General features: G+C 74.1%; 47 protein-coding genes (2 of these 47 cut by a window edge). 37 read left to right on the plus strand and 10 right to left on the minus strand.

What is annotated here, in order from left to right; all coding sequences use genetic code 11:
- The 5 genes in view from tsaB to ACFYNO_RS04185 are tightly spaced (at most 23 nt apart) and all read left to right on the plus strand, a layout consistent with a single transcriptional unit that may run on beyond the window.
- Nucleotides 1–277, plus strand: partial view of a tRNA (adenosine(37)-N6)-threonylcarbamoyltransferase complex dimerization subunit type 1 TsaB gene (tsaB, locus tag ACFYNO_RS04165; RefSeq protein ID WP_388004885.1) — the final stretch only. It extends 395 nt beyond the left edge of the window; only the last 277 of its 672 coding nucleotides appear in the window; the start codon falls outside the window, past its left edge; its stop codon occupies nucleotides 275–277.
- A 23-nt stretch (nucleotides 278–300) separates the two neighbouring features.
- Nucleotides 301–771, plus strand: coding sequence for a ribosomal protein S18-alanine N-acetyltransferase (gene rimI, locus ACFYNO_RS04170; protein WP_388005488.1), 471 nt, complete (start codon nucleotides 301–303; stop codon nucleotides 769–771).
- The gene (gene tsaD / locus ACFYNO_RS04175; protein WP_388004888.1) at nucleotides 764–1855 is read left to right on the plus strand and encodes a tRNA (adenosine(37)-N6)-threonylcarbamoyltransferase complex transferase subunit TsaD; all 1092 of its coding nucleotides are present in this window, start codon (nucleotides 764–766) and stop codon (nucleotides 1853–1855) included. The genes rimI and tsaD overlap by 8 nt, the downstream gene beginning before the upstream one ends.
- An 11-nt stretch (nucleotides 1856–1866) precedes the next feature.
- Nucleotides 1867–2136: a hypothetical protein gene (locus ACFYNO_RS04180; RefSeq protein ID WP_388005491.1), complete on the plus strand. Its 270-nt coding sequence runs from the start codon at nucleotides 1867–1869 to the stop codon at nucleotides 2134–2136.
- On the plus strand, nucleotides 2133–3098 hold the full coding sequence (locus ACFYNO_RS04185; protein WP_388004891.1) for a polysaccharide deacetylase family protein: 966 nt from the start codon (nucleotides 2133–2135) through the stop codon (nucleotides 3096–3098). The genes ACFYNO_RS04180 and ACFYNO_RS04185 overlap by 4 nt, the downstream gene beginning before the upstream one ends.
- A 41-nt stretch (nucleotides 3099–3139) precedes the next feature.
- Here the strand turns inward: ACFYNO_RS04185 and ACFYNO_RS04190 are convergent, their stop codons facing one another.
- Nucleotides 3140–4306 carry a methyltransferase domain-containing protein gene (locus ACFYNO_RS04190; protein WP_388004894.1) on the minus strand — a complete coding sequence of 389 codons (1167 nt, stop codon included), beginning with the start codon at nucleotides 4304–4306 and terminating at the stop codon, nucleotides 3140–3142.
- A gap of 208 nt (nucleotides 4307–4514) precedes the next feature.
- Here ACFYNO_RS04190 and groES point away from each other — a divergent pair, with 208 nt between their 5' ends.
- From groES to ACFYNO_RS04205, 3 genes are all read left to right on the plus strand, one after another.
- The gene (groES, locus tag ACFYNO_RS04195; protein WP_388004897.1) at nucleotides 4515–4820 is read left to right on the plus strand and encodes a co-chaperone GroES; all 306 of its coding nucleotides are present in this window, start codon (nucleotides 4515–4517) and stop codon (nucleotides 4818–4820) included.
- 129 nt (nucleotides 4821–4949) lie between these two features.
- A complete protein-coding gene (groL, locus tag ACFYNO_RS04200) occupies nucleotides 4950–6578 on the plus strand; it encodes a chaperonin GroEL (protein ID WP_388004900.1) in 1629 nt (542 codons plus the stop codon).
- A gap of 73 nt (nucleotides 6579–6651) precedes the next feature.
- Entirely contained in the window at nucleotides 6652–7647 is a 996-nt protein-coding gene (locus tag ACFYNO_RS04205) for a LysR substrate-binding domain-containing protein (protein ID WP_388004903.1), read from the plus strand.
- A 46-nt stretch (nucleotides 7648–7693) separates the two neighbouring features.
- Here ACFYNO_RS04205 and ACFYNO_RS04210 read toward each other — a convergent pair whose 3' ends face one another.
- Nucleotides 7694–8008 (minus strand): WhiB family transcriptional regulator, encoded by a 315-nt coding sequence (locus ACFYNO_RS04210; protein ID WP_388004906.1) that lies wholly within the window; start codon nucleotides 8006–8008, stop codon nucleotides 7694–7696.
- Between the two features lie 422 nt (nucleotides 8009–8430).
- On the opposite strand from ACFYNO_RS04210, the gene ACFYNO_RS04215 reads away from it, so the two are divergent.
- From ACFYNO_RS04215 to ACFYNO_RS04290, 16 genes are all read left to right on the plus strand, one after another.
- On the plus strand, nucleotides 8431–9042 hold the full coding sequence (locus ACFYNO_RS04215) for a response regulator transcription factor (RefSeq protein WP_014136228.1): 612 nt from the start codon (nucleotides 8431–8433) through the stop codon (nucleotides 9040–9042).
- Nucleotides 9043–9287: 245 nt separating this feature from the next.
- Nucleotides 9288–9959, plus strand: a complete 672-nt coding sequence (shbA, locus tag ACFYNO_RS04220) for an RNA polymerase sigma factor ShbA (RefSeq protein ID WP_388004909.1) — start codon at nucleotides 9288–9290, stop codon at nucleotides 9957–9959.
- A gap of 262 nt (nucleotides 9960–10221) precedes the next feature.
- The gene (guaB, locus tag ACFYNO_RS04225; RefSeq protein WP_388004912.1) at nucleotides 10222–11724 is read left to right on the plus strand and encodes an IMP dehydrogenase; all 1503 of its coding nucleotides are present in this window, start codon (nucleotides 10222–10224) and stop codon (nucleotides 11722–11724) included.
- 114 nt (nucleotides 11725–11838) lie between these two features.
- Complete coding sequence (locus ACFYNO_RS04230; protein ID WP_388004915.1) at nucleotides 11839–12954, plus strand: GuaB3 family IMP dehydrogenase-related protein; 1116 nt, start codon at nucleotides 11839–11841, stop codon at nucleotides 12952–12954.
- Between the two features lie 189 nt (nucleotides 12955–13143).
- A complete protein-coding gene (locus ACFYNO_RS04235) occupies nucleotides 13144–15000 on the plus strand; it encodes a serine/threonine-protein kinase (protein WP_388004918.1) in 1857 nt (618 codons plus the stop codon).
- Nucleotides 15001–15022: 22 nt separating this feature from the next.
- A complete protein-coding gene (locus ACFYNO_RS04240; RefSeq protein ID WP_388004921.1) occupies nucleotides 15023–16141 on the plus strand; it encodes a protein kinase in 1119 nt (372 codons plus the stop codon).
- A 140-nt stretch (nucleotides 16142–16281) separates the two neighbouring features.
- Nucleotides 16282–18087: a serine/threonine-protein kinase gene (locus tag ACFYNO_RS04245; RefSeq protein ID WP_388004924.1), complete on the plus strand. Its 1806-nt coding sequence runs from the start codon at nucleotides 16282–16284 to the stop codon at nucleotides 18085–18087.
- Between the two features lie 65 nt (nucleotides 18088–18152).
- The gene (locus ACFYNO_RS04250; protein ID WP_388004927.1) at nucleotides 18153–19769 is read left to right on the plus strand and encodes a succinic semialdehyde dehydrogenase; all 1617 of its coding nucleotides are present in this window, start codon (nucleotides 18153–18155) and stop codon (nucleotides 19767–19769) included.
- Entirely contained in the window at nucleotides 19766–21553 is a 1788-nt protein-coding gene (locus ACFYNO_RS04255) for a GMC oxidoreductase (RefSeq protein WP_388004930.1), read from the plus strand. The genes ACFYNO_RS04250 and ACFYNO_RS04255 overlap by 4 nt, the downstream gene beginning before the upstream one ends.
- Before the next feature lie 147 nt (nucleotides 21554–21700).
- Nucleotides 21701–22171 (plus strand): hypothetical protein, encoded by a 471-nt coding sequence (locus ACFYNO_RS04260; RefSeq protein WP_388004933.1) that lies wholly within the window; start codon nucleotides 21701–21703, stop codon nucleotides 22169–22171.
- The gene (locus ACFYNO_RS04265; protein WP_388004936.1) at nucleotides 22152–22823 is read left to right on the plus strand and encodes a class F sortase; all 672 of its coding nucleotides are present in this window, start codon (nucleotides 22152–22154) and stop codon (nucleotides 22821–22823) included. The genes ACFYNO_RS04260 and ACFYNO_RS04265 overlap by 20 nt, the downstream gene beginning before the upstream one ends.
- Before the next feature lie 65 nt (nucleotides 22824–22888).
- Nucleotides 22889–23794 (plus strand): hypothetical protein, encoded by a 906-nt coding sequence (locus tag ACFYNO_RS04270; protein WP_388004939.1) that lies wholly within the window; start codon nucleotides 22889–22891, stop codon nucleotides 23792–23794.
- 59 nt (nucleotides 23795–23853) lie between these two features.
- Nucleotides 23854–24510, plus strand: coding sequence for a response regulator (locus ACFYNO_RS04275; RefSeq protein WP_388005494.1), 657 nt, complete (start codon nucleotides 23854–23856; stop codon nucleotides 24508–24510).
- Nucleotides 24507–25697, plus strand: a complete 1191-nt coding sequence (locus tag ACFYNO_RS04280) for a sensor histidine kinase (protein ID WP_388004942.1) — start codon at nucleotides 24507–24509, stop codon at nucleotides 25695–25697. Before ACFYNO_RS04275 ends, ACFYNO_RS04280 begins: the two co-directional genes overlap by 4 nt.
- 843 nt (nucleotides 25698–26540) lie before the next feature.
- The gene (gene guaA / locus ACFYNO_RS04285) at nucleotides 26541–28127 is read left to right on the plus strand and encodes a glutamine-hydrolyzing GMP synthase (RefSeq protein WP_388004945.1); all 1587 of its coding nucleotides are present in this window, start codon (nucleotides 26541–26543) and stop codon (nucleotides 28125–28127) included.
- Nucleotides 28128–28339: 212 nt separating this feature from the next.
- Nucleotides 28340–29380 (plus strand): Rieske 2Fe-2S domain-containing protein, encoded by a 1041-nt coding sequence (locus ACFYNO_RS04290; RefSeq protein WP_388004948.1) that lies wholly within the window; start codon nucleotides 28340–28342, stop codon nucleotides 29378–29380.
- A gap of 7 nt (nucleotides 29381–29387) precedes the next feature.
- Here the strand turns inward: ACFYNO_RS04290 and ACFYNO_RS04295 are convergent, their stop codons facing one another.
- Genes ACFYNO_RS04295 through ACFYNO_RS04305 form a run of 3 tightly spaced genes read right to left on the minus strand, consistent with a single transcriptional unit; the run spans nucleotide 29388 to nucleotide 31935 of the window.
- On the minus strand, nucleotides 29388–29615 hold the full coding sequence (locus ACFYNO_RS04295) for a hypothetical protein (RefSeq protein ID WP_388004951.1): 228 nt from the start codon (nucleotides 29613–29615) through the stop codon (nucleotides 29388–29390).
- Nucleotides 29615–31132: a PspC domain-containing protein gene (locus tag ACFYNO_RS04300; RefSeq protein ID WP_388004954.1), complete on the minus strand. Its 1518-nt coding sequence runs from the start codon at nucleotides 31130–31132 to the stop codon at nucleotides 29615–29617. Before ACFYNO_RS04300 ends, ACFYNO_RS04295 begins: the two co-directional genes overlap by 1 nt.
- Nucleotides 31133–31137: 5 nt before the next feature.
- Nucleotides 31138–31935 carry a GDSL-type esterase/lipase family protein gene (locus ACFYNO_RS04305; RefSeq protein ID WP_388004957.1) on the minus strand — a complete coding sequence of 266 codons (798 nt, stop codon included), beginning with the start codon at nucleotides 31933–31935 and terminating at the stop codon, nucleotides 31138–31140.
- 187 nt (nucleotides 31936–32122) lie between these two features.
- Here ACFYNO_RS04305 and ACFYNO_RS04310 point away from each other — a divergent pair, with 187 nt between their 5' ends.
- From ACFYNO_RS04310 to ACFYNO_RS04330, 5 genes are all read left to right on the plus strand, one after another.
- Entirely contained in the window at nucleotides 32123–33565 is a 1443-nt protein-coding gene (locus tag ACFYNO_RS04310; RefSeq protein WP_388004960.1) for a PspC domain-containing protein, read from the plus strand.
- The gene (locus tag ACFYNO_RS04315) at nucleotides 33558–34241 is read left to right on the plus strand and encodes a LuxR C-terminal-related transcriptional regulator (protein WP_388004963.1); all 684 of its coding nucleotides are present in this window, start codon (nucleotides 33558–33560) and stop codon (nucleotides 34239–34241) included. The genes ACFYNO_RS04310 and ACFYNO_RS04315 overlap by 8 nt, the downstream gene beginning before the upstream one ends.
- A gap of 124 nt (nucleotides 34242–34365) precedes the next feature.
- Complete coding sequence (locus tag ACFYNO_RS04320; protein WP_388004966.1) at nucleotides 34366–35535, plus strand: acyltransferase family protein; 1170 nt, start codon at nucleotides 34366–34368, stop codon at nucleotides 35533–35535.
- 146 nt (nucleotides 35536–35681) lie between these two features.
- Nucleotides 35682–36926, plus strand: coding sequence for a hypothetical protein (locus ACFYNO_RS04325; protein WP_388004969.1), 1245 nt, complete (start codon nucleotides 35682–35684; stop codon nucleotides 36924–36926).
- Between the two features lie 49 nt (nucleotides 36927–36975).
- Nucleotides 36976–38493, plus strand: a complete 1518-nt coding sequence (locus ACFYNO_RS04330) for a glycosyltransferase family 39 protein (protein WP_388004972.1) — start codon at nucleotides 36976–36978, stop codon at nucleotides 38491–38493.
- Nucleotides 38494–38569: 76 nt separating this feature from the next.
- Here the strand turns inward: ACFYNO_RS04330 and ACFYNO_RS04335 are convergent, their stop codons facing one another.
- A complete protein-coding gene (locus tag ACFYNO_RS04335) occupies nucleotides 38570–41005 on the minus strand; it encodes a hypothetical protein (RefSeq protein ID WP_388004975.1) in 2436 nt (811 codons plus the stop codon).
- Between the two features lie 421 nt (nucleotides 41006–41426).
- Between ACFYNO_RS04335 and ACFYNO_RS04340 the strand changes: the two genes are divergently transcribed.
- The 3 genes from ACFYNO_RS04340 (at nucleotide 41427) to ACFYNO_RS04350 (ending at nucleotide 45654) form a co-directional block, all read left to right on the plus strand.
- On the plus strand, nucleotides 41427–42395 hold the full coding sequence (locus ACFYNO_RS04340) for a glycosyltransferase family 2 protein (protein ID WP_388004978.1): 969 nt from the start codon (nucleotides 41427–41429) through the stop codon (nucleotides 42393–42395).
- 102 nt (nucleotides 42396–42497) lie between these two features.
- A complete protein-coding gene (gene pcrA, locus ACFYNO_RS04345) occupies nucleotides 42498–45086 on the plus strand; it encodes a DNA helicase PcrA (RefSeq protein ID WP_388004981.1) in 2589 nt (862 codons plus the stop codon).
- A gap of 160 nt (nucleotides 45087–45246) precedes the next feature.
- Entirely contained in the window at nucleotides 45247–45654 is a 408-nt protein-coding gene (locus ACFYNO_RS04350; RefSeq protein WP_388004984.1) for a cobalamin B12-binding domain-containing protein, read from the plus strand.
- A gap of 7 nt (nucleotides 45655–45661) precedes the next feature.
- Here ACFYNO_RS04350 and ACFYNO_RS04355 read toward each other — a convergent pair whose 3' ends face one another.
- The 3 genes from ACFYNO_RS04355 to ACFYNO_RS04365 are packed head-to-tail and all read right to left on the minus strand — an operon-like array spanning nucleotide 45662 to nucleotide 48766.
- The gene (locus ACFYNO_RS04355) at nucleotides 45662–47212 is read right to left on the minus strand and encodes a DUF5691 domain-containing protein (RefSeq protein WP_388004987.1); all 1551 of its coding nucleotides are present in this window, start codon (nucleotides 47210–47212) and stop codon (nucleotides 45662–45664) included.
- On the minus strand, nucleotides 47209–48165 hold the full coding sequence (locus ACFYNO_RS04360) for an SWIM zinc finger family protein (protein ID WP_388004990.1): 957 nt from the start codon (nucleotides 48163–48165) through the stop codon (nucleotides 47209–47211). Before ACFYNO_RS04360 ends, ACFYNO_RS04355 begins: the two co-directional genes overlap by 4 nt.
- 34 nt (nucleotides 48166–48199) lie before the next feature.
- The gene (locus ACFYNO_RS04365; RefSeq protein ID WP_388004993.1) at nucleotides 48200–48766 is read right to left on the minus strand and encodes a Uma2 family endonuclease; all 567 of its coding nucleotides are present in this window, start codon (nucleotides 48764–48766) and stop codon (nucleotides 48200–48202) included.
- A gap of 201 nt (nucleotides 48767–48967) precedes the next feature.
- Here ACFYNO_RS04365 and ACFYNO_RS04370 point away from each other — a divergent pair, with 201 nt between their 5' ends.
- The 5 genes from ACFYNO_RS04370 (at nucleotide 48968) to sucD (ending at nucleotide 56226) form a co-directional block, all read left to right on the plus strand.
- Complete coding sequence (locus tag ACFYNO_RS04370; RefSeq protein WP_388004996.1) at nucleotides 48968–50068, plus strand: AAA family ATPase; 1101 nt, start codon at nucleotides 48968–48970, stop codon at nucleotides 50066–50068.
- Between the two features lie 39 nt (nucleotides 50069–50107).
- Nucleotides 50108–52687, plus strand: a complete 2580-nt coding sequence (locus ACFYNO_RS04375) for a DUF5682 family protein (RefSeq protein WP_388004999.1) — start codon at nucleotides 50108–50110, stop codon at nucleotides 52685–52687.
- Nucleotides 52688–52715: 28 nt separating this feature from the next.
- Nucleotides 52716–53882: a VWA domain-containing protein gene (locus ACFYNO_RS04380; RefSeq protein WP_388005002.1), complete on the plus strand. Its 1167-nt coding sequence runs from the start codon at nucleotides 52716–52718 to the stop codon at nucleotides 53880–53882.
- Nucleotides 53883–54152: 270 nt separating this feature from the next.
- Complete coding sequence (gene sucC, locus ACFYNO_RS04385; protein ID WP_388005005.1) at nucleotides 54153–55328, plus strand: ADP-forming succinate--CoA ligase subunit beta; 1176 nt, start codon at nucleotides 54153–54155, stop codon at nucleotides 55326–55328.
- Nucleotides 55329–55344: 16 nt separating this feature from the next.
- Complete coding sequence (sucD, locus tag ACFYNO_RS04390) at nucleotides 55345–56226, plus strand: succinate--CoA ligase subunit alpha (protein ID WP_388005008.1); 882 nt, start codon at nucleotides 55345–55347, stop codon at nucleotides 56224–56226.
- A gap of 87 nt (nucleotides 56227–56313) precedes the next feature.
- On the opposite strand, the gene ACFYNO_RS04395 is transcribed toward sucD, so the two are convergent.
- On the minus strand, nucleotides 56314–57078 hold the 3' portion of the coding sequence (locus ACFYNO_RS04395; protein WP_388005010.1) for a glycosyltransferase family 39 protein. The gene runs 498 nt beyond the window's last position; 765 of the gene's 1263 nt are visible here — the last part of the coding sequence; the start codon falls outside the window, past its right edge — the gene reads right to left on this strand; its stop codon occupies nucleotides 56314–56316.

Below are 57078 nucleotides of genomic sequence, written 5' to 3' on the forward strand. Positions count from 1 at the left end.
CCGCCGCACCGCGGGCCCGGCGGTGGACCGGCCCGGCGAGCTGGCGGTCCGGCAGGCGTCGGTCGGCGCGGGCGCGCTGCTCTACCCCGAGACCTTCCCCGGCGCGCACGGCCCCGAGCACCTGTCGGCGGGTGCGCTGGCCGACTTCGCCGCCGGCGAGCTGGCGGCCGGGCGCGAGCTGCTGCCGAACGCGCCGCTCTACCTGCGCCGGCCGGACGCCCAGGTGCCGGCGGGCTACAAGACGGTCCTGGGGGGCAAGGCGGTGCTCCCGGCGTGACGGCGAAGCTCGCGCTGCGGCCGATGCGCTGGTGGGACATCGAGCCGGTGATGGAGCTGGAGCTGCGGCTCTTCCCGGAGGACGCCTGGTCCCGCGGCATGTACTGGTCCGAGCTGGCCGACGCCCGCCCGGGCGGCAGCCGGCACTACACCGTCGCCACCACCGCCGACGGCGCCGTGGCCGGCTACGCGGGCCTGATGGCCGTCGGCGCGGAGAGCGACGTGCAGACCATCGCGGTGGCCGAGGAGCACCAGGGCCGGGGCCTGGGCGCGCTGCTGCTGGGCGACCTGATCGCCGAGTCGGCCCGGCGCGGCTGCGACGAACTGCTGCTGGAGGTGCGGGTGGACAACGTCCGTGCGCAGCGGCTGTACGAGCGGTACGGATTCATCCCGGTCGGCATCCGCCGGGGCTACTACCAGCCGGCCAACGTCGACGCGCTGGTGATGCGCCTCGACCACGAGACGACGAACCACACCGAGGAAGACCATGGCTGACGAACCGCTCGTCCTGGGCATCGAGACCTCCTGCGACGAAACCGGCGTCGGCATCGTCCGCGGCACCACCCTGCTCGCCGACGCGGTCGCCTCCAGCGTCAACGACCACGCCCGGTTCGGCGGGGTGGTCCCGGAGATCGCCAGCCGGGCGCACCTGGAGGCGATGGTCCCGACGATCCAGCGGGCGCTGGACACCGCCGGGATCAAGGCCGCCGACCTGGACGGCATCGCGGTCACCGCGGGCCCCGGCCTGGCCGGCGCGCTGCTGGTCGGGGTGAGCGCCGCCAAGGCCTACGCCTGGGCGCTGGACAAGCCGCTCTACGGCGTCAACCACCTCGCCTCGCACATCTGCGTGGACCAGCTGGAGCACGGCCGGCTGCCCGAGCCGACGATGGCGCTGCTGGTCTCCGGCGGCCACTCCTCGCTGCTGCTCACCGGTGACATCACCAGTGACGTGCGCCCGCTCGGCGCCACCATCGACGACGCGGCCGGCGAGGCCTTCGACAAGGTGGCCCGGGTGCTCGGGCTGGGCTTCCCCGGCGGCCCGGTGGTGGACCGGATGGCCCGCGAGGGGGACCGCAAGTCGATCCGCTTCCCGCGCGGCCTGACCGGCCCCAAGGACCCGGAGTACGACTTCTCGTTCTCCGGCCTGAAGACCGCGGTGGCCCGCTGGGTGGAGGCCAAGCGGCGGGCCGGCGAGGAGGTGCCGGTGGCGGACGTCGCGGCCTCCTTCCAGGAGGCGGTCACCGACGTGCTGACCCGCAAGGCGATCAAGGCCTGCCAGGACCACGACGTGGACCACCTGATGATCGGCGGCGGGGTGGCGGCCAACTCCCGGCTGCGCGCGATGGCCGAGCAGCGCTGCGAGCGGGCCGGCATCCGGCTGCGGGTGCCGCGGCCCGGCCTGTGCACCGACAACGGGGCGATGGTGGCCGCGCTCGGGGCCGAGATGGTCTGGCGCAACCGGGAGCCCTCGGCGCTGGACCTGTCGGCCGACTCCTCGCTGCCGGTGACCGAGGTGTCGGTGCCCGCCCCGGCCCACACCGACGTGCACGGCGAGGCCTACCGGGCGCTGGGGCAGTAGTGCGGGCCGCGATGTGGGAGGCCCGGGCCGCCGACGGGCGCGGGGCCGAGCTGCTGGGCTGGGCCCGGGAGCGGCTGCTGCCGGCGCTGGCCGGGGCGGCCCGGCTGGAGCTGTTCAGCGCGCCCGGGGAGCGCGTGCTGGTGATCGCCTGGTGGCCGGAGGGCGTGCAGCCCGCCGAAGCGGTGGAGCCGCCGGCCGGGCTGCTGGCGCGGCCGGTCCACCGGTGGTCGTTCCGCAGCGAGTATGTAATCTCGGAACTGCCTGCCGAATCGGACAGGTGACCACCCGTCAGGAACACCAGCTGGGAGAGCGCCGCACCGTGAAGACCAACTCCAGGGCGCGGTCGGCTGCCGTCGCCGCCGGCGCGCTCGCCCTGCTCACCGCGGTGGCCGCCTGCTCCAGCAGCAGCGCGGGCAGCGGGTCCGCGGCCGGACCGGCCGCGCCGCCGGCCGGCAGCAGCCCCGGGGCGGCCGGCTCGCCCGCCCCCTCGGCGGCGGCCTCCGCGCCCGCCGCCTCCGCGGCGCCCTCGGGCGGGCCCGCGGCGGACCCGGCCGCCTGGGCCAAGTGGAACCTCAAGCCGCTGCCGGCCGCTCCCGCGGCCCCGGCCGACAAGCCGGTCAAGCTGACCAAGACGGGCACCGTCCCGGTGATCGACCACATCCAGACCGGCGACAAGGTCGTCTTCGTCACCATCGACGACGGGGCCGAGAAGGACCCCAAGTTCGTCCAGATGCTGACCGACCTCAAGGTCCCGATCACCATGTTCCTGACCAAGGACATCATCAAGAACGACTACGGCTACTTCAAGCCACTGCAGGCGCTGGGCAATTCCATCCAGAATCACACCGTCACCCATCCGGTGATGAGCAAGCTGCCGGCCGAGAAGCAGAAGACCGAGATCTGCGACGACCAGACCACGCTCACCCAGCAGTACGGCACCGCCCCCTTCCTGTTCCGCCCGCCGTTCGGCGACGGCGCCCACACGCCCACGCTGAACGAGTCGGTCCAGCAGTGCGGCCCGCGGGCGATCGTGCTGTGGAAGGAGTCGATGCAGATCCACGACATGCAGTACCAGGGGGCCAAGACCCTCCAGCCGGGCGACATCATCCTGGCCCACTTCCGCGGCCCGAGTGAGCTCAAGGGCGAGACCATGACCCAGATGTTCGGCGAGCTGCTCAGCCGCATCCAGGAGCAGGGCTTCGCGGTCGCCCGGCTGGACGACTACATCCAGGCGCCCGGCTGACGCCGGTGGAGCCGGAGGCGCTGCGGCCGGCCGGGCGGGCGCTAACCGCCGACCGGGTGCCCGAGCATCATCAGCGGACCGTTCGCGGTTCGGCTGAGAATCACCGTCAGGCTGTTCGGCCCGCTGGGCTTGAGCTGGCGGCGCAGCTCCTCCGGGGTGATCGCCATCCCGCGCTTCTTGATCACCACGGTGCCGACCGCCCGCTCGCGCAGCAGCGCCTTGAGCCGCTTCACCTGGTAGGGCAGCACGTCGGTCAGTTCGTAGGCGTGCGCGTAGGGGGTGTGCACCAGGGTGTCGGAGGTGACGTAGGCGATCATCGGGTCGATCAGCGTGCCGCCGACCCGCTCGGCCACCTCGGCGACCATGTGGGCCCGGATCACCGCGCCGTCCGGCTCGTAGAGGTAGCGGCCGACCGGGCCGGCCGGCGGGTCGGGCAGGGCGCCGCCGGCCAGGCTGTGCGGGCCCGGCAGCAGGGTGGCCCGGTGCGGCGCGCCGGCCCCGGTGCCGAACCAGAGCACCGCCTCCTTCACCTCGCCGTGGTCGGAGACCCACTCCGCCTCGGCGTCCGCGGGCACCGCCCCGTGCGGGATGCCGGGGGCCACCTTGAGCGCGCCGATCCGGCCGGCGCGGCCGGCCTCGACCGCCCAGGAGAGCGGCGGGGAGTAGGCCTCGGGGTCGAACACCCGGCCGCGGTCGGTGCGCCGGGCCGGATCGGTGAAGACGGCGTCGAAGCCGTCGAGCGCGAGCCCGGTGACGTCGGCCTCGCGGACCTCGATCAGCCCGGCCAGGCCGAGCGCCTCGGCGTTGGCCCGGGCCACCGCGCAGGTGAACGGGTCGCGGTCGACGGCGAGCACCTCGATGCCGCGCCGGGCCAGGGCGATCGCGTCGCCGCCGATGCCGCAGCACAGGTCGGCCAGCCGGCGGGTGCCCAGCTCGGCGAACCGGCCGGCCCGCCACTCGGCCACGCTGCGCCGGGTGGACTGCTCGACGCCCTGGGGCGTGAAGTACATCAGCGCGGCGTCCGCGCCGAACTTCGCCTCGGCCCGCCGGCGCAGCTGCGCCTGGGCGATGGCCGCCGAGACCAGCTCGGCCGGGTGGTGCCTGCGCAGCCGGGTGGCCACGGCCAGCTCGTCACCCGGGGTCAGCCCGGCCAGCTCGGCCAGCAGCGCCCGGCCGCGCTCGGTCAGCAGTTCTTCGAACGTCTCCACCGGGACATTGTCCCGGCCGTGGGACTCGCGGACGCGCCGTTGGCACTCTGGTTGACTGAGTGCTAACCGCAGCCTATGGTCGTTCCTGGCACTCACCCCAGGGGGAGTGCTAACGCGACGATACCGGTCTGACCCCCGCGACGGCAGACAGGAAGCTTCGCCCCTTACCTGTTAGACAACCCCGTAATCTCCGAAGGGGAGCTCGGACGTGACCACCAGCAGCAAGGTTGCCATCAAGCCGCTTGAGGACCGCATCGTGGTCCAGCCGCTCGACGCCGAGACCACCACGGCCTCCGGCCTGGTTATCCCGGACACCGCCAAGGAGAAGCCCCAGGAGGGCGTCGTCCTGGCCGTCGGACCGGGCCGCTTCGAGGATGGCCAGCGCCTGCCGCTCGACGTCAAGGTCGGCGACGTCGTCCTTTACTCGAAGTACGGCGGCACCGAGGTGAAGTACCAGAACGAGGAGTACCTCGTCCTCTCGGCCCGCGACGTTCTCGCCATCATCGAGAAGTAAGCGACCCGGCGGACCGAGCGTCCGCCACCGGCCCGCCCCGGATCCGTGTCCGCAGAGACAGGGGCCCGGGGCGGTGCTGTTCGGCACCCCGAACGTCACGCAACGCAGATATCCCGAGGAAACGGAATCATGGCGAAGATCCTGCAGTTCGACGAGGACGCCCGCCGCTCGCTCGAGCGCGGTGTCAACAAGCTGGCCGACACCGTCAAGGTGACTATCGGTCCCAAGGGCCGCAACGTCGTCATCGACAAGAAGTTCGGCGCCCCGACCATCACCAACGACGGCGTGACCATCGCCCGTGAGGTCGAGCTGGACGACCCGTACGAGAACCTCGGCGCGCAGCTGGTCAAGGAGGTCGCCACCAAGACCAACGACGTCGCGGGTGACGGCACCACCACCGCCACCGTGCTCGCCCAGGCGCTGGTCAACGAGGGTCTTCGCAACGTTGCCGCGGGTGCCGGCCCGGCCGCCCTGAAGAAGGGCATCGACAAGGCCGTCGCCGCCGTTTCCGAGCACCTGCTGTCGGTCGCCCGGGAGATCGACGGCAAGGACGACGTCGCCGCGGTCGCCAGCCTCTCGGCCCAGGACCCGCAGGTCGGCGAGCTGATCGCCGAGGCGATCGACAAGGTCGGCAAGGACGGCGTGATCACCGTCGAGGAGTCCAACACCTTCGGCGTGGAGCTGGACTTCACCGAGGGCATGCAGTTCGACAAGGGCTACCTGTCGCCGTACTTCGTCACCGACCAGGAGCGCCAGGAGGCGGTCCTGGAGGACCCGTACATCCTGATCAACCAGTCGAAGATCTCCTCGATCCAGGAGCTGCTGCCGCTGCTGGAGAAGATCCTGCAGGCCGGCGCCTCCAAGCCGCTGCTGATCATCGCCGAGGACGTGGACGGCGAGGCGCTCTCCACCCTGGTGGTCAACAAGATCCGCGGCACCTTCAACGCGGTGGCCGTCAAGGCCCCCGGCTTCGGCGACCGCCGCAAGGCGATCCTCGGCGACCTGGCCACCCTGACCGGTGCCACCGTCATCTCCGAGGAGGTCGGCCTCAAGCTCGACCAGGCCGGCCTGGACGTGCTGGGCAGCGCCCGCCGGATCACCATCACCAAGGACGAGACCACCATCGTCGACGGTGCGGGCGACAGCGAGGCCGTGGCCGGCCGGGTCGCCCAGATCAAGGCGGAGATCGCCAACACCGACTCCGACTGGGACCGCGAGAAGCTGCAGGAGCGCCTGGCCAAGCTGGCCGGCGGGGTCTGCGTGATCAAGGTCGGCGCCGCCACCGAGGTGGAGCTCAAGGAGCGCAAGCACCGCCTGGAGGACGCCATCTCGGCGACCCGCGCCGCGGTCGAGGAGGGCATCGTCGCCGGCGGCGGCGCCTCCCTGGTGCACGCGTCCAAGGTGCTCGAGGGCGGCCTGGGCCTGTCCGGCGACGAGGCCACCGGTGTCGCCGTGGTCCGCAAGGCGCTGCACGAGCCGCTGCGCTGGATCGCCCAGAACGCCGGCCTCGAGGGCTACGTCATCACCCACAAGGTGGCCGAGCTGGAGACCGGCTTCGGCTTCAACGCCGCCACCGGCGAGTACGGCGACCTGGTGAAGGCCGGCGTCATCGACCCGGTCAAGGTCACCCGCTCGGCGCTGGAGAACGCCGCCTCGATCGCCTCCCTGCTGCTCACCACCGAGACCCTGGTGGTGGAGAAGAAGGAGGAGGAGCCGGAGGCCGGCCACTCGCACGGCGGCCACGGCCACTCGCACTGATCACGCGTCAGCCGCTGACGGCCCGGTCCCCCGCTCGCGCGGGGGGCCGGGCCGTCCGGTTTACCCTGGGCGCATGATCGAGGCACGGCATCTGAGGGTCCTGCGGGCGGTGGCGCGCACCGGTTCGTTCTCCGCGGCGGCGCGCGAACTCGGGTGCACCCAGCCGGCGGTCAGCCAGCAGATGAAGGCGCTGGAGAAGGCGGTGGAGCTGCCGCTGGTGGTGCGCTCCGGGCGCGGGATGCAGCTCAGCGAGGCCGGCGAGGTGCTGCTCAAGCACGCCTCCGGGATCCTGGCCGGGCTGAGCGCCGCCGAGCAGGAGGTGGCCGCGATCGCCGGGCTGCGCTCCGGGCGGGTCCGGCTGGTCTCCTTCCCGACCGCCAGCTCCACCCTGGTGCCGCCCGCCGTCGCCCGGCTGCGGGACGCCCATCCGGGAGTGCGGGTCTCGCTGGTGGAGGCCGAGCCGCCGGAGGCGCTGGCGATGCTGCGCGGCGGCGAGTGCGAGATCGCGCTGGCCTTCCGCTACCCGGACGGCTGCGCGCCCGCCGTGCCCGCGCACGGCACCAGCCGGGCGGCCCGGGCCGAGGCGGTGCTGGCGGCGGCCGAGAACACGGCGGCGGCGGACTGGTCCGATCTGGTGGTGCGCCCGCTGCTCGACGACCCGCTGGTCGGGCTGCTGCCGCCCGGGCACCCGCTGGCCGGGCGGGACGAGACCGCGCCGGTGGCGCTGGCCGAGCTGGCGGGGGAGCAGTGGATCGCCGGCTGCCCGCAGTGCCGCGGGCACCTCGTGGAGCTCTGCGGCCAGGCCGGTTTCGAGCCGCGGATCGACTTCGCCACCGACGACTACCCGGCCGTGGTCGGCCTGGTGGCGGCCGGACTCGGCGTGGCGGTGCTGCCCGGGCTGGCGCTGGCCGCCGTGCGGCCGGACGCCGTCGCCGCGGTGCCGGTGCACACCGCGGCCGGCGGGCCGGCCCGCCGTGAGGTGGTGGCGCTGACCCTGCCGGACCTGGCCGAGGTGCCGGCCGTCGCGCTCATGCTGGACCGGCTCGCCGTGGTGGCGGCCGGTCGCTGAGCCGGCCGGTGGCCGGCCGCAGGAACGTTTCAGCAGCGCGGCGTGCTCACTGACGGACGGTCAGCGGTACCTCGACCGCGCGGTTCCTGGCCCGGCCCTGCAACTCCTCGCGCTCGTCCTCGGTCAGCCCTCCCCAGACGCCGTAGGGCTCGCGGACCGCGAGGGCGTGCGCGGCGCACTGGGTGCGCACCGGGCAGCGCATGCACACCTCCTTGGCGCTCTGCTCGCGCGAGCTGCGCGCTGCGCCGCGCTCTCCCTCCGGATGGAAGAAGAGCGAGCTGTCCACGCCGCGACAAGCGGCGGACAGCTGCCAGTCCCACAGATCCGCGTTGGGGCCGGGGAGTCGGGAGAAATCTGCCATGGCTCAATCCCTTCGATGAGGGTTCCGTGCGGCGAGGCTGCGAGGGACCGGAGTGGACACCTGGAAATATGACTTACGGCGGCCTATGGGACAAGTCACCCACAGACCCGCACAGCAGTCAATGATCGTACAAAAGCTATAAAAACGGACGAACCGGGCAAGAGGGAAGTCAGTCGGCTGTGGCAATCGGGTGGCAGGGAGCCCGCGCGGTGCGCTGGGTTGTGCGCCTTCGCCGGCCGGCGACCGCAAAAGAGCGGTGTTCACCCCGCGATGCGGCTGATCAGTGATGGGTCGGCCACGTACAGTGGTGGAGATGGCCCTGAAGGCCGTAACTCATTCGAGTGACGGTCGTTGGAAGTGCGGAGAGAGTTCGTACCAGCCAGGAGGCTCAACGTGACGCGGATCAGCTGCGGAGGACGGTCATGACTTCCGTTCTCGTTTGCGACGATTCACCGCTTGCCCGGGAGGCGCTGCGCCGTGCCGTGGCGACCGTTCCGGGTGTCGACCGGGTGACCACGGCGACCAACGGTGAGGAGGTCCTCCGCCGCTGGGTGGCCGACCGTTCCGACCTCGTACTGATGGACGTCCGGATGCCCGGCCTCGGCGGGGTGGAGACGGTGCGCCGGCTGCTGTCGGCCGACCCCGGCGCCCGGATCATCATGCTCACCGTCGCCGAGGACCTGGACGGCGTGGCGCTCGCGGTCGCCGCCGGTGCCCGCGGCTACCTGCACAAGGACGCCTCCCGGGCGGAGCTGCGGGCCACCGTCACCCAGGCGCTGGCCGACCCGACCTGGCGGCTGGCGCCGCGCCGGCTGCGCAGCCCCGACATGGGCGCCGCGCCGACCCTGACGGCGCGTGAGATCCAGGTGCTGGAGGGGATGAGCCACGGCCGCAGCAATGCCGAGATCGGCCGCGAGCTCTTCCTCTCCGAGGACACCGTGAAGACCCACGCCCGACGGCTGTTCAAGAAGCTGGGCGCGTCCGACCGGGCGCACGCGGTGGCTCTGGGCTTCCGCTGGGGCCTGGTCCGCTGAGCGGCCGCCGACCGTGCCGCGCCCCTTCCTCGGACGGCCGGGGAACGGGGCGCGTCGGCTTCCTGGGCCACGCACCCTAGGTCGTTCGGCGGTGGAGGCTGCACCATGGAGGGGTGGAGCGCAATGGCGGCGGGAGCGGGGGTGGCTCGGTGACGGCGACGGACGGCGCGGCACCGGATAACGTTCCGGTGCACAACTCCGGACGCGGTGCGACGTTTCCTGGCTCGACCAGGCACCATGGACCGATGCGTGACGACGAGACCGGTGACCTCGCGAGCAGCGATCAGCCGCCGGCCGAGGAGGCGCCCCGGAGTGCCGGGCGGGGCCGCCGGCCGGCCGCCGCTGGCACGTCGCCGCTGGTCGCCGAGCTGCTCTCGGCGGCGGTGCGCGGCGAGGGCCCGGCGACTGACGCACTGTTGGCCTACGTCCATCCGCTGGTGCTGCGGTACTGCCGGGGCCGGCTGGTCCGGCTGCCGGGCGGCGCCCGGCACCACGTGGACGACGTGGCCCAGGAGGTCTGCGTGGCGGTGCTCTGCGCGCTGCCCCGCTACCGGGACGAGGGCCGGCCGTTCGAGGCCTTCGTCTACTCCATCGCGGCGCACAAGATCGCCGACCTGCAGCGGGCCGCGATGCGCGGGCCCGGCTCCACGGTGATCCCGCCGGACGACCTGCCCGAGGTGGTGGACGAGGCGCTCGGCCCGGAGGAGCGGGCGCTGCTCAGCAGCGACGCGGCCTGGATGCGCGAGCTGCTGTCGAATCTGCCGGCCCGTCAGCGCGAGCTGGTGCTGCTGCGGATCGCCGCCGGGCTCTCGGCCGAGGAGACCGGCGAGATGCTGGGCATGTCGCCGGGCGCGGTGCGGGTGGCGCAGCACCGGGCGCTGAGCCGGCTGCGGGCGCTGGCGGAGGAGTCGGCCTGACCTGCGGGGGCCGGAATCAGTCACGCGCGGTCGCTGTTGTCAAGGGGGCGCGGCGCACGCGTTCCCGATGCCAGTACCATGGGGTATCGGCGCCTGGACAGGTTGCCAAAGATCCGCCCGGACGAGCGGCGTCACCTCGTAGGTTCGTCCAAAGAGCGGTGGTTCTGGCTTCCTGCGTGTGCCGGTGAACGCGCCCCGCGACCCCGCGACCTGGGGCGCGAAGCAGACCGTTACGGCCGGCCACGGGAAGGTACCCCCCACCATGTCTCTTAACGCCGCAGGCGTACCCGAGAAGTTCGCCATGCTCGGGCTCACGTACGACGACGTCCTGCTGCTGCCCGGGGAGTCGCACGTCCTGCCCAACCAGGTGGACACCTCCTCCCGGGTCTCCCGCAACGTGCGGGTGAACATCCCGCTGCTGTCCGCCGCGATGGACAAGGTGACCGAGTCCCGGATGGCCATCGCGATGGCCCGCCAGGGCGGCGTCGGCGTGCTGCACCGCAACCTCTCGATCGAGGACCAGGCCAACCAGGTCGACCTGGTGAAGCGCTCCGAGTCCGGCATGGTCACCGACCCGATCACGGTCGGCCCGGACGCCACGCTGGCCGAGGCGGACGCGCTCTGCGCCCGGTTCCGGATCAGCGGCGTGCCGGTGGCCGACCCGGACGGCAAGCTGCTCGGCATCGTCACCAACCGCGACATGGCCTTCGAGTCCAACCGCGCGATCCTGGTCCGCGAGATCATGACCCCGATGCCGCTGATCACCGGCAAGGTCGGGATCTCCGGCGAGGACGCGGTCGGGCTGCTGCGCCGCCACAAGATCGAGAAGCTGCCGCTGGTCGACGACGAGGGCCGGATCAAGGGCCTGATCACCGTCAAGGACTTCGTCAAGGCGGAGAAGTACCCGAACGCCGCCAAGGACGCCGAGGGCCGGCTGCTGGTCGGTGCCGCCGTCGGTGCCAGCGCCGAGGCCTTCGACCGAGCCCAGGCCCTGGTCGAGGCGGGCGTGGACTTCCTGGTGGTGGACACCTCGCACGGCCACAGCCACAACGCGCTGGACTGGATCGCCAAGATCAAGTCGGCGGTGTCGGTGGACGTGGTCGGCGGCAACGTGGCCACCCGGGACGGCGCCCAGGCGCTGATCGACGCCGGCGTGGACGGCGTCAAGGTCGGCGTCGGCCCCGGCTCGATCTGCACCACCCGGGTGGTGGCCGGCATCGGCGTGCCGCAGGTCACCGCGATCTACGAGGCCGCGGTGGCCTGCCAGGCGGCCGGCGTGCCGGTGATCGGCGACGGCGGCCTGCAGTACTCCGGCGACATCGGCAAGGCGCTGGCCGCCGGCGCCGACACCGTGATGCTGGGCTCGCTGCTGGCCGGCTGCGAGGAGTCGCCGGGCGAGCTGCTCTTCATCAACGGCAAGCAGTTCAAGTCCTACCGCGGCATGGGCTCGCTGGGCGCCATGCAGTCCCGCGGCCAGGGCCGGTCCTTCTCCAAGGACCGCTACTTCCAGGCCGAGGTCTCCTCCGACGAGAAGCTGATCGCCGAGGGCATCGAGGGCCAGGTGCCCTACCGCGGCCCGCTCTCCGCCGTGCTCTTCCAGCTGGTCGGCGGCCTGCGGCAGACCATGGGCTACGTGGGCGCCGAGAGCATCGCGGAGATGGAGAGCAAGGGCCGGTTCGTCCGGATCACCTCCGCCGGGCTCAAGGAGAGCCACCCGCACGACATCCAGATGACCGTCGAGGCGCCGAACTACCACGGCCGCTGACCCGGTCCGCTCCGGACACCCCTCCGAAGGCCCGCCACCGCCCCGGTGGCGGGCCTTCGGGCCTGCTCGGGGGATACTGGGGGCGTTCGTGAGCAGCAAGCAGAGAGGCTCGAAGTGACTGAGATCGAGATCGGGCGAGGCAAGCGCGGCCGCCGGGCGTACTCCTTCGACGACATCGCCGTCGTCCCCAGCCGCCGCACCCGGGACCCGAAGGAGGTCTCGATCGCCTGGCAGATCGACGCCTACCGCTTCGAGCTGCCGTTCCTGGCAGCCCCGATGGACAGCGTGGTCTCGCCCGCGCAGGCCATCGCGATCGGCAAGCTCGGTGGCCTCGGCGTGCTCAACCTCGAGGGCCTGTGGACCCGTTACGAGGACCCGCAGCCGCTGCTCGACGAGATCGCGGAGATCGCCGACGAGAGCACCGCGACCCGCCGGCTGCAGGAGATCTACGCCGCGCCGATCCAGCCCGAGCTGATCGGCAGGCGGATCCGCGAGGTGCGCGAGTCCGGCGTGGTCACCGCCGCCGCGCTCTCGCCGCAGCGCACCGCCGAGTTCTCCAAGGCCGTGGTGGACGCGGGCGTCGACGTCTTCGTGATCCGCGGCACCACGGTCTCCGCCGAGCACGTCTCCGGGGCGGCCGAGCCGCTGAACCTCAAGCAGTTCATCTACGAGCTGGACGTGCCGGTGATCGTCGGCGGCTGCGCCACCTACACCGCCGCGCTGCACCTGATGCGCACCGGTGCGGCCGGCGTGCTGGTCGGCTTCGGCGGCGGCGCCGCCCACACCACCCGCAACGTGCTGGGCATCCAGGTGCCGATGGCCACCGCGGTGGCCGACGTGGCCGCCGCCCGCCGGGACTACATGGACGAGTCCGGCGGCCGCTACGTGCACGTGATCGCCGACGGCGGCGTGGGCTACAGCGGCGACCTGGCCAAGGCCATCGCCTGCGGCGCCGACGCGGTGATGATCGGCGCGGCGCTGGCCCGGGCCACCGACGCGCCCGGCCGCGGCCACCACTGGGGCATGGAGGCGGTGCACGAGGAGCTGCCGCGCGGCAAGCGGGTCAACCTGGGCACCGTGGGCACCACCGAGGAGATCCTGACCGGTCCCTCGCACACCCCGGACGGCACCATGAACCTGTTCGGCGCGCTGCGCCGGGCGATGGCGACCACCGGCTACTCCGAGCTGAAGGAGTTCCAGCGGGTCGAGGTGACGGTCAGCGCGCGCTGACCCCCCTGACCCCCCGTCACTCCGGAGCCCCGCTGGTCACAGCGGGGCTCCGTTCCGTTTTTTCGGGGTCGCGTGAACAGGAGCGCACCGTACAGGGGATGATGGGTGCTCGACCGTCCCGCCGGCCCGCCCGCCGCGCCCGGACGGTCCGTCACCCGATCGGCAGCAGCACATGGGGGAACGCCCGAGATGACCCAGCCGCAGGGCACGTCCGGCCGAGTCCTGGCCGACCGTTACCGGCTCGATTCGGTGCTCGGCAGCGGCGGCATGGGCACGGTCTGGAAGGCCGAGGACGAGATGCTCGGCCGGATCGTGGCGGTCAAGGAACTGCGGATGACCGGCACGGTGGACGAGGACGAGCGGCACCGGCTGATCGTCCGCACGCTGCGCGAGGCCAAGGCCACCGCCCGGATCCGGCACACCGCCGCCGTCACCGTCTTCGACGTGGTCGAGGAGGACGACCGGCCCTGGATCGTGATGGAGCTGGTGGACGGGCGCTCGCTGGCCGAGGTGGTCAAGGAGGACGGGCCGGTGACCCCGGTGCGGGCCGCCGAGATCGGGCTGGAGCTGCTCGGGGTGCTCGGCGCGGCGCACGCCCAGGGCATCCTGCACCGGGACGTGAAGCCGTCCAACGTGCTGATCGGCGAGGACGGCCGGGTGGTGCTCACCGACTTCGGCATCGCCAGCGTGGAGGGCGACACCTCGGTCACCTCCACCGGGATGCTGGTCGGCGCGCCCTCCTACATATCCCCGGAGCGGGCCCGCGGGCAGAAGCCGGGGCCGCCCGCCGACCTCTGGTCGCTCGGCGGCACGCTCTACGCCGCGCTGGAGGGCAAGCCGCCCTACGACCGCGGCTCGGCGCTGGCCACGCTGACCGCCGTGATGACCGAGGAGCTGCCGCCGGCCGCCAACGCCGGGCCGCTGCAGGCGGTGATCTCGGGGCTGCTGGAGAAGGACCCGGAGAAGCGGCTGGACGCCTCCGCCACCCGCTCGATGCTCAAGCGGATCGTCGCCGAGTCGACGGCGCGGGCCGAGGCGACCACCCGGACGGCGGTGGCGCCCGCCGCCGAGCCGGAGGCCGCCGAGCCGCGGGCGGCGAGCGCGGTGCCCGGGCTGAGCACGGTGCGGGTGGGCAGCGCGGCGGCGAAGCCCGCCGCGGCCGAGCCGGCGCCGGCGGACGCCGGGTGGAGCAACAGCGCCACGCTGGGCGCGGCCGGGCGCTGGTCGAAGCGGCGTCAACTGTTGGTCGCCCTGGTGGTGGCGGTGCTGCTGGTGGCCGGCGGGGTGTGGCTGGCGCAGGCCGACAGCGGGGCCGGGAGCGGTGACCGGGCCAAGCCCGGGACGGGCGGGACCGGCACGGCCCGGGCAGCCGGGGCGGTGGCCGCGGCGCCGGTGACCGGCGGGGTGCCGTCGAGCGCCGGGCCGTCGACGGGCGCGTCCCCGACCGCCGCGCCGTCGACCGGTGCACCTGCCGCTGCGCCGCCCGCCAGTGCGGCGCCGTCGAGTGCCGCGCCGTCGAGCGCGGCACCGAGCAGTGCCGCGCCGAGCAGTGCCGCCCCGTCGAGCGCCGCACCTTCGAGTGCCGCGCCGAGCGGCTCCGCGGTGCCGGCCGGGTTCCAGCTCTACACCGACCGGGAGGGCTTCAGCCTGCAGATGCCGAGCTGGCTCTCCTACGACGCCGCGGACTCCGGCTCGCTGAGCCACGTGTTCACCGGCAACGGCGTCCGGCTGCAGATCGACTGGACCGACCAGCCGGGCCCGAGCGCGCTGGCCGCCTGGCAGCAGGAGGAGGCCCAGCAGGCACCGGGCATGGCGAACTACCACCGGATCCAGTTGCAGGCCGTCACCGGCTGGCGCTGGCCGAACACCGCCGACTGGGAGTGGACCTTCGGTTCGAGCACGGTCAAGCACGCGTTGAACCGCAACTTCGTGACCGGTCCGCACGCCTATGCGATCTACTGGACCGCGAACGACGGCGACTGGAACTCCGCGGCGCTCAGCCAGGCCCGGCAGGTCGGCTTCGACACCTTCCAGCCGGCGAACTGAGCACAGCGAGAGGGGAACGGCCATGAGAGCTGGCCCCGGCCAGATCGTGGCCGGCCGCTACCAGGTGACGGACCGTCCGGGCGAGGCCTCCGGTCCGCCGTCCCGGATCGCCGTGGACACCCGCAGCGGGGTGCGGGTGCTGCTGGAGGCGGTGGAGCTGCCCGAACTGCTGGTGCCGGAGCTTTCCGGCAGCACCGACTTCGCGGGCAGCCGCTGGCTGGACCCGGCGCCGGTGCTGGCCGAGGTCGCCGCGGTGCTCGCCGCCGTGCCCGAGCACCCCAGGCTGCGGCAGTCCTTCGAGGCGGTGGCCGAGGACGGCGCGGTCTGGCTGGCCGTCGAGCAGCCCGTCGCCGTCCGGCTGCCCGAACTGCTCGCCGCCGGACCGCTGCCGCCCTACCGGGTGGCCGAGCTCGCCGCCGACGTGGCCGCCGCGCTGGCCGCGGTGCACGGGGCCGGGCGGGTGCACGGCAATGTGCTGGCCGAACAGGTGCTGGTCTGCGAGGACGGCGCCGCGCTGCTCGGCGGGCTGGCCGTCGGCGTCGCCGAGGAGGCGCTGGCCCGGCTGCTCGGCGGCGGCGACCCGCGCCGCTGGGGGCAGGCCCGGGCCGGGCTGGCCGGCAACCGGGCCGAGCGCTGGCCGCCGGAGCTGCTCACCGACCTGGGCGCGTTCGGGCCGGCCGCCGACAGCTGGGCGCTCGGGGTGCTGCTGCACCGGGTGCTGACCGGGCGGGGGCCGTTCGCCGAGCAGAGCCAGACCGCGCTGTTCGCCGCGGTGCGCTCCGGCGCCCGGGCCGACAGCGCGGGCTGCGGGCCGCTGCGGCCGCTGGTGGACCGGCTGCTGGCCCTGGACCCGGCCGCCCGGCCGACGGCGGCCGAGGCCCGGGCCTGGCTGGCCGAGCTGCTGGCCGAGGCGCCCGAGCCCTACCGAGTCGAGCCACCCGCCGAGCTGCTGCCCGTGCTGCGCCCGCGCCGACTTCCGGTGCCCCGCCCCCGCGCGGGCGCGTCGGTGCGCGCCGAGCGGCCGCACCGACACGCCGGTGCCGCCCGCCGCCCGTCCCGGCTGCTGCCGGTGCTCCTGGTCGGCGGGGTGCTGGGCGCGATGGTGCTCGCGATGGCAGCCGTCGTGCTCTTCGCGCACTGACCGACTCGCCGGTACGTCACGAGCGGGTCACGTGGTCGGGTCGCCCTGGGTGGCGCGGCTCGGGCCGCCTAGGCTGGGACCGGAACATTGTCCGAACGGTGATCAGTTGCGTGGTGCACCGAAGAGGGGGAACGGTCGCCATGGGCGGACAGGAGCAGGAGGGCACCGCGGGTGGTCGGGCGGACGGCGGTGTCGAGCCGCGGATGCTCGCCGGCCGCTACGAGCTGGGCGACCGGCTGGGCCGCGGCGGCATGGGCACCGTCTGGCGGGCCCGCGACCTGATGCTCGACCGGGAGGTGGCGGTCAAGGAGCTGACCGTCGACCACCTGCCCGAGGAGGACCTGGCGATCCTGCAGTCCCGGATGAAGCAGGAGGCCCGGGCCGCGGCCCGGATCAAGCACGCCGGCGTGATCACCATCCACGACGTGCTGGAGCAGGACGGCCGCCCGTGGATCGTGATGGAGCTGATCGACGGCCGCTCGCTGGCCGACGTGGTCTCCCAGGACGGCCCGCTGTCGCCGCGCTCCGCCGCCGAGGTCGGCGCCCAGGTGCTGGCCGCGCTGCACCGCGGGCACCAGCTCGGGGTGCTGCACCGGGACGTCAAGCCGGCCAACGTGCTGCTGGAGCACGGCACCGGCCGGGCGGTGCTGCTGGACTTCGGGATCGCCAAGTTCGAGGGCTCCTCGGAGCTGACCCGCCCCGGCGACCTGGTCGGCTCGCCGGACTACCTGGCGCCCGAGCGGGCCCGCGGCGAGCGGTTCGGCCCGCCCTCCGACCTCTGGGGCCTGGGCGCCACGCTGTACGCGGCGGTCGAGGGCAGCTCGCCGTTCCGCCGGGACAACCCGCTCTCCACGCTGGCCGCCGTGGTCGACGAGCCGCTGCCGCCGCCGGCCCGGGCCGGCGCGCTGGGGCCGGTGCTGGCCGCGCTGATGGCCAAGGACCCGGGCGAGCGGCCCGGCGCGGACGAGGCCCAGCAGATGCTACGCGCGGTGACCGACGGCCACACGATCGGCATCGGCGGCGCGGAGCAGCAGCCGCAACGGGTGCCGACCCAGGTGGTGCCGGTGGTGGACCGGCGGCAGGAGCACGCCGAGGCCCCCGCGACGCTGGCCCCGGTCGGTGCGCCGGTGCTCTCGGTGGCCGCCGCGCCCACCGAGCCGGCTCCGCCGCTCGCGCTGCCGACCCCGCCCTCCTTCCCGGTGCAGCGGCGCCCCACCGGGCCGAACCCCTACCAGGCCGGGCCCGTCCCCGTGCCGCCGGCCCGTTCGCGCGGCCGGTTCGCGCTGCGGCTGGCGCTGGCCGGGCTCGCCGTCGCGCTGGTGGCCGGCGGGGTGACCTTCGTGGTGCAGACGTACGGGCACCAGGGCACCCCGGTCGCCGACCCGAGCACCGGCGCGCCCGCCGCCGCGGGCCCGAGCACCGCGCCCACCGACTCCGGCTCGCCCTCCGCCGCGCCCTCGCTGGACACCGCCCCGCCCCCGGCCGGCTACCGCTGGCAGCAGGACGACCAGGGCTTCCGCTTCCCGCTGCCCACCGACGGTACCTGGGCGCGCACGGTGAGCAACGGCAACAACATCTACTACACGCCGGACAGCCAGTACCACCTGATCCAGTTCGCGGTGACGGCCGGCGAGCTGGGCACCCCGCTGGACCACCTGATGTCGATGGAGGAGGACAACCGCACCCGCAAGGACTACCAGCGGGTGAGCATGGGGGAGACCCAGCTCTACGGCTTCCCGGCGGCCAAGTGGGTGTGGACCTTCACCTGCCAGACCTGCGGGGTGCCCGGTTTGCGGAAGGTCTTCGAGGAGGAGTTCAAGAACGGCGACGGCACCGGCTACGCGATCCTGGTCTCCGGGCCGGCCACCGACGCCACCCAGCTGGAGCGGCGGTTCACCACCCTCCTCAACAACTTCAAGGTCACCAGGGGCCCCGGCGGGGGCTGAAGCCGCTCCGGAGCGGCTGTTACCGACGGGTACACAACCGGGCCGGGAAGTCCTAGGCTTCGCCCATGACGGACATCACGGCAGAAACCCGCGGCCCCGGCCGCAATCCAGCGGCTCCGGGCGCCGGCCGTACGGTCGCCTCCGCGGTGCCGCGATCGCTGGTCGCCCGGCTGGCCCGGGGCGTCACCGCGAGCGGCACGGAGCGGCAGGAGACGGTCGCGCCGTTCACCGGCGAGCCGCTGGCCGACCTCCCGCAGTCCGGCGTCGCGGACGTCGAGACCGCCTTCGAGCTGGCCCGGCGGGCCCAGCAGGCCTGGGCCGCGGTGCCGGTGCAGCGCCGGGCCGCGGTGCTGCTGCGCTTCCACGACCTGCTGCTCAAGCGGCAGGACGAGGTGCTGGACCTGATCCAGGCCGAGACCGGCAAGGCCCGGCTGCACGCCTTCGACGAGGTGCTGTCCGCCGCCCTGGCCGCCCGGCACTACGGCCGCTCGGCGTCCGGCTACCTGCGTGACCGGCGGCGCGGCGGCGCCGTGCCGGTGCTCACCCACACCCTGGAGGGGCGCCGCCCCAAGGGCGTGATCGGCCTGATCTCGCCGTGGAACTTCCCGCTGGAGCTCTCCGTCAGCGACGCGCTGCCGGCCTTCGCGGCGGGCAACGCGGTGGTCAACAAGCCGGACACGCAGACCGCGCTGACCGCGCTCTGGGCCCGGGAGCTGCTGATCGAGGCCGGGCTGCCGGCCGACCTGTGGCAGATCGTGGTGGGCGACGGGCCGGTGGTCGGCCCGGCCGTGGTGGAGCGGGCCGACTACGTCTCCTTCACCGGCTCCACCCGCACCGGGCGCGAGGTGGCCCAGCGGGCCGCCGCCCGGCTGGTCGGCGCCTCGCTGGAGCTGGGCGGCAAGAACGCCATGCTGGTGCTGGCCGACGCCGACCTGGACCGGGCCGCCGAGGGCGCCGTGCGGGCCTGCTTCCGCTCGGCCGGCCAGCTCTGCATCTCGATCGAGCGGCTGTACGTGCACCGCTCGGTGGCCGACGCCTTCCTGGCCCGGTTCGTCGCCCGGACCCGGACCATGCGGCTGGGCAGCGGCCTGGCCTACGGCGCCGACATGGGCTCGCTGACCTCCGCCAAGCAGCTGGAGACCGTGGTCCGGCACGTGGAGGAGGCGGTCAAGGCCGGCGCCGAGGTGCTGACCGGCGGTCAGACCCGGCCGGAGCTGGGCCCGTTCTTCTTCGAGCCGACCATCCTGGACGGGGTGACCCCGCAGATGGCGGTCTGCGAGGAGGAGACCTTCGGGCCGGTGGTCTCGATCTACCGGTTCGACACCGAGGAGGAGGCGATCGAGGCGGCCAACGCCACCCCGTACGGCCTCAACTCCAGCGTCTGGACCAGGGACCAGCGGCGCGGCCGGGCGGTCGCGGCCCGGCTGCACACCGGCACGGTGAACGTCAACGAGGGCTACGCGGCCGCCTACGGCTCGGTCGCCTCCCCGATGGGCGGGATGGGTGAGTCCGGCGTGGGACGCCGGCACGGCGCCGAGGGCATCCTGCGCTTCACCGAGGCGCAGACCATCGCCAGCCAGCGGGTGATGCCGCTGGCACCGGCCTTCGGGCTCTCCGAGGAGCGGTTCGCCGCGCTCTTCACCCGGGCGCTGCGGATGGCGAAGGCGGTGGGTCTCAAGTGACGGACACCGTGGGCGGTTTCGACTACGACGTGATCGTGGTCGGCTCGGGCTTCGGCGGCTCGGTCTCGGCGCTGCGGCTGACCGAGAAGGGCTACCGGGTCGCGGTGCTGGAGGCCGGGCGCCGGTTCACCCGGGCGGAGCTGCCGAAGAACTCCTGGGATGTGAAGAACTACCTCTGGGCGCCCGGCCTCGGCCTCTACGGCATCCAGCGGATCCACCTGCTGGCCAATGTGCTGGTGCTCGGCGGGGCCGGCGTGGGCGGCGGCTCGCTCAACTACGCCAACACCCTCTACGTGCCGCCGAAGGCCTTCTTCGAGGACCGCCAGTGGCAGCACATCACCGACTGGCAGGCGGAGCTGGCGCCGTTCTACGACCAGGCGCAGCGGATGCTCGGGGTGCGGACGAACCCCACCACCACCCCCTCCGACGTGCACCTCAAGGCGGCCGCCGAGCGGATGGGCGTCGGCGACAGCTTCCGGCTGGCCCCGGTCGGGGTCTTCTTCGGCGACGGCCAGGACGGTGACGGGCGGGCCAAGACGGCGCCCGGCGGCGTGGTCGAGGACCCGTACTTCGGCGGCGCCGGGCCGGCCCGGCGGGCCTGCACCGAGTGCGGCGAGTGCATGACCGGCTGCCGGCACGGCGCGAAGAACATGCTCACCGAGAACTACCTCTTCCTGGCCGAGGCCAACGGCGCCGAGATCCACCCGCTCACCACGGTGGCCCGGATCCGGGAGCTGGGCGAGGCCGACGGCGATTCGGGCTACGCGGTGGACGTGAAGCGCACCAACGCCCGCGGCGCGGCCGCCGAGAAGGCCGGCGCCCGGACCCTGACCGCCGCCCGGGTGGTGGTCGCGGCCGGCACCTACGGCACCCAGACCCTGCTGCACCGGATGCGCGACCAGGGCCGGCTGCCGCGGATCTCGGCCAAGCTCGGCGAGCTGACCCGGACCAACTCGGAGGCGCTGGTCGGCGCCCAGACCACGCCGCGGCGGTACGGCGGCCCGGTGGACTTCACCAAGGGCGTGGCGATCACCTCCTCGATCCACCCGGACGGCAACACCCACATCGAGCCGGTGCGCTACGGCAAGGGCTCGAACGCGATGGGCTTCCTGTCGATCATGCAGGTGCCGGGCGGCGGCCGCGGTCCGCGCTGGCTGCGGGCCGGCGCCGAGGCGGTCAAGCACCCGACCGTCTTCGCCCGCTCGCTGAGCAACTACCGCTGGTCGGAGCGGACCATCATCGGCCTGGTGATGCAGTCGCTGGACAACTCGATCACCGTCTCGCTCAAGCAGAAGGGGCTCGGCAAGGGCATGCTGACCTCCCGCCAGGGACACGGCGAGCCCAACCCGAGCTGGATCCCGGCCGCCGAGCAGGGCGCCAAGGCGATCGCCGAGGAGATCAACGGCTTCGCCGGCTCCACCGTCGGCGAGGTCTTCGACATCCCGATGACCGCGCACTTCATCGGCGGCTGCCCGATCGCCGACGCGCCCGAACGCGGCGTGGTCGACCCGTACCACCGGCTCTGGGGGCACCCGGGGATCAGCGTCGTGGACGGCTCGGCGATCTCCGCCAACCTGGGCGTCAACCCGTCGCTGACGATCACCGCGCAGGCCGAGCGGGCGATGTCGATGTGGCCGAACAAGGGCGAGCCGGACCCGCGCCCGGCGCAGGGCGAGGAGTACCGGCGGGTGGCCGCGGTCGCCCCGGTGCGTCCCGCGGTGCCGGCCGGCGCCTTCGGGGAGCTCCTGCTACCGGTCCCGAAGGTGCCGGCGAAGGGCGACTGACCTGGGCCGTTACCCGGGGCGGGGACTGTTACGGAGTCGGGCGGCGGCCGTTACACGGCCGCCGGTCGACCGTGCGGCGGCCTTCCTAGCGTGGGCGGAGCCAGCTCGGACCGGACGGGTCCGGGCGCCCGAACGGGAGGTTTCCCCATGTCACGCACGGTCAGGCGGTCGGTGCTCGGTCTCGGCGTCGCGGCGGCGCTGCTGCTGCCCTCGGCGGCGGCGTACGCGGACGGGCCGTCGGCCGTCCCCAGCGCCTCCGCCGCGCCGGGCAGGCCGAGCGCCGTGCCCTCGGCCCCCGCGGTCGCGGGCAGGCCGACCCCCGCGGTCTCCGCGACGCCCGCCGGCACCGGACGGCCCAGCGCCGCCCCGGTGCCCGGCGGCCCGAGCGCCGTGCCCTCGGCCCCCGCGGTCGCGGGCAAGCCCACCCCCGCGGTCTCCGCGCCGGCCCCGGTGCCCGGCGGCCAGGTGCGGACCGTGCCCAGGGGCGGCGCGCAGACCGGCGAGGGTTCGACCGGCCCGTCCACCCCGGCGGTGGCCGGCGGCGCCGGACTGGCGCTGGCCGGACTGGTCGGCGTCGGGTACGCGATCCGCAGGCGCCGTGCCGACGCGGCCCGCTGAGCACGGTCGCGGCCGGCGCCCCGGGCGGGTGCCGGCCGCGGCCGGCGGCGCGCTGGCGCTCGCGCTGGCCGGGCTGCTGCTGACCCGGCACCAGGAACCACCGCCGGTGCGGATCACCCCGGTGCTGGCCGCGCCGACCGCGGCGAGCCCGGCCTCGTCCCCGCCCCCGCCGCCGGCCGCCGCGGCGGCGCCCGCGACGCCGGTGGCCGCGCCCGCCGAGCTGCTGATCCCGGAGCTCGGGGTGGCAGCGCCGGTGGTCGCCGCCGGGCTCGACCCGGACGGCAGCGCCGCGGTGCCGCCGATGGACCACCCGGGCGAGGTGGACTGGTACGACCAGGGCCCGCGCCCCGGCGAGCCCGGCCCGGCGGTGCTGCTCGGCCACTACGACACGCACGCCGGCCCGGCCGTCTTCCACCGGCTGCCGCAGCTGCGGCCGGGCGACCGGATCGAGGTCCGCCGCACCGACGGCAGCACCGCCGCCTTCCGGGTCCGCGAACTGCGGCAGGCGCCCAAGGACGCCTTCCCGACCGAGGCCGTCTACGGCGACACCGCCGGTCCGCAGCTGCGGCTGATCACCTGCGGCGGGGTGCTGCGCGCCGACGGCCACTACTCCGACAACATCATCGTCTTCGCCGACCCGGTCACCGGATAGCGGAACCGGCCGCGGCCGGCGCCCCGTCCCCCAGCAGGGGGCGGCGGAACGGACCAAGGAGAGGGATGCACGGGCTGTACAGGCTGCTCCGGTGGCTGGGACTCGCGGTGCTGGCGGCCGCCGCGGCGGCCGGGTGCGCCGGCCAGGACGCGGTGCACGACGCGGGTGCGGCCCGGCCGCTGACCCAGCACCCCAGCCCGGTCGCGCTCTGGCCGGCCGCCGAGACCGTGCGCTCGCCGGCCGCCGGCGCCTCGGCCGCCCCGCCCGCCGGGCCGATACCCGGGCTGACCGTGCCCGGCGACTCGATCCGCGCCGCGGACCCGGGCGCCGTGCTGGCCGCCGACCCGGACCTGCCGGCCGCCGAGCGGGCGGCGCTGCACGGCTGCTCCGGCTGCACCGTCTACCAGGCGCAGTACCCGGACCTCACCGGGGACGGCCAGGAGGAGCTGGTCACCGCCGTGCGCGCTGCCGACCAGCACAGCTACCTGCACGTCTACCGGCTGCGCGAGCACCAGGTGCTGCCGCTGTTGGCGGTCGTGGTGGAGGCGGACTTCCGGGCCGAGAGGGTCGGCCACAACCTGGTGCTGACCGAGCCCACCGGGGCGGGCGCGGACAGCCCGACCACCTACCAGTGGAACCCGTCCCGGGACGCCTTCGACCGGCGGACCGCGGCCGGCGGCCCCGGCGGTGCGGCCGGCTGCCTGCCCGGCGCGGTGCCGACCCCGGGGCCGTCGAAGGGCACTGAGGCCAGCCCCTCTGCCGTGCCCTCGGCGGCGCCCGGGGCGCGGGTGCCCGGCCGGCCCACCGCCCCGGCCACGGGCCCGCCGTCCGTCCGGGTGCAGCCGGTCCCGCAGCAGTCCTCGACGCCCGGCCGCGGCGGGCAGCCCTCGCCGGCGCCGTCGCCACCGCCGCCGTCCGGGGCCGTGCCGTCCTCCGTCCCCTCGCCGGTTCCGAGCGGAGCCGGCCGGTGACCGCCGCGCCCCGGATCCTGCTGGTCGAGGACGACGAGGTGATCCGGGAGGCGACCCGGATGGCCCTGGAGCGCTACGGCTTCCCGGTGCGGACCGCGGCCGACGGCCTGGAGGGCCTGGAGCTGTTCCGCGCCGAGCGGCCCGACCTGCTGCTGCTCGACGTGATGCTGCCGCTGCTCGACGGGGTCGGGCTCTGCCGCCGGATCCGCGAGGAGAGCCAGCTGCCGATCCTGATGATGTCCGCCCGCGGCGACGCGGTGGACGTGGTCTCCGGGCTGGAGGCCGGCGCGGACGACTACGTGGTCAAGCCGTTCGAGACCGCCGTGCTGGTGGCCCGGATCCGGACCGTGCTGCGCCGCACCGGACTGCCCGACCGGGAGCCCGAGCCGGTGGCCGCCGAGCCCGGACCGTCCCCGGACCCGTCGGTGCGCGAGATCGGCGGACTGACCGTGGACACCGGGGCGATGGAGGTGCGGGTGGCCGGCCGCCAGGTCCTGCTCACCCCCACCGAGCTGCGGCTGCTGCTGGAGTTCACCGCCGCGCCGGGCGTGCTGCTGGAGCGCCAGCTGCTGCTGGAGCGGGTCTGGGACTACGGCTGGGACGCCGACACCCGGGTGGTGGACGTGCACGTCCAGCGGCTGCGGGCGAAGATCGGCGCCGAGCGGATCGAGACCGTCCGCGGCTTCGGCTACAAGCTGCGCCGGAGCGCCGGGTGAACCTGCGGCGGCAGATCGCGGTCACCGTGGCCGCCGTCTCCTTCCTGGTCGCGCTCTCGGTCGGACTGCTGGTGCACCGGGCCTCGGTCGGCCAGCACACCGGCCAGGCCCGGGCCACCGCGGAGGCCGCGCTGGAACAGGTGCGGGACTACTACGGCCAGACCGACCAACTGCCCAGCAACGCCTGGAACGCCTCCCTCGACCCCGCGGTGGTGCCGCCCGGCCTGGTCCGGCTGGCCGCCCAGGGCCACCAGGGCTCGGAGCTGGCCGGCGGCCGGATGTGGGCGGCGGCGCCCGGGCCGGACGGGCAGGTGCTCTCGGTCTGGCTGGACTTCACCGCCGACCAGCGGGCGATCACCGAGCTGGACCGCGCCGTCACCGTCTCCGCGGCGCTCTCGGTGCTGGTCACCGCGCTGGCCGGGACGCTGGTCGCGCACCGGATCAGCCGCCGGCTGCGCACGGCCGCCCGGACCGCCCGGACCATCGCCCGCGGCGACCTGGCGGCCCGGATCGGCCCGCTCGGCCGGGCCCGGGACGAGGTGGCGGAGCTGGCCGCCGCCGTGGACTCGATGTCGGCGGTGCTGAGCAGCAAGCTGGCCAACGAGCAGCGGTTCACCGCGGACGTGGCGCACGAGCTGCGCACCCCGCTGGCCGGCCTGCTGACCGCGGCCGAGCTGCTGCCACCCGGTCGCCCGACCGAGCTGGTGCAGGACCGGGTGCGGGTGCTGCGGCGGCTCACCGAGGACCTGCTGGAGGTCTCCCGGCTGGACGCGGGGGCGGAGCGGGCCGAGCTCTCCCGGCTGGAGCTGGGCGCGCTGCTGCGCCGGATCCTGCCGCCCGCGGCCGGCCTGGAGGTGCGCGCCGAGGCCGAGGTGGCCACCGACCCGCGCCGGCTGGACCGGGTGCTCGCCAACCTGCTGGCCAACGCCGAGCGGCACGGCGCCCCGCCGGTGCTGGTCACGGTGGACGGTCCGGTGGTGACGGTGCGGGACCACGGCCCCGGCTTCCCCGAGCAGGTGCTGGCCGAGGGCCCGCAGCGGTTCCGCACCGGGGCCCGGGAGCGCGGGCACGGCCACGGCCTGGGCCTGACCATCGCCCAGGGCCAGGCGGCGGTGCTCGGCGCGCGGCTGCGGCTGGCCAACCACCCGGACGGCGGGGCGGTCGCCGAACTGCGACTGGCGGAGTGAGGGAGAGTGAGGGAGCGCCCGGGCAAGGGCAAAGGGCCCCGCGGGGGAACGGGGCCCTTTGTCGCTCAGCACGCGGCGTCAGGGCTGCGCCGGTGCTGGGTGGACGGCGCCGGGGGAGGAGCGCCGCCGCTATTCGGTTGGCTCGAGAGCAGCGCCCGGGCGGACCCGGAGGTGACCGGGGCGCTGCGGAGATGCCTCACGGAGCGTGAGGAACGACTCGCCGTGACGGCTGGTGGGCGCCAGCGGCGAATCGGCGGAGCCACCGGTCGGTCCAGGCCACCGGCGAACCCGTCCCCTGCATCGTGGTGGACGGAGGCCTTGCTCTGCAACCGATTCGGCGTACTTCGCGGCAGTCCATTTTCTGCCACCCCGGTTACCGGCCGGTCGCCGGGGCTCCGGCGGCAGGCCGGGACACCCGGTCCGGCTGGTCACGGAACGTAGTGTGGGTACGACGGTCGCCGGGCGATGCGGCGGCCGGCCCGGGCGTCCCCGGGGCCTGCCGCCGCACCTCCACAGCTCAGTCCCGGGCCGGCCGCTGTCCCCTGCGGCCGGCCCCTTGCACCCGTCCGCGGTCCCACGGCGCACCGCCCCCTCGGCTGCCGGCCCAGGGAGCGGTGCGCCACGCGTCCGGGTGGACTGGAGTTTCCACGCGTGGTCCTGCCGGCCGCACGGGCGCGGGCCCGGGCGCTGCTGCCACCGCACCTGGCGGGTGCGGCGCGGTCGTACGGCCGCTGGGAGAACGAGCGGGGCGGCCGGCCGGACACGGCGCCGCGGCAAAGGGGTGAACAGTGCTCCCGGTAGACTCTTGAGGGAACCCCCACCTTCGCCGCCGGAAGGCCGTCTGTGTCACCAGCTACCCCCGACCAGTCCGCACCGTCGGTCGACACCGTCCTGGTGGTCGACTTCGGCGCCCAGTACGCCCAGCTCATCGCCCGCCGGGTGCGTGAGGCGCGGGTCTACAGCGAGATCGTGCCGAGCTCCATGCCGGTCGCCGAGATGCTCGCCAAGAACCCGAAGGCGATCATCCTCTCCGGCGGCCCCTCCTCGGTCTACGAGGAGGGCGCGCCGCGGCTGGACCGCGCGATCTTCGAGGCCGGGGTGCCGGTCTTCGGCATGTGCTACGGCTTCCAGTTGATGGCGATCACCCTCGGCGGCACCGTGGACAACAGCGGTGCGCGCGAGTACGGCCGCACCCCGCTGCACGTCAGCCGCTCCGGCTCGACCCTGTTCGAGGGCACGCCCGCCGAGCAGTCGGTCTGGATGTCGCACGGCGACGCCTGCTCCGCGGCCCCCGAGGGCTTCACCGTGACCGCCTCCACCGACGTGGTCCCGGTCGCCGCCTTCGAGAACGACGAGGCCAAGCTCTACGGCGTCCAGTACCACCCCGAGGTGCTGCACTCCACGCACGGCCAGCAGATCCTGGAGCACTTCCTCTACCGCGGCGCCGGCATCGCGCCGACCTGGACCACCCACAACGTGGTGGACGAGCAGGTCGCGCTGATCAAGGCCCAGGTCGGGGACAAGCGCGCGATCTGCGGCCTCTCCGGCGGGGTGGACTCCGCGGTGGCCGCGGCGCTGGTGGCCAAGGCCATCGGCGACCGGCTGACCTGCGTCTACGTCGACCACGGCCTGATGCGCAAGGGCGAGAGCGAGCAGGTCGAGAAGGACTTCGTGGCCGCCACCGGAGTGAAGCTCGTGGTGGTGGACGCCGAGGAGCGGTTCCTGGCCGCGCTGGCCGGCGTCACCGACCCGGAGCAGAAGCGCAAGATCATCGGCCGGGAGTTCATCCGGGTCTTCGAGCAGGCCCAGGCCGAGATCGTCGCGGACGAGGGCCCGGCGGTGGAGTTCCTGGTCCAGGGCACCCTCTACCCGGACGTGGTGGAGTCCGGCGGCGGCACCGGCACCGCCAACATCAAGTCCCACCACAACGTCGGCGGCCTGCCCGAGGACCTGCAGTTCGAGCTGGTCGAGCCGCTGCGCAAGCTGTTCAAGGACGAGGTCCGGATGGTCGGCCAGGAGCTCGGCCTGCCGTCCGAGATCGTCCAGCGCCAGCCGTTCCCGGGCCCGGGCCTGGGCATCCGGATCGTCGGCGAGGTGACCAAGGAGCGGCTGGACCTGCTCCGCGAGGCCGACGCGATCGCCCGCGAGGAGCTGACCGCGGCCGGCCTGGACCAGGAGATCTGGCAGTGCCCGGTGGTGCTGCTGGCCGACGTCCGCAGCGTCGGCGTGCAGGGCGACGGCCGCACCTACGGCCACCCGATCGTGCTGCGCCCGGTCTCCTCCGAGGACGCCATGACCGCCGACTGGTCGCGGCTGCCCTACGAGGTGCTGGCGAAGATCTCGACCCGGATCACCAACGAGGTGCGCGAGGTCAACCGGGTGGTGCTGGACGTGACCAGCAAGCCGCCGGGCACCATCGAGTGGGAGTGATCCGCTCCCCGCAGCATTGAACGGCCGCACCGCCGCCCGCGTACCAGCGGGTGGCGGTGCGGCCGTTCGCGTCGGTTCCGGCCGGGTCGCGGGTGCGGCCGGGGTCCGACGCGAACGGCGCCGGATACCGTCGGAAGCACGCTGGAGCGGGCAGAATGCGGAGCGGACCGGTCGGGATGCGACGCGGCGACGGGATTCGGGAAGGTGAAGCGATGATGGAGGGCACCCGGGACTCGCTGGAGTCCGACGGCTCCGGCGCCGAACAGCCCCCCGTGCCGCCCGGCCGCCGGGAGCGGGCCGCCGGGCGCCGCGCGCTGGCGAGCCGGTACGCGCTGCTGCCGCTGCGGCTCTTCCTCGGCGTCACCTTCAGCTACGCGGGCCTGGACAAGCTGGCCGACCAGCACTACCTGGCCGGCCGCGGCGACCTGCAGTCCTTCTACGCCCAGACGCTGGCCGCCAAGGCGCACAGCCCGGTCGGCGCACTGCTGGAACCGGCGCTGCACGCACCGACCTTCTTCGCGCTGCTGATCGCCTTCGGCGAGTTGGCGGTCGGCCTCGGCACGCTCTTCGGCCTCTGGGGCCGGGTGGCCGCCCTCGGCGGCGCGGCGCTCAGCCTGACCCTGTTCCTGACGATCAGTTACAACGTGACGCCCTACTACCTCGGCAACGACCTGCCCTACCTGATGGCCTGGACGGCGATGCTGCTGGCCGGCACCCCGTACCTCTCGGTGGACGGCTACCTGGCCCGGCGGGCCGAGCGGGACCGCAACCGCGGGTTGACCGAGGACGCGGTGCGCCGGCGGACCTTCGTGGACGGCTCGATCGCGGCCGTGGCGCTCGGCGGGGCCGGGCTGCTGCTGGGCTCGCTCACCGCCACCTTCGTGCGCAAGAAGTCCAAGCCGGCCGCCGGGAAGCCCGCCGCCCCGACCGGGCAGGGCGGGGCGGCGGTCTCGGTGGCGGCCGCCCAGGTGCCGGTCGGCGGCTCGGCCACGGTGACCGACCCGGCCACCGGGGACGCGGTCTACATCCTGCAGCCCTCGGCCGGCCAGTACTGCGGGCTCTCCTCGATCTGCACCCACGCCGGCTGCACGGTGAACCCGCCGAGCGGCGGTCGGCTGGACTGCCCGTGCCACGGCTCCCGGTTCGACGCCGCCACCGGCGCGGTGCTGGCCGGCCCGGCGGTCAAGCCGCTGCCCAAGTACACCGTCACCAAGAACGGCGATCGGCTGGACCTCGGCCCGCTGCAGGGCTGACCCGGGGTCAGCCCTCGCCGCCCCGCCGGTCGTCCTGCGCGGCGGACCGCCGGCGGGCCACCGCGACGACCGCGCCGATCAGCCCGGCCGCGCCCAGCACGATGAAGGCCACCGGCAGCACGATCCGGCCGTTCAGCTGGTGCCCGTTGACCGAGGCGATCAGGAAGAGCACGGCGAGCACGGTGAAGAGCCCGCCGGCCACGAACGAGAAGACGTCGAAGCGGTGTCGCCGCATCACCGCACCACCTGGATCTGGCCGATGCCGACCTCGATGGTGAGGTCGAGGGTGCCCTCGGCCGGGCCGCCGCCCACCGGATCCAGGTGGATCGTGCGGCGGGTGCCGAGCCCGCCGGTGTCCTTCTTGTCCACGCCCGGGGCCTCGATGTCGCCCACGGCCACCCGCAGGGTCAGGTCGGCCGCCGCGCCGGGCGGCAGCTGCACCTCGACGTTGCCGGTGCCCACCTGCACCTGGGAGGCCAGGGTGGCGCCGGCCGGGTCCAGCCCGGTGAGGTCCAGGTGGACGTCGCCCGCGCCCAGCGCGTACCGGGTCTGCAGCTCGGCCGCCGAGGCCGGGGCCCAGTTCCGGTCGCCCGTGGTGAAGTTGGTGGCCCGGACGTGGTTGCCCAGGGCGGCCAGCGCCAGGGTGACCAGCAGCGCCGGCACCGCCAGCACCCGGGCCCGGCCCCAGCGCGAGCCGATCATCATGGTCAGGCCGAGCACCAGCAGGCCGGTGGCCAGCACGGTGGAGAGCAGCACGGTGGTGCCGCCGTGGCCGCCCGCCCAGACCGCCCAGGCGGCGCCGGCCGCGAGCAGCAGGCCGAGCAGGGCCAGGCCGCCGGAGCGGCGCCGCTCCCGGCGCGGCGGGACCGGCGGCTGCTGGGCCGGGCCCTTGCGCAGCGGGTCGCCGGCCGGCAGGTCGGTCCGCTGCCACCAGGCCTGCGGCGGCAGTCCGGGCGGCGGGGTGGTGCCCCAGGGGTCGCGCTCGGGGTGCCGGGGGTCCCAGAGGTAGCCGGTGCGGCTGGAGGGCGGGGCGTCGGCGGGGCCGTCGGCGGGCGGGGGCGGGGCGTCCTCGGGCGCCGGCGGGGCGGTCGTGGCGGTGGCGCCGCCGGCGAAGCCCGCCTTGGCCTGGTGGAGCTGGGCGTGGAACTCGGCCTTGCGGGCCGTCCACTGGGTGTGGAAGTCGCGCCGCCAGGTGTCCCAGTCGGTGAGCGGGCCGGCCGCGCCCGGGGTGCCCGCCGCCGTGCTCGCGGTCGCCCGGTCGTAGGGGCCGCCGGGGCGCGGCGCGGTGCCCTGGCCGCGGGCCCGGCGGCGGCGCTCCGGGTCGTGCCGGACGGCGAAGAAGACCATCGCGCCGAGCATCAGCAGCGGCAGGACCGAGTCGCCGCTGCCCATCCAGGAGAAGAAGACGCCGGTGCCGATCACCGTCATCAGCACCGCGCCGATGGACTGCGCGTCGACCCGCCCGGTCAGCACCCGCTGCAGCTCGGTGCGCCCGTGCTTGCCGTCCTCCCGCTCGTTGGGGACGATCAGCCAGGCCAGCCCGTAGACGAACAGGCCGAGGCCGCCGGTGAGGCAGAGCACGGCGGTGACCACCCGGAAGACCACCGGGTCGATGTCCAGGTGCCGGCCGAGGCCGCCGCAGACGCCCGCCACCACGCGGTGCCGCTCACTGCGGGTCAGCGGAGGACGGGTGTCGGCGGCGGCCTCCCGGGCGCCCGGATCGTCGGGCGGCGTGCTCTGCTCCTCGGTCATGCCACCTATCCTGCGGCCTGCCGGGCCGCCGCGGGACCGGGGCGGCCCCCGGCCGGACCCTGAAACGTCCCTGAGACGGGCTCAGGGACAGCCGCCCGGCGGCCCCCCTCGACGGTGAGGGCCTGGAAGAACCGGGCGGCGATCCGCCGGTAGCCGAGGTCGTTCGGGTGCAGGCGGTCGGCGAACTCGGCGGGGGTCAGCTCCGGCGGGGCCAGGTAGGTGAAGTCCCGGCCGAGCCGCCACTCGGCGGTGCTCAGCAGCTCGGCCCGCCGGTCGAACTCCCGGGCCGGCTGCTCCAGCCCCGCGGTGGTGTCCAGCAGGCCGAGCAGCAGCACGCCGACGCCCGGGCGGTCGGTGTAGATCCGGTCCAGCAGCGCGGCCAGCCGGTCGGCAGCGTGCGCCTTGTCGGGGCCGCGGTCCAGGTCGTTGATGCCGATGTGCAGCAGCACCACGTCGGGGCGGGCGGCGGCCAGCCAGCCGTCCACCCGGGCGGTGAGGTCGGCCACCATCCAGCCGCTGTGCCCCTCGTGCCGGGCCTGCGGGAACCGGCCGCCCTGCTGGGAGCCGACCAGGTCGAGGGTGAAGAGCGGCTGCCGGCCCGCCATCTCCCAGAGCGGCAGCCGGTAGCCGGCGCCGTCCCGGCTGCCGACGCCGACGGTGATCGAGTCGCCCAGCGGCATCACCCGCAGCACCGGGGGCCGGGGCGTGCCGCGGGCGGCGGCGGGGGCGGCGAGCGGCAGCAGCGGGCCGCAGAGCAGGCCCAGCAGCGCGGCCAGGCCGCGGCTCAGGAGTCGTCGGGGCACGTCGGGACCTCCCGGGTTCGAGGGGTGTGACGGCCGGTCAGGACCGTGGTCGGCCGCGCCGGGGAGGCGACTCTGTCAAAAAGTCGTTTCATCTGACATTTCGAAACACCGCTCATCGGACCCGCTTCAGCACCTAGGGGGAAGACCCTGATGCATTCGGACCTGCGCGCATGTGACCATCGGTGGCGTGGCAAGCCCCGACCCCGTGAACAGCACCGCCGCCGACGGACCGTCCGGTGGCGCCGACCCGGTCCCCGAGCCCGACCGCCCGCCCTACCGCAAGCTCTACCGGAGCCCGCACTCGCGGGTGCTCGGCGGTGTGGCGCACGGCCTCGCGGTCCACCTCGGCCTGCCCGTCACCTGGGTGCGGGCCGCCTTCGTGCTGCTCTTCTTCGCCAACGGGATCGGCGTGCTGCTCTACGCGGCCTTCTGGTTCGTGGTGCCGATCGGCATCGGCGAGCCGGCCCTGGGCTCCGGCTGGGTCTGGGCCGGCGGCCAGTTCATCCCCGCCGGCGCCCACGGCGTCTCGCCCGACCCGCTGCGCAAGGGCCGCCGGGGCCGGCTCGGCCGGCTGCGCGACCTGCTGCAGGGCACCTTCCAGGGCGAACCGGTGATCGCCGAGCAGGCCGTGCCCGGCGAGCCGCCGGCCGCCGCCAGCCGCCGCAACGCCGGGCAGCTGGCCGCCCTGCTGATGCTGGTGGTCGGCGTGATGTGGCTGCTCAACGCGCTGCACCTGCAGTCCTCCCAGCCCTACGCCTGGCCGCTGCTGGCGATCGGCGTCGGCGTCGCGCTGGTCTGGCGGCAGGCCGACGACTCCCGCTGGGCCCGCTGGTTCGGCCTGGCCGGCGCCCGCCGGCGCAGCGCCGTGGCCCGGGTCGGGGCCGGCGTGCTGCTGGTCGCCGCCGGCATCGTCGGCTTCCTGATCCTGCAGGGCACCGGCTCCGCGGTCGGCTCGGTGGTGGAGGCCTCGCTCGCGGTGCTGGCCGGGGTGCTGGTGCTCACCGGCCCCTACGCGCTGCGGATGTGGCAGGACCTGGGCGCCGAGCGGACCGCCCGCATCCGGGCCCAGGAGCGGGCCGAGATCGCCGCGCACATCCACGACTCGGTGCTGCACACCCTGACCCTGATCCAGCGCCGCGCCGAGGACCCCAAGGAGGTGCAGCGGCTGGCCCGGGCCCAGGAGCGCGAACTGCGGCTCTGGCTCTACCGCCCGGAGGCCGCCGCCGAGGCCGCGCCCGATACCCTGGCCGAGCGGATCCGCGAGGTGGTCGCCGAGGTGGAGGACCGGCACGGGGTGCCGATCGAACTGGTCTGCGTCGGCGACTGCCCGATGGACGAGCGGATCGCCGCGCAGATGCAGGCCGCGCGCGAGGCGATGGTCAATGCCGCCAAGTACGGTGGCGGGGGAGCGGTGCAGGTCTACGCCGAGGTGGAGGGGAGGACGGTGCTGGTGTTCGTGCGCGACCACGGTCCCGGCTTCGACCCCGACACCGTGCCCGAGGACCGGATGGGCGTCCGGGAGTCGATCATCGGGCGGATGAAGCGCCACGGCGGCACCGGTCGGGTCCGCCCGGCGCCGGACGGCGGCACCGAGGTCGAGCTGGAGATGGAGAGAGCCGCAGATGACTGACGCCGTGCCCGCCCCCGAGAGGACGGCCCGGGTCGTCCTGGTGGACGACCACCGGATGTTCCGCACCGGCGTGCGCGCCGAGATCGGCCGCACCGAGACCACCGGCATCGACGTGGTCGGCGAGGCCGACGACGTGGAGTCCGCGGTCCGGGTGGTCGCCGAGACCCGCCCCGACGTGGTGCTGCTCGACGTCCACCTGCCCGGCGGTGGCGGGGTCGAGGTGCTGCGCCGCTCCACCGCGGTGATGGGCGAGCCGGGCGGCGTGAAGTTCCTGGCGCTGTCCGTCTCGGACGCGGCGGAGGACGTGATCGGGGTGATCCGCGGCGGCGCCCGCGGCTACGTCACCAAGACCATCACCGGCACCGACCTGGTCGGCGCGATCTTCCGGATCGCCGACGGCGACGCGGTCTTCTCGCCCCGGCTGGCCGGCTTCGTGCTGGACGCCTTCGCGGCCACCGACACGCCGCCGGTGGACGAGGACCTGGACCGGCTGACCCAGCGCGAGCGCGAGGTGCTGCGGCTGATCGCCCGGGGGTACGCGTACAAGGAGATCGCCAAGCAGCTGTTCATCTCGGTGAAGACGGTCGAGAGCCACGTCTCGGCGGTGCTGCGCAAGCTGCAGCTGAGCAACCGTCACGAGCTGACCCGGTGGGCGACGGCGCGCAGGCTGGTGTGACCAGCGGCGGAACTCCGACCGCGGGCTCCGTCGCAGTACCGGCCCGGGTAGTCGGTAGGCTCTCCTCCGACCCCGCGCCGGGACGGGCGGGTCCCCCCTCGATCCCCGCACCGAGAGCGTCCAGATGTCTTCGACAGTAGCCAGTCACGAGCAACTGCCCCGGCACACGGTGGACAGTGCCGCTCCGACCGAAGCGGCCAAGCCCGCCAAGCGCCCCCGGCTCTACGTGCTGGACGGCCTGCGTCTGCTGGCCGCCATCGGCGTGCTCTGCTGGCACTGGCTGGGCGTCGAGCGGTTCCCGGGCGTCTGGCACGGCGACCCGAAGAAGATGATGCCGTTCGGCCACCTGATCGGGGCCTACAGCTGGACCGGTGTGCAGCTGTTCTTCCTGATCAGCGGCTTCGTCATCTGCATGTCCTGCTGGGGCCGCTCGCTCGGCGACTTCGTCACCTCCCGGGTGGTCCGGCTCTTCCCGGCCTACTGGGTGGCCGTGCTGATCACCTCGGCGGTGCTGCTCTGGTGGGCCCCGACGATATGGGGAGACGACACCCACCACCCCACCCCGACCCGGATCCTGAGCAACCTCACGATGCTCAACATGCCGGGCAACGTGGACAACATCGACCCGGTGTACTGGTCGCTCTGGGCCGAGATGCGGTTCTACGTGCTCTTCGGCGTGCTGCTGCTCTGGGGCCTGACCTACCGCCGCCTGGTGGCGTTCTGCGGGATCTGGGCCTTCCTGGCCACCATCTCGCCCGCCGTCAACTGGCCGCTGCTGGACACCATCGTGCAGCCGACCTACGCCTGGTACTTCATCTCCGGCATAGCGATGTACCTGATGTACCGGTTCAAGCCCAACCTGGCGCTCTGGGGCATCATCGGGTTCTGCTGGCTGATGGCCCAGGACAAGATGCGCGGCGTGATCTACGGCTACGAGTACGGCACCGAGCACCACCTGTCCTGGTACCTGACCATGGCCTACGTGACCGTGGCCTACCTGCTGGTGATCGGCGCCGCGCTGGGCTGGTTCAACTGGATCCGCTGGAGGTGGCTGACCACCGCCGGTGCCCTCACCTACCCGCTCTACCTGCTGCACCAGGAAGTCGGCTTCCAGATCATCACCCGGCTGCGGCCGAAGATGGCGCCGTACCCGACCTTCTTCCTGACCCTGGGCATCATGCTGGTCGCCGCCTACCTGGTGCACCGGCTGGTCGAGCGCCCGCTGGCTCCCTGGATGAAGAAGAAGCTGGACCTCTCCTTCGCCCAGATTCGCCGCAACGGCGAGCCCGAGTGACCCTTCCGCACCCGTCCGGGTGAACCCGCGCCGACCTGCGGCGACACGCCCGCGACCTGCGGCTCCACGGCTCCGGCCCCGGCATACCCTGCCGGGGCCGAAGCCGTGCCAGCCCCCGCCCGGTCACCGCCGGCCGGGAGGACAAGTTGAGCGCCGAGACCGGCCGCCTGGAGAAGCCCGACCCCGGCCCCGCCGCTCCGGTCCGGGTCCGCGGGCGGCACGCCGGCCGCCGGCTGCGCGGCGCGGCCGCCCGGCTGCGGAACGCGGCGCCCGCTCTGCTCGGCTACACCGCGGTGCGGGTGCTGGGCGTGCTGGTGGTGGTGGTCTGGGGCCGCCACCTGGACCCGACCCAGCCGCCGCTGCACCGGCTGGCCACGCTCTGGGACGCCCAGTGGTACCAGCACATCGTGCGGCACGGCTACGTCGACAAGCTGGCCATCGGCGGCTACGCCAACGGCATCCCCTACTCCACGCTGGCCTTCTTCCCGCTCTACCCCTGGCTGATCACCGCCGCGCACACCGTGCTCCCGCTCAGCGTGCCGGCCGCCGCACTGGCCGTCAGCTGGGGCTGCTCGCTGCTCGCCGCCTGGGGGATCTTCGAGCTGGGCGGCCGGCTGCACGGCCGCCGGGCCGGCGTGATGGCGGCGCTGCTCTGGGGCATGCTGCCCGGCGCGGTGGTGGAGAGCATGGCGTACAGCGAGCCGCTGTTCACGGCGCTGGCCGCCTGGGCGCTGCTCGCGGTGCTGCTGCGGCAGTGGCTGCGGGCCGGGACGCTCTCCAGCCTGGCCTGCCTGACCCGGCCCACCGGGATCGCGGTGGCGGCGGCGATCGGGGTCGCGGTGGCCGGCGAACTGCTCCGGATGGTCCGCGAGCGGCGGGCCCACGGCTGGCGGCGGCCGGTCCTCGGCGCGCTGCTGGCGCCGCTGGGCTTCCTCGGCTACGTGGCCTGGGTCGGCGCCCGCCGGGGCCGCTGGGACGGCTACTTCCAGGTGCAGATGGCCTGGAACTCGCACTTCGACTTCGGCCGCAGCACCGCCGACTCCTTCTACCGGCTGCTCTTCTCCGCGCAGCCGGTCTGGCTGACCGAGGCGGTCACCGCCCTGGTGCTGGTCGCCTACCTGATCCAGTTCGGGATCTGCGTGGTGCTGCGGCAGCCGCCGTGGCTGTTGGTGTACAGCGCGGTGCTGCTGCTGATCGCGCTCGGTGACGCCGCCTACTTCAACTCGCGGGCCCGGTTCCTGCTGCCCGCCTTCCCCCTGCTGCTCCCGGCGGCGGTCGGGCTGACGAGGATCCGCCGCCGGGCGACCACTATGCTGGTCCTCGTTTCGGTGTCGGCGTGTTCCGCCGTGTACGGCGGATACCTCACCTGGGTCTATCCAGACGCTCCCTGATGCCGATGCGACGACCATCCGAATGATCGTGCGTCCCAAGGGGGAAGACGTGGCGGAAGCCGCTGTGGCCGAACAGTCGACAACGGCGAGACCCGCCGCCGCCGAGGGTACGGGCCGGTTCGCCTCGCTTCCCCGCTGGGCCACCGGGACGTTCTGGATCTGGCCGGCCCTGCTCACCCTGGGGTTCGGGATACGGGGCAGCTGGCGTCCGGAGCTGTGGCGCGACGAGCTGGCCTCGTGGAGCGCGGCCGAGCGCAGCACGGGCGAGCTGTGGAACATGCTGGGCCACGTGGACGCGGTGTCCGGCGCGTACTACCTGCTGCTGCACTTCTGGATCGGCTGGTTCGGCGACTCGGTCGCCTCGATGCGGTTGCCCTCCGCGCTGGCGATGGCCGGTTCGGCGGCGTTCGTGGCGCTGACCGGGCGCAAGCTGTTCAACACCTGGGCCGGTCTGGTCGCGGGGCTGCTCTTCGCGATCGTGCCCTCGGTGTCGGTCTACTCCCAGCAGGTGCGCGGCTACGCCTTCGTGGTGCTCTTCGTCGCGGCCGGCACCTGGGCGCTGCTGCGTGCGGTGGAGCGCCCGACCTGGCCGCGCTGGCTGGGCTACGCGTTCTGCGTGGCGATGGCCGGGCTCTTCCACATGATCTCGCTGGTCTTCCTGCTGCCGCACGCGATCATCGTGCTGCTGCGCTGGCGGGAGTCCGGCAACAGGAAGCTGCTCTGGGCCTTCCCGGCCGCCGTGGTCGTCGCGCTCGCCCCGCTGGTGCCGTTGGTGATCATCGGCCAGCGGCAGGTGGGCCGGCAGATCTCCTGGATCCAGACGCCGGTGCTGGACTCCTTCCCCGACTTCTGGTCCGGGGTGTTCGGCTCGCCGCTGGTCAGTGCGATCTTCCTGGCGATGACGGTGATGCCGCTGGCCTGGAACACCAGCCGGCGCCGGGCGCTGGAGATCGGCGTCACCGCCGCGCTGCCGATCGGTGCGGTGTACCTGATCTCGCAGGGCTCGACCTCGTACTTCATGGACCGCTACCTGCTCTTCACCGTGCCGGCCTGGTGCGTGGTGGCGGGCGCCGCGGTGACCGCGATGCGGCCGCGGGTCGTGATGGCCGTGGTCTTCCTGCTCGGCACCGGCTACCTGGGCATGGAGGCGCAGCAGGACCTGCGCAAGACCCAGTCGCACGAGCGCTCCGACGAGCGCGCCGCGGCCCGGCTGATCGCCAAGGACTACCGGCAGGGCGACGGCATCGTGCCGGTCCGCGGCGACCAGGCGTACATGATGATGGACCACGCGATGGAGTACTACCTGCCGCGCTCCGTCAAGCCCGTGGACGTCTTCGCGGCCCAGTCCCCGATCCAGCGCAACGACCTGTTCGCCTCCGACTGCGCCGACCCGAACGCCTGCATCGGCAGCCTGCAGCGGATCTGGATGGTGACCTTCGCCGACGGCGACGACCCCTACAAGGGCATGCCGGCCGCCGAGGCGGACGCGCTGAAGGCGAAGTTCGACGTCTACCAGACCAACAAGGTCCGGGCGATCACCGTGACCCTGCTGGAGCGCAAGCACTGAGGTGCCGGACCCGGAACGACGGCGGCCGCCACCACCCTCGAGGGTGGTGGCGGCCGCCTTTTCGGTCGGGGCCCGGTCAGCGCAGCCGGTAGATGGCGATCCGGCCGTTGTCGTAGACCTTGTCGGCGAGCGAGGCGAGTTCGGCGGACTCGGGGCCGACCTTGCGGTTCACGAACAGGAACCGCACGTGGTGCTGGTCCTGCAGCTCGCCCAGCAGCGCGGCGGTCGGCTGGTAGACCGCGGCGTCGTTCTGCTTGAGCAGGGCCTGGTCCCAGAAGCCGGGGTCGGTGCCCGCCATCACCCGGGGGGCGAAGGCCCAGCCCTCGACCAGGACCGAGCGCTCGGAGTAGGCGCTCAGGGTGAAGTCGCGGTAGTCGTTGCAGGGCGCCTTCGGGTCCTTGAAGTCGTCCGCGGACCAGCAGTGCTCGTTGGTCGCCACGACGTCGGTCGGGTCGCTGTGCGCGCGCAGCCAGCGGGCCGCGTCGATCTTGCCGGCCGGGAGCGGGAAGGAACCCCACACGGTCGGGTCCCAGACCGGCTTCGGCAGGTCGAGTACCAGGGTGGGCACGCCCGCCAGCAGCGCGGCGGTGAGCAGCACGATGCCGCCGCGACGGCGCATCGGCTTGACCATGCGGCCAATCAGCCACCAGAGCACGGCGCAGGCGGCGGCGATCGCGCAGAGTGCCAGACCGGCCGAGACGATCGGCCACAGGCCGGCGGCCGAGCCGTTGTGCCCGTCGGGACTGGTCAGGAAGGCCCGCAGGAAGCCGGTCCGGGACGGGTGCCAGCCCTTGACGGTGTCGGTGGCCCACTTCTGCCAGTCGGCGTCGTGGTTGTAGACGAGCCAGATCATCACACCGGTGTAGGCGGCGGCGAAGGCGGCCAGCGCGGTGCGGCCCGCGGTGGAGAGGGCGGCCCGCTCGAACGCCTCGCAGTAGCCCCAGGCGGAGAGCAGCACGCCGAAGGCCAGGCCCGCGTGGGTGAAGTAGCCCGCGTTCCAGCCGTTCAGCAGCACGAAGACGGCCGGGCCGGCCACCGTGCCGCCGAGCAGGAACCAGAGCACCGGGTCCAGCTTCAGCCGGCTGCGCCAGAGCAGCGGCAGCGCGCCCGCCATCCGGAGCTGGGTGTTGATCAGGAAGGCGAACCAGACCAGCGCCACCACCACCAGCTGGCTGGTGGAGCTGCGCACCTGCTGCGGGTCGGCCCAGTTGGACTGCAGGTTGGAGAAGGGCTCGACGGACAGGCCGTAGCTCTTGAAGGCGAAGATCACCGCGGTGGAGAAAAGCTGCGCGGTGGCCACGATGGCGCCCAGCCAGACCACGGTCCACGGGATCCGGCGGGTGGTGAGGAGGCCGACCAGCCCGGTCAGCGCCAGTGCGGCCAGGGTGACCGGCAGCGAGGTGGCCTTGGCCGCGCTTGAGGCGAAGGCGAAGAGCACGGCCAGCACGTAGAAGCCGCGGCGGCCCAGGCCGGGCACGGCCCCCCGGCCGCCCTCGGTGTCGGGCCTGCGCAGCCCGTCGCCGACCACGCCGATCAGCGCCAGCAGGAGCGGCTGGCTGTAGGTCATCGAGACGCTGGCCCAGGACATCAGGGTGACCTGCGGCGAACCGAACGGGGTCTCGCCGTGCCCGCCGTTGAACTCCCCGATGGTGAAGAGCAGCAGACCCGCGATCGGGCCGGCCCAGGCCCGGCCGGAGAGCCGCCAGGCGACCACCGCGGCGACCAGCATGGTGAGCGCGCACAGCGCGGGGATCATCAGCCGCAGCTGGATCACCGGCAGGTCGATGTGGCCGACCAGGCTGGTCATCGCCTCGTGCACGAAGGCGAACCAGTGGTACTGCAGCGGCTCCCCCGCGACCTGGGGCAGCGTCACGGGGAAGGAGTGCTTGGCGTTGCCGGCCAGCGACATCTGGTACGAGAGGTCGACGAACTGCCGGCTCTGGTCGTCCGGAGGCAGGATCGGCGTGCGCTGCAGGTAGACCTTGTAGAGGTAGCCGCTGGTCAGCGCGATGGTGCCGGCCACCGCCCAGGACCAGCCGAGCGGGACCCGGGTGTAGCTGCGCACCCACCAGTGCCGGCGCAGCCGCGGCACGGCCGCGAACGGGACGACCACCAGCAGCGGCCAGAGCGTCATGACCGAGTGCAGGCCGAGCGGCATGAACACGGCCCAGGCGGCGAGCTCGAGCGCCAGGCCGGTGACCGCGCCGAGGGTGAGGTCCTCGACCAGGGTGTGCGGTGTCCGGCGGACCGAGCGGTAGACCAGGGTGCCGGGCAGCAGCACGCCCCAGACCACGTAGAACGCGTAGCGCGCGATCGCGTTGAGCGGGGTGTCGGAGCCGACCAGGGTCGCGAACAGCACGGCCAGCGCGGCGATCGCGGGCAGGAAGCGCCAAGCGGTGCCGAGCACCCCGGTGCTGCCGCCGCCGGCTCCGCCATGTGCCCGGCGGCCGGACCGTCTGCCCGCGGCCGGTGGCGAGTCCACCGTCAGGGGGGTGTCGTGAAACGTGCCCATCAGGCTCTTCTTCTCCCAGGAGGTCTTCGGTGGGCTCTGACGGCCGGTCGGCGCGAACGCCCCCCGCCCGTGACGATGCGACGGGCGCCGGTCTCCTCGTCGGGAGGGCCGATCCGTGCCGCGCGGAGCGGCGCCGGTGGCCAGTGCTGAACTGCCGTCATCCGTAGCAGCCCCGGCATAAACACATCGAACCTTCATATAAAATGCCGTACGCGAGCCATAGGCTAGCAGTATGGGCAGCTACGGCTCCAAGCCGGCCTGCCGGCAGTGTGCCTCGGCGAGTGGTGGAGGCGATGAGGGAGTGTGGGGCGAGACCCGGACTCCGTTCTCACCCAACTCTTGTAATACAGTCACATCTGCATCATCGAGCTCTCGACTCTGCGGACGGGACCCAATGCCGGCTGGAACAGCCACCAAGACCTTGTCGGTCGTCATACCGATGTACAACGAGGAGGCCGCCCTGCCGGCCCTCGTCGCCCGGCTCCGTCCGGCGCTCGACGGCACCGGTGTCTCCTACGAGGTCGTCGCGGTCGACGACGGCAGTGCCGACCGCACCGCCGACCTGCTCGAGGAGATCCGGCTGGGCTGGTCCGAGCTGCGGATCATCAAGCTGCGCCGCAACTCCGGGCACCAGGCCGCGCTGACCGCCGGTCTGCACAGCTCGGTCGGCGACTACGTGGCGAGCATCGACGCCGACCTCCAGGACCCGCCGGAGAAGATCCCGGAGATGCTGGACCTGGCCCGCCGGGACAACCTGGACATCGTCTACGGCGTCCGCAACGACCGCAGCACCGACACCGGGTTCAAGCGCTGGACGGCCGGCTTCTACTACTGGCTGATGCGCCGCATGGTCGGCAAGCGGGTCCCGTCCCAGGCCGGCGACTTCCGCCTGCTGAGCCGCGAGGCCGTGGACGCGCTCAAGTCGCTGCCGGACCAGCAGCAGGTCTACCGCCTGCTGGTGCCGTGGCTGGGCTTCCCGAGCGGCCAGGTCACCTACTTCCGCGAGGAGCGCGTCGCGGGTGAGACCAAGTACCCGCTGAGCAAGATGATCCGCCTCGCGGTGGACAGCATCACCAACTTCTCGGCCTCGCCGCTGCGGATCGCGACCTGGCTGGGCGTCGCCAGCTTCTTCGGCTGCTTCGCGCTGATGGCCGCCACCCTGGGGATCTACCTGGGCGGCCACACCGTGCCCGGCTGGACCTCGCTCTTCGTCGCGATGCTCTTCATCGGCGGCATCCAGCTGATCTGCGTCGGCCTGCTCGGCGAGTACATCGGCCGGATCTACACCGCGGTGCAGAAGCGCCCGACCTTCTTCATCGGCTACGACTCGGCGAAGGTCCCGCAGCCGCGGGGCGCCGAGCAGGACGACCGGTTCGACGTCCGCGTCTGAACCACCCGTGCACCGCGGCCGCGGCCCGGATCCCCTGGGGATCCGGGCCGCGCTGCCGTTCCGGTCCGGGCTGTCGGTGGCGGGCCATAGACTCGAAGGGCCATGAGTAGCCTCTTTGACGACCTGCCGCTGCCCGGCTTCGAACCCCTCGAGGCGAAGCCCGCCGATGCCGCGCCCGCCGGACTGGCGGCGGAGCCGCCCCCGGAGTACTTCGGGGCCGAGGACGCGTACGAGGAAGAGCTCCCCGCGGACCTCTTCCGGACCGACTACGCGGCGCAGGCGGAGCGCGACGCCTACTACCGCAACGGCGCCCACCGCACGGTGGTCGACCCGGCCCAGCTGCTGGCCGGGATGAACGACCCGCAGCGCGAGGCGGTGCTGCACGCCGGATCGCCGCTGCTGATCGTGGCCGGCGCCGGCTCCGGCAAGACCCGGGTGCTCACCCACCGGATCGCGTACCTGCTGGGCGCCCGCGGGGTGCAGCCGGGCGAGATCCTGGCCATCACCTTCACCAACAAGGCCGCCGGCGAGATGCGCGAGCGGGTGGAGCAGCTGGTCGGGCCGCGGGCCCGGTCGATGTGGGTCTCCACCTTCCACAGCGCCTGCGTGCGGATCCTGCGCCGGGAGAGCAAGCGGCTCGGCTTCACCTCCAGCTTCTCGATCTACGACTCGGCCGACGCCCAGCGGCTGATGTCGCTGGTCTGCCGCGACCTCGACCTGGACCCCAAGCAGTACCCGCCGAAGTCGTTCAGCGCCAAGGTCTCCAACCTCAAGAACGAGCTGGTCGACCACGAGAGCTACGCGGCCCAGGCGGCCAACCCGATGGAGCGCAAGCTGGCCGAGGCCTACGCGCTCTACCAGGCCCGGCTGCGCGAGGCCAACGCGCTGGACTTCGACGACATCATCATGACCGCGGTCAACCTGCTGCAGGCCTTCCCGGACGCTGCGGAGCACTACCGGCGGCGGTTCCGGCACATCCTGGTGGACGAGTACCAGGACACCAACCACGCCCAGTACATGCTGATCCGGGAGCTGACCGGCGGCGCCGCGGGCAGTGCGCCGAAGAAGACGGTGGACGGCGAGTTCGTCAACCCGGCCCAGGCCGGCCTGGCCGAACTGCCGCCCGCCGAGCTCTGCGTGGTCGGCGACGCCGACCAGTCGATCTACGCCTTCCGCGGCGCGACCATCCGCAACATCCTCCAGTTCGAGGAGGACTACCCGGACGCCGTCACCATCCTGCTGGAGCAGAACTACCGCTCCACCCAGACCATCCTCTCCGCCGCCAACGCGGTGATCGAGCGCAACACCAGCCGCCGGGAGAAGAAGCTCTGGACGGCCGGCGACCACGGCGAGAAGGTGGTCGGCTACGTCGCCGACGACGAGCACGGCGAGGCGCAGTTCATCGCCGACGAGATCGACCGGCTGACCGACGCGGGCGACGCCCGCCCCGGCGACGTGGCGATCTTCTACCGCACCAACGCGCAGTCCCGGGTCTTCGAGGAGGTGTTCATCCGGGTCGGCCTGCCCTACAAGGTGGTCGGCGGGGTGCGCTTCTACGAGCGCAAGGAGGTCCGCGACGTGCTGGCCTACCTGCGGGTGCTCTCCAACCCGGAGGACACCGTGCCGCTGCGCCGGATCCTCAACGTGCCCAAGCGCGGCATCGGCGACCGGGCGGAGGCGATGATCGAGGCCCTGGCGGCCCGGGAGCGGATCTCCTTCGCGCAGGCGCTGGTGCGGGTGGACGAGGCGTACGGCATGGCCGCCCGCTCGGCCAACGCGGTGAAGAAGTTCAACACCCTGCTGGCCGGGCTGCGCCAGGTGGTGGAGTCCGGGGCCGGGCCGGCCGCGGTGCTGGAGGCGGTGCTGGAGGAGACCGGTTACCTGGCCGAGCTGCAGGCCTCCACCGACCCGCAGGACGAGACCCGGATCGAGAACCTCCAGGAGCTGGCCGCGGTCGCCTTGGAGTACGAGCAGGACCCGGGCGAGAGGCCGGACGCGGGGGAGGAGGGCGCGCCGCCGGTCGGCTCGCTGGCCGACTTCCTGGAGCGGGTCGCGCTGGTCGCCGACTCGGACCAGATCCCCGACGACGAGGACGGCCAGGGCGTCATCACGATGATGACCCTGCACACCGCCAAGGGCCTGGAGTTCCCGGTGGTCTTCCTGACCGGCATGGAGGACGGGATCTTCCCGCACATGCGGGCGCTCAGCCAGGTCAAGGAGCTGGAGGAGGAGCGCCGGCTGGCCTACGTCGGCCTGACCCGGGCCGAGCAGCGGCTCTACCTGACCCGCTCGGTGCTGCGCAGCGCCTGGGGCCAGCCCGCCTACAACCCGGCCTCCCGGTTCCTCGACGAGATCCCCGCCGAGCTGGTCGAGTGGAAGCGCACCGGTGCCGCGGCCACCCCGCCGAGCCGCGGCCTCTCGCTCTCCGGCTCGCGCTCGGGCGGCTCCTCCGGCGGGCTGTCCAGCGGCTCCGGGCCGAAGGCCGGCTGGGGCCGGTCGGCCAAGTCCGGGGTGGGTGACCGGCCGGTGGTCAGCCTGGCGGTCGGCGACCGGGTCAGCCACGACAAGTTCGGCCTCGGCACGGTGGCCGAGGTGGCCGGCGGCGGCGACAACGCCAAGGCCACCATCGACTTCGGCTCGGCCGGCCGCAAGGTGCTGCTGCTGCGCTACGCCCCGGTGGAGAAGCTCTGACCGGCTGAGCAGGCGCGGCCGGAACACGGCCCGGGGCCCCGATCAGGGGCTCCGGGCTGTGATTTTTTCATCACTTCGGGCGGGGACGGGTGACGGCCGCCGGGTGGGCGCTAACCTCCCCTCAGGTGGTCGGTTATCGCTGGTTAACGTGGAGGCAGTGATGGGTGTGTCCGGTCCGATCCGGGTCGTGGTGGCCAAGCCGGGGCTCGACGGCCATGACCGGGGCGCCAAGGTCATCGCGCGCGCCCTGCGCGACGCGGGCATGGAGGTGATCTACACCGGCCTGCACCAGACGCCGGAGCAGGTGGTGGACACCGCCATCCAGGAGGACGCCGACGGCATCGGCCTGTCGATCCTCTCCGGCGCGCACATGACGCTCTGCGCCCGGGTGATCGAACTGCTCAAGGAGCGCGACGCGGCCGACATCAAGGTGTTCTGCGGCGGCATCATCCCGGACGAGGACATCGCCGAGCTGAAGGCGATGGGCGTCGCGGACATCTTCACCCCGGGCACGCCCACCACCGAGGTGGTCGCCTGGGTCGCCGCCAACCTGCGCCAGGCGGGCTGACGCCGGCTCAGCCCCCGGGCTCCAGCTCGGCCAGCATCGCGGCCCGGAACCGCAGGGTCCGGGCCAGCCGGTCGAAGGTCTCGCCCCAGGCCGAGTCCGGCGAGGCGTCGGCCGCCAGCGCGGCCACGGCCGGCGCGGTGGCCGGGGAGAGCGAGCGTTCGGTCAGCCCGAGCACCCCGCTGTGGCTCCACGGGTAGGCGCCGGAGGCGGCCGCCCGCCCCAGTGCGGCCACCACGGCGGTGGAGAGCGGCGGCGTCCACGGCACCGCGCAGGCGCCGAGCAGTTGGAAGGCGTCGCCCAGGCCGTGGCCGCGCAGGAAGGCCGCCGTCCAGCCGGCCCGCTCGGCCGCCGGCAGCACGGCCAGCAGCTTGGCGGGCGCGCCGGCGCCGTGCACCGGCCGCCCGTCGCGCGGCGGCGGGCCGAGCAGCACCCGGGCCCAGCCGGCGTCCCGCTGCCGTACCGCGGCCCGCGCCCAGGCCTCCTGCAGCTCCTCCCGCCACGGCCCCGCGCCGCCGTCGGCGGCCGAGACCGGCAGCGCCAGCAGCTGAGCGGGCGTCAGGCCGAAGGCCGCGGTCCAGCCGGCCAGCGGCGCCGCGGCCACGATCTCGCCCAGCCGCCAGGCCCGTTCGCCGCGCCCGGTGGGGGAGCTGGGCGCCACGCCGTCCCGCTGCAGCTCGGCCGTGCCGGCCGTCGGCGGGTCCACCAGCAGCCGGTCGCGCCCCTGCGACAGCCGCACCGCGGCCAGTGCGCGGACCGCCATCCGGGCGCCCAGCGCGGAGCCGGGCAGGGCGGAGAGCAACTCGGCGGCGGTGGCCCGGACGTTCTTGCTCCGGTCGTCCAACGCGGCCTCCAGGAACGGCTCGTCGGCCGGCCCCAGGCGCTCCTGCAGGGCGTCCAGGAAGAGCAGCCGGTCCTCGGCCCGCTCGCCCGCCCAGGTGGAGCGGAGCAGCGCCAGGGCGGCCGCCGGGTCGCGGCGGCGCAGCCTGGTCAGGTGGGTGACCCGCTCCGCGAACAGGCCCTGCTGCCAGACGGACTCCTCGCCGGCCGGCTGCTCGAGGCCCGCCGAGCGCAGCAGGTAGCGCCAGTCCGGGTTCCGCTCGGCCAGCCAGCGGCCCAGCGGACCGGCCAGCGCGGCCAGGTCGCCGCGCAGCTCGGTGCGGGCCCGGCCGGCCGAGAGCAGGGCGGGCAGCAGTGCGGGCGGCGGCCGGTAGCCGCGGTCCCGGGCCGCGGCCAGCCACTGCGGCAGCAGCTCGGCCAGGTTCGGCGGCAGCTCCGCTCCGCCGGTCCGGCCGGCCAGCAGCAGCTCCAGCCGGCGGGCGGCGGCCGGCGGCAGCGGCGGGCGCGGATCGGCGGCGGGCGGCGGGTCGGTGTGCGGCGGGGCGGGCAGCGGCAGCAGGCCGGCGCGGCGGCGGACGGCGGCCAGCGCGGCCTGCTCCAGCAGGGCGGTGGCCGGGTCCTGGCCGGGTCGGGCCGGGTCGGGTGCGGGCGGGTGGCGGTCGGTGCCCAGCAGGGCGGCGCGGTACAGCTCGGACCAGTGCTGCTCGTCCTCGGCGGTCACCGGAGGCCTCCCGGGGGGTCCAGCGGGACCGGCTCGCCGGACTCGTCCCAGACCGTGACGGGGGCGAAGCCCCGGTGGCCGCACTCGCCGAAGACGGCGGCCGGGCGCCCGGCGCAGACCGCGGCGAGCTGCCAGCGGGCGGTGGCGGAGGTCTGCGGGTGCAGCGGGAGGGCGTGCTGACCGTCCGTCAGCAGCCAGCCGTGCGGGCCGGGGAGCGGCAGCGCGCCGGCGAGCACCACGGGGTGGCTCTCGGTCCACGGGTCGGCCGCCACCGCCTCGCCGTAGCGCGCGGTGGCGGTGGCGAGGGAGCAGCCGGGCGGCGGGCCGGGCGGTGCGGGCTCCGGCTCGCCGTACCGGGGGCCGAGCACGGCGCGCAGCGGGACGGCCGCCGGGTGGAAGGCCAACTCCGCCTCCAGCGTGGTGTGGAGCGGCAGGACGGGCGCGGCGGGGTGGCCGGGGCGGGCGTAGTCCAGCAGCAGGGCGGTGCGGCCGGTTTTGGCGCCGAGCAGCCAGCTGCGGCGGTGGACCAGCCGCTCCTGCGGCCGCTCGTCGCTGCCGAGCACCAGCCACCGGTCGCGCACCGTCGGGCCGGCCAGCAGCTCGGCGGCCGTCACGGTGTAGCCGATCCGGGTGCGGACGGTGGCGGCGAGCGGCCCGGGCAGCCCGTCGACCTGCTCCCAGGCGGCGGCCAGCAGATCCAGCAGGGCCTGGCCGGCCAGCAGCTCCTCGCCGGTCAGTGCGGGCAACTCCCGTGCACGGGCGGCGAGTCCGGGAGCCTGGGCGTCGACCATCCGGGCCGCGACCTCGCCCCAGCCGCGCCCGGCGGCCGGATCGGCCAGTCCGCGCCGCACCTCGTCGGCCAGCCGCAGCCGCAGCTCCCGTGCCCCCGCCGCGACCCGCGCGGCCCGATGCCGGGCGCGCTCGCCGCTGCCGCTGCTCCCGCGTTCGTCCATGCTTCGAACGCTAGATCGCCGGACTGACAGGCGCTCAGAACGGCGGGCGGGGCGGGTAGATCTTGAACTGCGCGGTGCTGAGAGGGAAGGAGAACGGCTCGGGAAGCTCGACCGGCTCGCCGAACTCCCCGTGCTCGACGACCCGGTAGGCGCCGCTGCGGGCGCCCGAATGCAGCTCCCAGAGGCCGTCGTTCGGGTCGATGATCAGGTAGAGCGGGATGCCGCTGGCGGCGTACCAGAGGCGCTTCTTGGCGTAGTCGCTGCCGCGGTCGGTGGAGACGATCTCGACGGTGAGCAGGACCCGGTCGGCGGGGAGGGGATTGGCATTGTCGGCGACCTGCTCGTAGCCGGTTGCGACGACATCCGGCTTGGGCTCGAAGGACCGCAGGGAGGAGGAGAGGGCCTGCTCGGTCATCGCGGCCCAGCCCCGCTGGTGCAGTTGGGACGAGACTGCGACCTGGATCAGGTTGTGGAACGGTGCGGCGGACGGGAGCATCACGAGCTTTCCGTCGATGAGCTCGATTCGGTAGGAATCGAACTCCGGGAGCGATTCGAGCAGGCGCACCAGGCCGTGCGCGTCGCTCGGCACCGTTGAGGTCATCGCTGCACCTTCTCTCGTCCATCTTCATGGTAGCCACCGCCCCCGCCGGGCCCGGCGATTGTCAGTGGGCGGCGGCAGAGTAGTTCTCGCAAGGCGCTCGCGGATACCGCCGACGGGCCTGCCAGCTGCGCCGATGCTCCCTGCCATGCCACCGCCCGGTACCGCCGTGTGCCGGTGCGGGCGATCAGAAGGAGCCCCCGAATGAGTGATGAGATGACCGGACCTCCGGTTCTGCGAGCCCATGCGGAGGACGCCTTCGCGGAGGAGCTGGCCGCGCTCGCCGCCTGCGACGACCGGCGGCGGCCGCCGAACTGGCGGCTGTCGCCCTGGGCGGTGGCGGTCTACCTGCTCGGCGGGGAGCTGCCGGACGGCACCGTGGTGAGCCCCAAGTACGTGGGCCCGCGCCGGATCGTGGAGATGGCGGTGGCCACCCTGGCCACCGACCGGGCGCTGCTGCTGCTGGGCGTGCCGGGCACCGCCAAGACCTGGGTCTCCGAGCACCTGGCCGCCGCGATCAGCGGCGACTCCACGCTGCTGGTGCAGGGCACCGCCGGCACCGGGGAGGAGGCGCTGCGGTACGGCTGGAACTACGCCCAGCTGCTCGCCGAGGGCCCCAGCCGGGCCGCCCTGGTGCCCTCGCCGGTGCTCCGCGCGATGGCCGACGGCAAGATCGCGCGGATCGAGGAGCTCACCCGGATCCCGGCCGACGTCCAGGACTGCCTGATCACGGTGCTGTCGGAAAAGACGTTGCCGATACCGGAGTTGAGTGGCGAAACTCAGGCTGTCCGCGGGTTCAACCTGATCGCCACCGCCAACGATCGAGACCGCGGCGTCCATGAACTCTCCAGTGCGCTGCGCCGCCGTTTCAGCACGGTGGTCCTGCCGCTGCCGGCGACCCTCGAGGAGGAGGTCGAGATCGTCGGCCGGCGGGTGGGGCAACTCGGCCGCGCACTGGAACTGCCTGAGCTGCCGGGCGGCGCGCAGGAGATCCGTCGGGTGGTGACGGTCTTCCGCGAGCTGCGCGACGGCCTCACCGCCGACGGCCGGACCAAGGTCCGGACCCCGACCGGCACCCTCTCGACCGCCGAGGCGATCTCGGTGGTGACCAACGGACTCGCGCTCGCCGCGCACTTCGGTGACGGCGTGCTGCGCGCGGCCGACATGGCGGCCGGGGTGCACGGCGCGGTGGTCCGCGACCGGACGGGCGACCGGTCCGTCTGGCGCGACTACCTCGAGGGGGTGCTGCGTGACCGCGACGGTTGGCAGGACTTCTATCGGGCGGCCCGCGAACTCGCGGACTGAAACGGGGGACCGAAACACATGGGGGAGAGGAAGACGAAGATGACCGGAGAGGTGACCCTGCTAGGAGTACGACACCACGGGCCCGGCTCGGCCCGTGCGGTGGCCGCGGCGCTCGACGCCCTGCGGCCGGACGCGGTCCTGGTCGAGGGACCGCCGGAGGGCGACCCGCTCGTCGCGCTGGCGGGTTCGGCGGAGATGGTCCCGCCGGTGGCCCTGCTGGTGCACGCGGCGGACGACCCGGCGCGGGCGGCGTTCTGGCCGTTCGCCGCCTTCTCGCCGGAGTGGGTGGCGATCCGGCACGGGCTGGCCGCCGGGGTGCCGGTCCGGTTCATCGACCTGCCGGCCGGCGCGGGGTTCGCGCTGGACGCCGAGGATGCGGTGGACGGTGAGCCGGCGGGGGAGCCGGCCGACCCGATCGCCGTGCTCGCGGCGGCCGCCGGCCGGGCCGACTCGGAGGCCTGGTGGGAGGACGTGGTCGAGCACCGGGTCCCGGAGGCGGACCCGCTCGCCACCTTCGCCGCCGTCGGCGAGGCGGTGGCGGCGGTGCGCCGGGACGATCCGGTGGGCACCCCGGGTTCGCCCGGGGTCGCCCCCGGGCGGCCCGCCGGGCGGCGCGAGCGGCTGCGCGAGGCGCACATGCGCCGGCAGCTGCGCGCCGCCCGGCGGGCCGGGCACCGGCGGATCGCCGTGGTCTGCGGCGCCTGGCACGTCCCCGCGCTCGCCGCGGTGGACGCGCCGGGCGCCGCCCGCGTCGACCGGGAGCTGCTGGCCGGGCTGCCCAGGAAGGTCCGCACGGCCGCCGCCTGGGTGCCCTGGACCGAACCGCGGCTCGCCCAGCGCTCCGGCTACGGCGCGGGCGTCGAGTCCCCCGCCTGGTACCGGCACCTCTTCGACAGCGCCCCCGGGGAGGCGGTGCCGGGCTGGCTGGCCCGCGCCGCGGGGCTGCTCCGGGCCGCCGACCACCCGGTGCCGCCGGCCCTGGTGATCGAGGCCGTGCGCACCGCCGAGGCCCTGGCCGCCCTGCGCGGGCGGCCGGTCCCCGGCCTGGCCGAGACGCTGGACGCGGTGCGCGGCGTCTACTGCGAGGGCTCCGAGGTCGCGCTGGCGCTGGTGCGGGAGCGGCTGGTGGTGGGCGACGCGGTCGGCCGGGTGCCGGCCGCGGCGCCCGCCGTGCCGCTGCAGCGCGACCTCGACCGGCTGCAGCGCCGGCTGCGGCTCGCCCCGCGGGCGGAGCAGCGCGAGCTCGACCTGGACCTGCGGCGCGAGCTGGACGCCGGGCGCTCCCGGCTGCTGCACCGGCTGCGGCTGCTCGGCGTGGCGTGGGGGCAGCCCGCCGGGCGGGCCGGGACCGGCACCTTCCGGGAGCGCTGGCAGCTGCGCTGGGAACCGGACTTCGCGGTCCGGGTGGTCGCGGCCGCGCCGTGGGGGACCACCGTGGAGGGGGCCGCCACGGCGCGGGCCGCCGCGCTCGCGGCGCAGGCCCCGCAGCTGGCCGAGCTGACGGCGCTCGCCGAGCAGTGCCTGGCGGCCGATCTGACGGGCGCGCTGCCGGCGGTGCTGCGGGCGCTGGGAGACCGGGCGGCGCTGGACACCGACGCGGCCCACCTCGCGGACGCCCTGCCGGCCCTGGTCCGCGCCCTGCGCTACGGCGACGTCCGGGGTACCGACCGCACCGCCCTCGCCGGGGTGGCCCACACCCTCGCCGACCGCCTCCGCCTCGGCCTGCCGGCCGCCTGCACGGGCCTCTCGCCGGAGCAGGCCCCGCCGATGCGCGCGCGGCTGGACGCGGCGCACACGGCGATCGGGCTGCTGGCGCGGATGGGGGAGGGGGAGAGCGAGGCAGCGCGGCGCATCGGTGCGGTGGATCACGGGGTGTCGGGTGCCGGTGTCCCGCGCGAGGTGGTGGCGGCTGCGGAGGGTGGGCCCGACCCGGCGGCGGGGTTGCGTGCGGTGCGGGGTGCTGACGCGCCGTCAGGGACTGAGGGCCCGGGCTCCGTGGTGCCGGGGCCGGCTGCGGTGGTGCGTGATGACGGGCTTTCCGGTGCCGACAGCCCGGCCGACGGGTCAGTGCCTCGCACCACCGCCCCCGGGATCGCCGAGCGGTGGGCCGTGGCGCTCGACGCGCTGGCGCGCGGGGACGGGGTGCCCGGGGAGGTGCGGGGGCGGGCGGTGCGGCTGCTGCTGGACGACGGGCGGATCGGGGCGGCCGACACCGGGCTGCGCTTGCGGGTGGCGCTCTCCCGGGCCGCCGCGCCCGCGGACGCCGCCGGCTGGGTCACCGGCTTCCTCGCGGGCGGCGGTGCCCTGCTGCTGCACGACCCGCGGCTGCTCGCGCTGCTCGACGAGTGGCTGACCGGCCTGCCCGAGCAGGAGTTCACCGACCTGCTGCCGCTGCTCCGCCGCGCCTTCGCGGAGCTGGAGCCCGGCGTGCGCCAGGGCATCGGCGACCGGATCGCCGAGGGCCCGGCGACCCCCGCCGCGCTGCCCCCGCGCCCGCTGGACCGCGCGCGGGCCGACGCCGCCGTCCCGACCGTGCTGCGCCTGCTCGGCCGGCCGGCCCCCGCGCCGCCGCCGCGCCCGCGCATCCCGCGCCAGACCGACCGCCGCAGCGCTGCCTGACGGCCCGTCCGCACCCCCGAGGAGCCCCATGACCACCCCCGCCCCCCACGCCGACGAGCGGCTGCGACGCTGGCGGCTGGTGCTCGGCGGCGAGGGCGACCGCACCGGGTGGGTGCCCGGCGGTCGCGACGCCGAGCTGGACCGCGCCCTGGCCGCCGTCTACGGCGCGCCCGGCGGCGAGGGCTCCCGCAGCGCGGGGCTGGGCGGCAGCGCGCCGCGGGTGGCGCGGTGGCTGGGGGACATCCGGGCGCACTTCCCGCCGGGGGCGGTGCAGCTGATGCAGCAGGACGCGATCGGCCGGCTCGGGCTGGAGCGGCTGCTGCTGGAGCCCGAGGTGCTGGCGGCCGTGCAGCCGGACGTGCGGCTGGTGGCGACCCTGCTCGCGCTGAAGCACGCGCTGCCGGAGACCACCCGGGAGAGCGCCCGCCAGGTGGTGGCCGCCGTGCTGGAGGAGCTGTCCGGGCGGCTGGCGGAGCGGACCAGGTCGGTGCTGGGCGGGGCGCTGGACCGCGGGGCGCGGACCGAGCGGCCCCGGCCGGGTGACATCGACTGGGACCGCACCGTTCGGGTGAACCTGAAGCACTGGATTCCCGAGCGGCGCGCCATCGTCCCCGAGCGCCTGGTGGGGCGCGCCCGGGCCCGTGGGGCGGTGCGGCGGGAGGTGGTGCTGTGCGTGGACCAGTCCGGCTCGATGGCGGCCTCGCTGGTGCACGCCGCGCTCTTCGGCGCGGTGCTGGCCGGCCTGCCCGCGCTCGCCACCCGGCTGGTGGTCTTCGACACCGCCGTGGCCGACCTGACGGAGCAGCTGGCCGACCCGGTGGAGCTGCTGTTCGCCGCCCAGCTCGGGGGCGGCACCGACATCGGCCGGGCGCTGGCCTACTGCGAGCAGCGGATCACCCGGCCGGCGGACACCGTGCTGGTGCTGGTCAGCGACCTCTTCGACGGCGGCCCGCGGGACGCGCTGCTGCGCCGCACCGCGGCGCTGACCGCCGCCGGGGTGCAGGTGGTGGTGCTGCTGGCACTGGCCGACGACGGCGTGCCGGCCCACGACCAGGCGGCCGCCGCCGCGCTGGCCGCGCTCGGCGTGCCGGCCTTCGCCTGCCCGCCGGACGCCTTCCCGGAGCTGATGGCCGCGGTGCTGGAACGGCGCGAACCGCCGCTGCCGCCGCTGCCGCCGACACCGGCGACCGGGTGAACGGCAGGCCGTCGACACGCCGCGTACCACCCGTTGTGACGGTTCTCACCACGACCGGACCGGTCCCGGGCGAAACAGTCCCGTCCTGCGGGGATAACCTGCCATGCGGACGTGTGACGCGCGTGTTGATTGACGTGTGCGCCCGTGGCTGTGCGGGCCGCAAGGCCGTATCTCTGCGTACCCGCGCAGCCTCGACGACCCGCAGCGAACATCCTGCCGTGGCACGCTCGTAGAGACACAATCCGCGACCACGAACAAGGACGAACACACGTGGACCTGTTCGAGTACCAGGCGAGGGACCTCTTCGCCAAGCACGGCGTGCCCGTGCTGGACGGCGAGGTCATCGAGACCCCCGAGGCTGCTGCCGCGATCGCAGAGCGCTTCGGCGGGCGCGCCGTCGTCAAGGCTCAGGTGAAGGTCGGTGGCCGAGGCAAGGCCGGTGGCGTCAAGCTCGCCGCAGACCCGGCGGACGCCGTCGCCAAGGCCGGGGCGATTCTCGGCATGGACATCAAGGGTCACACCGTCCACAAGGTGATGCTGGCCGAGACCGCGGACATCAAGGAGGAGTACTACGTCTCCTTCCTGCTGGACCGCGCGAACCGCACCTTCCTGGCCATGGCCAGCAAGGAGGGCGGTGTCGAGATCGAGGTCGTCGCCGAGGAGAACCCCGACGCGCTGGCGAAGATCGCCGTCGACGCCAACGAGGGCTGCACCGAGGCCAAGGCCCGCGAGATCGTGGAGGCCGCGAAGTTCCCGGCCGAGATCGCGGACCAGGTGGTCGAGGTCCTGCAGAAGCTGTGGACCGTCTTCATCAAGGAGGACGCCCTCCTCGTCGAGGTCAACCCGCTGGTCAAGACCGGTGACGGCAAGATCATCGCGCTCGACGGCAAGGTCTCGCTGGACGAGAACGCCGACTTCCGCCAGCCGGAGCACGAGGCGCTGGTCGACCACGCCGCGGCCAACCCGCTGGAGGCCGCCGCCAAGGCCAAGAACCTCAACTACGTGAAGCTCGAGGGCGAGGTCGGCATCATCGGCAACGGCGCGGGTCTCGTGATGAGCACCCTGGACGTCGTCGCCTACGCCGGTGAGAACCACGGTGGCGTCAAGCCCGCCAACTTCCTCGACATCGGCGGCGGCGCCTCCGCCGAGGTGATGGCGAACGGCCTGGAGATCATCCTGGGCGACACCGACGTCAAGTCGGTCTTCGTCAACGTCTTCGGCGGCATCACCGCCTGCGACGCGGTGGCCAACGGCATCGTGCAGGCCCTGGCGCTCCTGGAGAGCAAGGGCGAGGCGGTCACCAAGCCGCTGGTCGTCCGTCTGGACGGCAACAACGCGGAGCTGGGTCGTCAGATCCTGACCGACGCGAACCACCCGCTGGTCGAGCAGGTGGACACCATGGACGGCGCCGCCGAGCGCGCCGCCGAGCTGGCCAACGCGAAGTAAGGAAGGGGACTCAATCATGGCTATCTTCCTTACCGAGGACAGCAAGGTCATCGTCCAGGGCATGACCGGCTCCGAGGGCATGAAGCACACCCGCCGCATGCTCGCCTCCGGCACCAAGATCGTCGGCGGTGTGAACCCGCGCAAGGCCGGCACCACCGTCGACGTCGACGGCACCGAGGTCCCGGTCTTCGGCACCGTCGCCGAGGCCATCAAGGAGACCGGCGCCGACGTCACCGTCATCTTCGTGCCGCCGGCGTTCACCAAGAGCGCCGTGGTCGAGGCGATCGACGCCGAGATCCCGCTCGCGGTCGTCATCACCGAGGGCGTCCCGGTGCACGACTCGGCCTCGTTCTGGGCCTACGCCGGCGCCAAGGGCAACAAGACCCGGATCATCGGCCCGAACTGCCCCGGCCTGATCAGCCCCGGCAAGTCGAACGCCGGCATCATCCCGGCCGACATCACCAAGGCCGGCAAGATCGGCCTGGTCTCCAAGTCCGGCACGCTGACCTACCAGCTGATGTACGAGCTGCGCGACATCGGCTTCTCGTCCGCCGTCGGCATCGGTGGCGACCCGGTCATCGGCACCACCCACATCGACGCCCTGGCGGCCTTCGAGGCCGACCCGGAGACCGAGCTGATCGTGATGATCGGTGAGATCGGTGGCGACGCCGAGGAGCGGGCCGCGGCCTTCATCAAGGAGAACGTGACCAAGCCGGTCGTCGGCTACGTCGCGGGCTTCACCGCCCCCGAGGGCAAGACCATGGGCCACGCCGGCGCCATCGTCTCCGGCTCCTCGGGCACCGCGGCCGCCAAGAAGGAGGCCCTGGAGGCCGCGGGCGTCAAGGTCGGCAAGACCCCGTCCGAGACCGCCCGCCTGGCGCGCGAGCTGATCGGCTGACCCGCCGTCCGCTGAAGCACTCCGCCCCTGGAACCGGCCGGTTCCAGGGGCGGAGCGCTTTGTCGGGCCCGGGCTTGTCGGGCCGGTCTACGGCACGCCCAGCTCGAAGAGCGCGAACCCCGCGAACCAGCCGGAGGCCGCCGCGGCGAAGGCCAGGGTGGCGGCCAGGCCCGGCGTCTTCACCCGGCGCAGCGCGAAGGCCAGCGGCAGGAAGAGCGGGAAGGCCGGCAGCAGGTAGCGCGACAGGTTGCAGTAGAGCTGGACGTTCGGCAGCACCAGCAGGATGGTCAGCAGCGCGTAGGCGTTGAGCACCGCGGGCAGCCGCAGCCGGAGCATCAGCACCACCAGGACCGGCAGCGAGAGCAGCAGGAAGACCGAGATCATGTTCGGCACCTGGAAGTCGGCCCAGGCGAGGTGGCGGCCGTACATCAGGGTCAGCGTGGTCTGCAGGGTGAAGGTGCCGCCGTCGAAGTAGTGGCTCCACTGGGTGCGCTCCAGCACCGTGTAGGCGTCCAGCTGACCCATCCGGTAGCCGACCCAGCCCAGGTAGCCGACCAGGCCCCAGGGTGCGAGCAGGATCGCGGCCAGCGGGCGCCAGCCGTCCCGCCGGCGGGCCAGCGCGATCGCGCCGGCCACCACCACGGCGCCGACCAGCGCGGCGGCGGTGGGGCGGTTGAGGCCGGCCACGCAGGTCAGCGCGCCGGCGTGCAGCCAGCGCCGGGTCATCACGCAGTAGCAGGCGAAGGCGGCCAGCGCGACGAAGAGCGAGTCGGAGTAGACCGCCCATTCCACGCCCGAGCCGGGCACCACGGCCCAGAGCGCCGCCGCGATCACCCCGGCCCGGGGGCCGGC

The sequence above is a fragment of the Kitasatospora sp. NPDC006697 genome (genome assembly GCF_042869935.1).
GTDB lineage: Bacteria > Actinomycetota > Actinomycetes > Streptomycetales > Streptomycetaceae > Kitasatospora.

Bases quoted from the DNA above. Each gene is read 5' to 3' on its own strand.
- rimI (WP_388005488.1), top strand. From the start codon at position 301: ATGCGCTGGTGGGACATCGAGCCGGTGATGGAGCTGGAGCTGCGGCTC.
- tsaD (WP_388004888.1), top strand. From the start codon at position 764: ATGGCTGACGAACCGCTCGTCCTGGGCATCGAGACCTCCTGCGACGAA.
- ACFYNO_RS04180 (WP_388005491.1), top strand. From the start codon at position 1,867: ATGTGGGAGGCCCGGGCCGCCGACGGGCGCGGGGCCGAGCTGCTGGGC.
- groL (WP_388004900.1), top strand. From the start codon at position 4,950: ATGGCGAAGATCCTGCAGTTCGACGAGGACGCCCGCCGCTCGCTCGAG.
- ACFYNO_RS04205 (WP_388004903.1), top strand. From the start codon at position 6,652: ATGATCGAGGCACGGCATCTGAGGGTCCTGCGGGCGGTGGCGCGCACC.
- ACFYNO_RS04210 (WP_388004906.1), bottom strand. From the start codon at position 8,008: ATGGCAGATTTCTCCCGACTCCCCGGCCCCAACGCGGATCTGTGGGAC.
- ACFYNO_RS04215 (WP_014136228.1), top strand. From the start codon at position 8,431: ATGACTTCCGTTCTCGTTTGCGACGATTCACCGCTTGCCCGGGAGGCG.
- shbA (WP_388004909.1), top strand. From the start codon at position 9,288: ATGCGTGACGACGAGACCGGTGACCTCGCGAGCAGCGATCAGCCGCCG.
- guaB (WP_388004912.1), top strand. From the start codon at position 10,222: ATGTCTCTTAACGCCGCAGGCGTACCCGAGAAGTTCGCCATGCTCGGG.
- ACFYNO_RS04235 (WP_388004918.1), top strand. From the start codon at position 13,144: ATGACCCAGCCGCAGGGCACGTCCGGCCGAGTCCTGGCCGACCGTTAC.
- ACFYNO_RS04240 (WP_388004921.1), top strand. From the start codon at position 15,023: ATGAGAGCTGGCCCCGGCCAGATCGTGGCCGGCCGCTACCAGGTGACG.
- ACFYNO_RS04245 (WP_388004924.1), top strand. From the start codon at position 16,282: ATGGGCGGACAGGAGCAGGAGGGCACCGCGGGTGGTCGGGCGGACGGC.
- ACFYNO_RS04250 (WP_388004927.1), top strand. From the start codon at position 18,153: ATGACGGACATCACGGCAGAAACCCGCGGCCCCGGCCGCAATCCAGCG.
- ACFYNO_RS04260 (WP_388004933.1), top strand. From the start codon at position 21,701: ATGTCACGCACGGTCAGGCGGTCGGTGCTCGGTCTCGGCGTCGCGGCG.
- ACFYNO_RS04270 (WP_388004939.1), top strand. From the start codon at position 22,889: ATGCACGGGCTGTACAGGCTGCTCCGGTGGCTGGGACTCGCGGTGCTG.
- ACFYNO_RS04275 (WP_388005494.1), top strand. From the start codon at position 23,854: ATGGCCCTGGAGCGCTACGGCTTCCCGGTGCGGACCGCGGCCGACGGC.
- ACFYNO_RS04290 (WP_388004948.1), top strand. From the start codon at position 28,340: ATGATGGAGGGCACCCGGGACTCGCTGGAGTCCGACGGCTCCGGCGCC.
- ACFYNO_RS04295 (WP_388004951.1), bottom strand. From the start codon at position 29,615: ATGCGGCGACACCGCTTCGACGTCTTCTCGTTCGTGGCCGGCGGGCTC.
- ACFYNO_RS04300 (WP_388004954.1), bottom strand. From the start codon at position 31,132: ATGACCGAGGAGCAGAGCACGCCGCCCGACGATCCGGGCGCCCGGGAG.
- ACFYNO_RS04315 (WP_388004963.1), top strand. From the start codon at position 33,558: ATGACTGACGCCGTGCCCGCCCCCGAGAGGACGGCCCGGGTCGTCCTG.
- ACFYNO_RS04320 (WP_388004966.1), top strand. From the start codon at position 34,366: ATGTCTTCGACAGTAGCCAGTCACGAGCAACTGCCCCGGCACACGGTG.
- ACFYNO_RS04335 (WP_388004975.1), bottom strand. From the start codon at position 41,005: ATGGGCACGTTTCACGACACCCCCCTGACGGTGGACTCGCCACCGGCC.
- pcrA (WP_388004981.1), top strand. From the start codon at position 42,498: ATGAGTAGCCTCTTTGACGACCTGCCGCTGCCCGGCTTCGAACCCCTC.
- ACFYNO_RS04350 (WP_388004984.1), top strand. From the start codon at position 45,247: ATGGGTGTGTCCGGTCCGATCCGGGTCGTGGTGGCCAAGCCGGGGCTC.
- ACFYNO_RS04360 (WP_388004990.1), bottom strand. From the start codon at position 48,165: ATGGACGAACGCGGGAGCAGCGGCAGCGGCGAGCGCGCCCGGCATCGG.
- ACFYNO_RS04365 (WP_388004993.1), bottom strand. From the start codon at position 48,766: ATGACCTCAACGGTGCCGAGCGACGCGCACGGCCTGGTGCGCCTGCTC.
- ACFYNO_RS04370 (WP_388004996.1), top strand. From the start codon at position 48,968: ATGAGTGATGAGATGACCGGACCTCCGGTTCTGCGAGCCCATGCGGAG.
- ACFYNO_RS04375 (WP_388004999.1), top strand. From the start codon at position 50,108: ATGACCGGAGAGGTGACCCTGCTAGGAGTACGACACCACGGGCCCGGC.
- ACFYNO_RS04380 (WP_388005002.1), top strand. From the start codon at position 52,716: ATGACCACCCCCGCCCCCCACGCCGACGAGCGGCTGCGACGCTGGCGG.
- sucD (WP_388005008.1), top strand. From the start codon at position 55,345: ATGGCTATCTTCCTTACCGAGGACAGCAAGGTCATCGTCCAGGGCATG.